This is a genomic window from Neisseria sp. P0014.S009, from assembly GCF_051958155.1.
In the GTDB taxonomy this organism is placed as follows: Bacteria; Pseudomonadota; Gammaproteobacteria; order Burkholderiales; family Neisseriaceae; genus Neisseria; species Neisseria flavescens_C.
Map to the genome: position 1 here is coordinate 1 of NZ_JBQCVS010000012.1, position 57,671 is coordinate 57,671.

The following is a 57,671-nucleotide window of genomic DNA, read 5'->3' on the forward strand; positions in this document are numbered from 1 at the left end:
ACTCAAATGCATTTGACGGAAAACGGGATGGGGCAACTGTGCAGAGGGGCTACTCTTTGATACAGCTGTTGGTGGTGTTGCTGCTGGTTTCGATATTGGCGACGTAGGATATTAGGCCGTCTGAAAGATACTTAAGATCAGCTTTCAGACGGCCTTGTTGTAAGATGAGTTTTTGATATTGGCGTACTTTTTTAAATACAGATAAAATCCCTGCTAATTATTTATAACGATATTTTTAGGACTCACAGTGCTTGCTTTGGATTATTGTCATCAAAAGGTTGCCGAAAGCCATTCCAGTTTTTTATCTGGCTTTCGTTTTTTATCGATAGAAAAACGGAATGCGATCACTGTTTTATACGCTTTTTGTCGCGAACTAGACGATGTAGTTGATGGCTGTACCGATCCAAATGTAGCTCAGATAACGTTGAACTGGTGGCGCAGTGATTTAGAGAAAGTGTTTAATAATGAGATGCCTGAGCACCCCGTTCATCAAGCTTTAAAAGATATTCGGGCAAATTTTGATTTGCCGAAGAATGAATTTGAAGCTTTGATTGATGGCATGCAGATGGATTTGGAGCAGGCTCGTTATGGTAGTTTTGATGAATTAAAGCTGTATTGCCACCGTGTTGCAGGGGTAGTGGGGTGCCTTATTGCGCGGATTTTAGGTTTTTCAAATCAGAAAACTTTGGAATATGCGGACAAAATGGGTTTGGCTTTGCAGTTGACAAACATTATTCGCGATGTGGGCGAAGATGCGCGACAGGGAAGAATTTATCTGCCGATAGAGGAAATGCAGAAGTTTGATGTACCTGCCAATGTAATCATGCAGTGCAAACAGACAGATAATTTTGCAAAATTGATGAAATTTCAAGTGAATAGGGCGCGTGAAACTTATCGTGAAGCGATGTTGCTTTTGCCGGCTGAGGATAGGAAATCGCAAAAAGTCGGCCTGATTATGGCGGCTATTTATTATGCGTTGTTGAATGAAATTGACCGTGATGGTGCGCAAAATGTTTTGACTTATAAAATTGCGATTCCTTCTCCCCGTAAAAAACGTATTGCTTTAAAAACTTGGCTGTTTGGATTTAAACCATGAATACTAAACGTCCAAAAATTGCTGTGATTGGTGCCGGTTGGGCAGGTTTGTTTGCGGCGGTTTCCCTGATTCATCGAGCTGATATTTCTTTGTTTGAGGCCGGGAGACAGGCAGGCGGTAGGGCGCGTGTCTTGGCTGGAAAAGATGATGGATTCAGCTTTTTGGATAATGGGCAGCATATCTTGTTGGGCGCGTATCATGGTGTTCAAACTTTGATGCAACATATTGGTGTTCAACCTGAATCAGCCTTTTTACGCCAGCCTTTGCAATGGTACATCCATGAGGGATTACAGTTTCAGACGGCCTCTCTGCCTGCGCCTTGGCATTTGCTTGTCGGTATCCTGCGTGCGAAAAATCTTTCTTTTTCATTGAGAATCAAATTGCTGTCGGATATGTCGGCATTGCAACGTTGGGCTGCTCATCATAAAACCGATTTGACGGTTGCAAAGTGGTTGAGAACACGAAATATTCCCCGCAGCCTGCTTGGCCAATTTTGGCAACCTTTGGTCTGGGGTGCTTTAAATACGCCATTAGAACAGGCATCGCTGCGCATTTTATGTAATGTATTGAATGATGGCGTATGGTCTGAAAAGGCGAACAGCGATTATCTTTTGCCTAAGCAGGATTTAGGGCGGATTGTAGCCGAACCGGCTTTGAATTTTCTGCACAAGCATGGTGCAAAGATACATCTTGAAACTCGTGTTTCACATTTGAACCATCATATTGATGGCCGAATTGAAATCAATGGCGAAGTATTTGATGCGGTGATTTTGGCTGTTGCGCCATATCATGTTGATGCGCTTTTGCCTGAAGATACGCCTGACTATATTCAGACGGCCTATCAATCGTTGCACTATCATGCGATTACCACGGTTTATTTGCGTTATGCCCAAGCAGTCAAACTGCCTGCACCTTTAACCGGATTTGCCGATGGTACGGCGCAATGGGTGTTACATCGGGGGGCATTGGGTTTACCGGATAATGAAGTCGCGGTTGTCATCAGCGTTTCCGATTGCACCGAGGCTTGGAAGGATAAAGATTTGGCCGAGAAAGCTCATGCGGACATTAAGCGGATTTGTCCGGATTTGGGTAAGCCTGAAGCCGTACGTATTATTACGGAAAAACGCGCGACTACGGCGGCAACGGTTGATTTTGTACAACCTGATTTCTCATGGTTGCAACATCGCCGTATTTATCCGGTCGGCGACTATCTCCATCCGCGCTATCCGGCAACATTGGAGGCTGCGGTTCAGTCTGGCTTTGCAGCGGCTGAAAAGCTTATGCTGGATTTGCAGGTTGAATAAACTGAGGCCGTCTGAATGTTCAGACGGCCTTTTTGACTTTACAAAACTTACCAAGCCGATACAATATCCGAAACCATAAAGTTCAAGGAAAATTCATGACGACATTAGCGGACAAAACCATCTTGGTTACCGGCGCATCCCAAGGCTTGGGCGAGCAGGTTGCCAAAGCCTATGCGGCTGCTGGAGCGACTGTCATTTTGGTGGCGCGTCATCAAAAGCGTTTGGAAAAAGTATATGATGCCATTGTGGCTGCGGGCAGCCCTGAGCCGTTTGCTATCTGCTTTGATTTGATGAGCGCGGAGGAGAAAGAATTTAAGCAATTCGCGGAAACTATTGATGAAGCCACCGGCGGAAAATTGGATGGCGTGGTGCATTGCGCCAGCTATTTCTATGCCTTGTCGCCATTGGATTTCCAAACCGTATCGGAATGGGTCAACCAATACCGTATCAACACCGTTGCGCCTATGGGCTTGACCCGTGCGCTGTTCCCATTGTTGAAGCAATCCGAAGACGCTTCTGTGATTTTTGTCGGCGAAAGCCACGGCGAAAAACCGCAAGCTTATTGGGGCGGTTTCGGTGCTTCCAAAGCTGCGCTCAATTATTTGTGTAAAGTGGCCGCGGACGAGTGGGAACGTTTTGACAACCTGCGTGCCAATGTTTTGGTGCCGGGCGCCATCAATTCGCCGCAACGTATCAAATCTCATCCGGGCGAATCGAAAAGCGAACGTAAAAACTACGAAGATGTCCTGCCGCAATTTATTTGGTGGGCAAGCCGAGAGAGCAGGGGGCGGACAGGCGAAATCGTCTATCTGTAAATCTACCTACTCAGAGTGGTTTGAGAACATGAGGCCGTCTGAAATCTATATTTTCAGACGGCCTTTAACTTATTGAGTTTCATATCTAAATAATATGGAAGTTTGATGTTTGACGTGTTAACAGGCAAACATCAGGCTGGCACAAAATTAGATATAGTAATCTAAGTTATAGTTATATTGGATAAATATGACGGAATTTGACTTTATCAGACAATATTTGCAGCGACAAAAATCGGAAGGTTTGATTTTGGGTATAGGGGACGATGCCGCTATTATTCGCCCAAGTAACGGATTTGATTTATGTTTTAGCGCTGATATGTTGGTCAAAGGCAGACATTTTTTTGAAGATGTTTTGCCCGAAGATTTGGCATGGAAAATGCTTGCAGTAAATTTGTCCGATATGGCCGCTATGGGTGCCAAGCCACGTTGGGTGTTGCTCAGTGCTGCGTTGCCTGAATTGAATCAAGACTGGCTCAAACGTTTTTGCGATAGCTTTTTTGCTTTGGCCGCGCGTTTTGATACGGTGTTGATTGGTGGCGATACCACCAAAGGCGATTTGGTCTTTAATGTAACGATAGTAGGTGAAGTTCCGACAGGGTGTGCCCTGCGGCGTGATGCAGCCGAAGTCGGCGACGATATTTGGGTATCGGGTCGGTTGGGTTTGGCTGCCGCTGCTTTGAACAAACATCTGGGGCATTATCAATTGCCGTCTGAAATCATGGCGGTTTGCGATGATAAATTGCTCCGTCCGGAGCCGCGTGTTTCATTGGGGCAGGCATTGTTGCCGTTTGCCCATGCCGCGCAAGATGTTTCAGACGGCCTGGCTCAAGATGTGGGGCATATTTTGAAAGCCTCTGCTGTCGGGGCGGAAATATTTGCCGATTGTGTGCCGTCGTTGCCTGAATTGAAAAACGTTTTGTCGCGCGAACAATGGTTGTCGGCGGTATTGGCCGGCGGCGACGATTACGAACTGATTTTTACTGCCGCTCCAGAAGATAGGGAACGCGTTTGTCAGGCAGCGGAACAAAGTGGCGTACCGGTCGCCCGAATTGGTAAAATGACTGACTCAGGCCGTCTGAATATTTTGGATGCCGAAGGCGGCGTATTGGAACTGACTTCTTTAGGATTTGATCATTTTGGCTGAACGTAAACCTACTTTTTCTTGGCTGTTGCAAAAACCATTGTGTTTTTTAGGATTCGGTTTCGGCAGCGGCTTGTCGCCGGTTGCGCCGGGTACGGCCGGAACGCTGGCAGCATTACCTCTGGCTTTTGTATTGTGCCTGTTGGGCATAGACGGCTGGATATTGCTTTTATTGTGTATCGCCTTGTTTTTTTGGGGTATCCGCATTTGCGGTTATACCGAGAGGGAACTGGGTATTCAGGATTACGGCGGTATCGTTTGGGATGAAATTGTCGCGATGCTGTTGGTGCTGTCGCTGATTCCGTTTAAATGGAGCTGGTGGCTGGCGGCTTTTATTATTTTCCGCTTGTTTGATGCGTTGAAACCATGGCCGATCAAATGGTTTGACCGGCGGATTCATGGAGGTTTAGGCATTATGCTTGATGATTTGATTGCGGCTGCGATGACCTTGATGGTCTTGGGCCTGTTTTATTGGATCGCGTGATGCGTTTTAAGTGTTTCGACCCTTTGCAAAAATAGGGCGGGCACGCCGGAATTATCCGGATTGAAATAAAATAAATACCATACGGGGTAAACAATTATGAATGAAATCGAGATTAACGTGGAGCCGCGTTATATGGCCGGTCAGAGCGACGTCTATCGCGACCGCTACGCCTTCAATTATCTGATTACCATCTGCAACCGCAGTGATGAAATCATTACTTTGCGTCAGCGTTTTTGGGAAATCACCGACGGACACGGTGAGACAGAGCAGGTCGGTCATGCTGGCCTGATTGAAGAGCAACCTGTTTTGTACCCGGGCGAAGCCTATGAGTACAACAGCGGTTCGCAAATCAGCACACCTTGGGGCAGTATCGAAGGCGCGTATGAGTTTGAAGACAGTATCGGCAAACGTTTCGTTATCGGGGTGCCGAAGCTTGAATTCAAAGCAGGCTTTACGTTGCAATAGGCCGTCTGAAAAATGAAAAACCGGAACATGCGAAATGTTCCGGTTTTTCATTTTTCAGACGGCCTAATCAGTCTTTGCAAGGCTGTACCAATACCCACGGCGCCACGACAACCGCCCACATTTCCTGCTTATCCGCTAAAAATGTGCGCGCCATATCATCGCTGACGGCACCGAATTTGCCTTGTTCCATCCATTGTTTCAATGGCGCGGCTTCATCTTCGGCAACATGACGGGCGACGGCAATCAAATCCAAATCGGGCGCAACATAGACGGCGGCACCGCGTGCGAAGTGGGGTTGCAGCTCTTCCCATGAAATGCGGGCAGTTTCGGTATTGAGTTTTTCGTTTAAGAGTGGAATAGACATAGGGCAATCATCAAATAAAAAATGGATTGTAACCGATATTCGGCCTTTTGCCCGATGCCGTCTGAAAACGAAAGAAATTTACAGGGTTAACGTTATACAGTATCATTTTAATGTTTTAATTTTCTTTCAGACGGCCTGTTGTCCGTATTCGGGCAAGGGCGGTTTTAGGCTTATGAATTCTGTATTGTTGACCGGATTGCTGCAAAGGCTGCTGATTGCGCTTGCCGCATTGGCGGCGTTGTGGGCTGTATATTTTTGGGCGGTGTCGCCATGAGTATCGTGGTGGAAAATCTGACGGTCAGCTATCAGCGAAGGCCGGTGGTGCACCATATCGATATGGTGTTTGAAGATGGCAAGATGTGGACGATTTTCGGGCCGAACGGCGCGGGCAAATCGACCCTGCTCAAAGCCATTATGGGTTTGCAGAAGACGGATACGGGCAGCGTGCGCTATGAAAATATGGCGCGCAAGGACATTGCCTATCTGCCGCAACAGTCGGACATTGACCGCAGCCAGCCGATGACGGTGTTTGAACTGGCGGCGATGGGGCTGTGGTATGAAATCGGCTTTTTCGGACGCGTGAACGCGGTGCAGAAAAAGCGCGTGATGGCGGCTTTGGAACGCGTGGAAATGCAGGATTTTGCCACGCGCCAAATCGCGCACTTGTCCAATGGCCAGTTCCAACGCGTATTGTTTGCGCGGATGCTGGTGCAGGATGCCAAATTTTTGCTGCTGGACGAACCGTTTAACGCAGTGGATGCGCGGACGACTTATGCGCTGTTGGAAGTTTTGCGCCAGTGCCATCAGGACGGTCAGGCGGTGATTGCCGTGTTGCATGATTACGAGCAGGTGAGGGCATATTTTGCCAACACGCTGCTTTTGGCGCGTGAAAAAGTAACTGCCGGTGCGACGGAAAATGTGTTGACCGATGAATTTTTGGTACAGGCAAACCGAATGATGCAGAAACAGGAAGCGGCCGATTGGTGCGCGGTTTAATGGACAAGGCCGTCTGAAAGTAAGTGTTTTTCAGACGGCCTCAGGCTTTCAGAGATTAATAAAAAAGCGATAAAACATGGATTTATATGATTTGGTCGTCGCGCCGTTTGCTGAATTTGACTTTATGCGCTATGCCCTGGCGTCGATTTTCTGTCTGGCATTGAGCGCAGCGCCTGTCGGTGTATTTTTGGTGATGCGCCGCATGAGTTTGGTGGGCGATGCCTTGAGCCATGCGGTTTTGCCCGGTGCGGCCATTGGCTATATGTTTGCCGGTTTGAGTTTGCCTGCGATGAGCGTCGGCGGTTTTGCGGCCGGTTTGCTGATGGCTTTGCTGGCAGGTTTGGTCAGCCGGTTTACTTCATTGAAAGAAGATGCGAACTTTGCCGCATTTTATTTGAGCAGCCTTGCCATCGGCGTGGTTTTGGTCAGCAAAAACGGCAGCAGCGTCGATTTGCTGCATTTGCTGTTTGGCTCGGTATTGGCAGTGGATATTCCGGCTTTGCAGCTGATTGCCGTTTCTGCGAGTGTCACTATTTTGCTGATGGCGGTCATGTTCCGCCCGCTGGTGTTGGAAAGCATAGACCCTTTGTTCCTTAAAGCTGTCGGTGGTAAGGGCGGCTTTTGGGATGTGCTGTTTTTGGTGCTGGTTGTGATGAATCTGGTTGCCGGTTTTCAGGCATTGGGTACGCTGATGTCAGTCGGATTGATGATGTTGCCTGCGATTACCGCCAGACTGTGGGCGAAAAGCATGGGTTGGCTGATGATTTTGTCAGTCGCGTTGGCTTTGCTTTGCGGCTTGGCAGGACTGTTGTTTTCCTACCATATCGAAATCCCGTCCGGCCCGGCGATTATTTTATGCTGCGGCACGCTTTACTTGATTTCCGTCGTGTTCGGTTGGGAAGGCGGCATTTTGGCAAAATGGCTGCGCCGCAAGAAACATCGCACGGCATGATTTTTCAGACGGCCGCTTGAATAATCAGGCGGTCTGTTTTATGATGATGTTAATGTTACGTTATATCACTGGAGAGAATATGAAACATTGGAAACTCGGCATCGTTGCCGCATTATTGACCGGTGCAGCTTATGCCGCTCCGCTGCCTGTTGTCACCAGCTTCAGCATTTTGGGCGACGTGGCCAAACAGATTGGTGGCGACCGTGTGGCCGTTCAAAGCTTGGTGGGCCCCAACCAAGACAGCCATGCCTACCACATGACCAGTGGCGACATCAAAAAAATCCGCAGTGCCAAATTGGTATTGCTCAACGGCTTGGGCTTGGAAGCCGCCGATGTACAGCGTGCAGTCAAACAGAGCAAAGTGCCTTTCGCCGAAGCGACCAAAGGCATTCAGGCTTTGAAAGCAGAAGAGGGCGGCCATCATCATGACCACGATCACGAAGGCCATCATCACGATCACGGCGAGTTTGACCCGCACGTTTGGACCGACCCCGTCCTGATGGGTACTTATGCGCAAAACGTTGCCAATGCGCTGATTCAAGCCGACCCTGAAGGCAAAACCTACTATCAGCAACGTTTGGGCAACTATCAAATGCAGCTGAAAAAACTGCACAGCGATGCGCAGGCTGCCTTTAATGCCGTACCTGCTGCCAAGCGTAAAGTTTTGACCGGACACGACGCGTTCTCTTACATGGGCAAACGCTACAATATTGAATTCATCGCCCCTCAAGGCGTGAGCAGCGAAGCCGAGCCATCTGCCAAACAAGTGGCTTCCATTATCCGCCAAATCAAACGCGAGGGCATTAAAGCCGTCTTTACTGAAAATATCAAAGACACGCGCATGATTGACCGTATTGCCAAAGAAACCGGCGTTAATGTCAGCGGACGTTTGTATTCCGATGCATTAGGTGGCGCACCGGCAAACAGCTACATCGGCATGTACCGCTACAATGTCAAAGTTATGACCGATGCCATGAAAAAATAAAGCGGCTTAAGGATAAAGGCCGTCTGAAACTTTAAAAACAAGGTTTCAGACGGCCTTTTATATGCTTATTTTTGAAATAAACCGTCAAATTTAGAATATAAAAATAAAATTTGTGCTATTAGAAGTTTAATTATCAAAAATTCATGCTAATTTGCTTGGTAAGTACGCACCATCCGTGCGAATTGCTTATCGGCTGTCTGCCGGTCACTCACGGCTTGACTTCACCCTGTTACAATTCGGCATCTTCACGTTTCTTAATATTACATCATGAGCAACCATTCGTCTTGGTCATCCAAAATCGGCTTTGTGCTTGCGGCGGCAGGCTCGGCCATCGGTTTGGGTGCAATTTGGAAATTCCCTTATACAGCCGGTACCAACGGCGGCGCCGTATTCTTTCTTTTATTTTTGATTTTCACTATTTTGGTAGCCTTGCCGGTTCAATTGGCCGAGTTTTACATCGGCCGTACGGGCGGTAAAAACGCCATTGATTCCTTTAAAGTATTACGTCCGGGTTCGCAGTGGCCATGGGTCGGCCGCATGGGCGTGGCCGCGTGTTTTATTTTGCTGTCGTTTTACAGCGTGGTCGGCGGCTGGGTATTGAACTACGTCGTGCACAGCTTTACCGGCGAAATTCATGCCGGTGCGGATTTTGAAGCCTTGTTCGGCAAAACGATTTCATCGCCGTTTGGTTCGCTGTTTTACCAAGGCTTGTTCATGCTGATTACCATTTGGGTGGTCAAAGGCGGTGTTTCAGACGGCATTGAAAAGGCAAACCGCGTGTTGATGCCGGGTTTGTTTATCCTCTTTATCGCGCTGGCTGTCCGTTCGCTGACCTTGCCCGGCGCAATGGAGGGCGTGGCATTCTTGTTGAAACCGGATTGGTCGTATTTGAAACCGGGTACGATGCTGACTGCTTTGGGTCAGGCGTTTTTTGCATTGAGTATCGGCGTGTCCGCGATGATTACCTATGCTTCGTATTTGGGTAAGGATCAGGATATGTTCCGCTCCGGCCATATGATTATGTGGATGAACCTGTTTGTGTCGCTGCTGGCCGGTTTGGTGATTTTTCCTGCGGTATTTGCCTTCGGTTTTGAACCCGGTCAAGGCCCCGGCCTGATTTTTGTCGTGCTGCCTGCGGTCTTCATGAAAATGCCGATGGGGACTTATTTATTCGCCGTATTTATGCTGTTGGTTGTTTTTGCAACGCTGACTTCTGCATTTTCCATGCTGGAAACCGTGATCGCGGCAACCATCCGCCAAGACGAGAAAAAGCGCAGCAGCCACGCTTGGGTAACCGGTATTGCGATTTTCATAGTCGGTATTCCTTCGGCGCTGTCATTTGGCGTTTGGGGCGAATTTAAGATTTTTGGAAAAACCATTTTTGACTTGTGGGACTTCATTATTTCCGCCGTTATTATGCCGATTGGCGCATTGAGCGTTGCTGTGTTTACGTCATGGGTTCAGGACAAACAGTCTGTCTTGCGCGATGCAGGCATGGGCAGTACCATTCCGAAACAGCTGCTTTATCTGTGGTTGGGTGCGCTTCGCTATCTTGCGCCGATTGCGATTATTGTGGTGTTCATCAACTCTTTGGGTTTGATTTAATCCGATAGTGAGCAAACAGTCCGGCGTTGCATTGCTTCGCCGGACTGTTTGTTTAAAAACATCCTTAAAAATATTAAGGCCGTCTGAAAAATTTTCAGACGGCCTTTTTATAGATGCGCGAGGCTGATTAGAACTTCGCTTGCAGTCTCAGCCATGCAGTACGGCCGGGTTCGTTCACGCGCATGGTTTGAGTACCGGCAGACGGGTCGCCGCCGCGGCTAACGAATTCAGCATAGGTTTTGTTGAATACGTTGTCCACGCCGCCTTGCAATGTGGCGTATTTGCTGAATTTCCAACCGGCATTGAGCGAGAGTACGCCAAAGCCTGAAGAAGCGCCGATGTCTTGTCCGACGATATTGCCTTGGCCTTTGCTGTAACGGTTTTGTTTGGCTACGACGCGCCATAATGCGCCCGCGCTGAATTTACCGTTGTCAAAGGCGAGGGTGTTGTTCCACTCGAGCGGCGGAGTTTGTGCCAAAGGTTTGCCGTCGGTACGGTTTTTGCCGTGGGTGTAGGCGAGGCTGGTGCCGACTTCCCAGTTAGGCGCAAATGTCCATTTGACTTCGGCTTCGCCGCCAAAGCGTGAAGCGTTGATGTTGCGTACGTTGAAATCCATGCCTTGGCGCTCCATCATGATGAAGTCTTTGATGTTGCTGCCGAATACGGATACAGATGCGTGGAGATTAGGACGTTTCCAGATTACACCTGCATCGATTTGGCGGTTTTGCTCTGCTCGGATGGCTTTGTTTTCAGAGCGCAGGCGTTCCCAGTAGTCAGGTGCACGTTCGGCAATACCGAAGCCGGCATAGTATTTCAGGCCGTTGTCCGTATTTCTTTCCCAACGCAGGAAGCCTGAGTTCAAATTGAATTTTTGATGTTTCAAAACGGGGTCAGTCACGCGCGCGGTATCATAATGCGCTTTGACTTGGTCATGGCGCAAACCTGCTACCCAGCGTTGATTATCGGCTTGCTGCCAAGAGGCTTCGGTGAAAATACCCCATTGTTTGAAACTTTGGTTGGGCATGTAAGGCTTGTGGCTGTAGCCGTCGCCGCCACGCTCATGACGCGCGACGTGGACGTCGTCCAGATAATCCAAACCGGTTTGCAGATTGAGTTTATCCCAGTCGAAAGTAGCTTTCAGACGGCCTGTATCGGTATTACGTTTAGGGTTGTTGGCATTTTTAATCTGCTTGCCGGCAGGATTGTAGATGGTACGCAGGCTGTATGTGTCCATCACGTGGTCGATTTCGCTTTTACCGTAGCGCAGTTCCAATTCGCTGAACCATGGTGTGAGGTTGCGTTGGGTAAAACGGATATTCCACGCATCACGGTCGAATTTGCTGCCGTCCATCATGCGGTCGGCGTAGGCAACCTTGGCTCTGCTGCGCTCGTATGTGCCGGCAATGGTGGTGTTTTCTGTCGGGGTAACACCCAGTTGCAACATTTGGCTGTCGCGTTTGAAGTTGGAGTGAATGCGGTTGCCGTCGCCGTCTTTGTAATCGTCGGCTTCGTTATGGGAGATATTGGTACGGACATAGCCGTATTTGCCGCCGAACTCGGCTTCCAGCGAGCCGTCAAGGCGGTCGTTGCTGCCCGCCGTCAGGGTGGCGTTGATGTTGTAAGGTTTTTCAGTGAAATCAGGATCTTTACGGATAAATTGCACCGAGCCGCTGACCAAGCCCATACCTTGGGTAACGGTTTGCGGGCCTTTGGTAACCACGACTTTGTCAAATGAATTTGGGTGGATATAGGCAGTTGGCGGGTCCATGCGCATACCGCAACCGCCATAAATAAACTGGTCGTCGGCATTGACGGAGAGGCGCGAGCCACCCAAGCCACGGAACAGCGGATCGCCCGAGCTGCCGCCTTTGCGGATGATGCTCATGTTAGGTACGGATTGTAAAAGGTCTGCCCCGTCTCCGGCAGGGAGGGGTTGCAAAGCAGCTTTGGGGTTGAAAGTAACGCGATTGGCTTTTTCTTGTTGTGTGCCGGTGACGGTGACAGGGGAAAGGGTAACCGTTTCTTCAGGTGTAGGATCGGTATCTGCCCATGCTTGGGATACGGCTAAGGCAATGGGTAAGATAAGTAATGGTGGGTATTTCATATCGTTTCTCTCTATTATTAGGGATTATGTTAACTAATACCGAAGTATTATACATAAAGTCTAGTAAAATAGAAGCAGTGGGATTTTAATCTAAATCAATATTTTCAGATTTTTGGCGCATAGGTTGTTTATTAAGATTGGTCATACCAAAATGTTGATTTGAAGGCATTGGTGAGGTTACTCAATAAAAATGAATGTGTTTGAATTAAACTGCTTGCAATGGGGAGAATGGCATTTCTTGACGAAAAAATAGGGGATTGATTAGAATGGGCGGCCAATTGGTCAATCCAATTTATGGCCGTCCGAATACAACTGTCCTTCAATCATCAGGAATACAACATGACGAAATTGGTTCGTCCGCAAAAAATCAGCGATCAGGTTTTAGCCGTTTTGGAAGAACGTATCGCTACCGGCATTTATGAAGAAGGCAGTAAATTGCCTCCCGAACGTACGCTTGCGGAAGAATTCGGCGTGTCGCGTCCGTCGGTCAGGGTGGCGTTGAATATTTTAATTGCCAAGCAGGTTTTGGAAGCGCGGCAGGGCGATGGCTATTATGTTTCCGTCAAGCCGCAGCAGGATTTTTTGCAAAGCTGGCAGGAGTTGCTCGGCAAACATACCAATTGGGAAACAGACGTTTTCGATTTCAGCTGCCACGTTGAGGGATGTATGGCGGCGCTGGCCGCCGAAAGACGGACTGACGCCGATTTGAAACGCATTGATTTCTGGCGGCAGAAGTTTGAAACGGCCTGTGAAAGCGGAAATTTGGAGCATCAAGCTGAGGCAGACGTCAGTTTCCATCAAACCATTGCCGATGCCGCACACAATATCCTGTTCAGCCACCTTTCCAGCAGCCTGCTCAAAATGCTTTATAAGCAAACACGCAGTGGCATTATCTATATACATCAAACCGAAGACCCGCGCCCGACGCTGATTGCCCAGCACCGCGCTATTTTTGAAGCCGTTGCCCAGGCCAAACCGGCCGAGGCGGCGGATGCGGCCAAACTGCATTTGAATTATGTCGCCCGCCGCATTTTGCAGGACAGGGAATATCAAAGCCGCAGCGAGCATGCGGATGTATTGGCACAAAATGATTTAAAACGGGTAGATTGGTAGCGTTTAAAAATAATCAGGCCGTCTGAATTTTTCAGACGGCCTGATTTTGCAAATAAGGCCTTTTAGTGACACAATCTTCATCAATTATGTCTGAAAACAAAGGAAGCACCATGTACCGTCATGTCGAGTATTATCCGGGCGATCCGATTTTGAGTTTGGTTGAAACCTTCAAACGCGACGAGCGTCCTGAAAAAGTCAATTTGAGCATAGGCATTTATTTTGATGACGAAGGCAAAATGCCGGTTTTGGAATCTGTCCGCCGGGCAGAAGCAGAGCGTGCGGCCGTACCGCACCCCTCTCCTTATCTGCCGATGGAAGGTTTGGATACTTATCGGAGTGCCGTTCAGCGTTTGTTGTTTGGCAAGGATAATCCGGCATTGGCAGAAGGGCGCATTGCGACCGTACAGACTTTAGGCGGATCGGGGGCGTTGAAAGTCGGTGCCGACTTTTTGCACCGTTGGTTCCCCGATGCAAAAGCCTATGTCAGCGATCCGACTTGGGACAACCATAAAGGCATTTTTGAAGGCGCAGGTTTTGAAGTGGGGACGTATCCTTATTACAACCCTGAAACCGTCGGCGTGAAATTTGAAGAAATGACTGCGTTTTTCAAAACATTGCCGGAAAACAGCGTCTTGATTTTGCATCCATGCTGTCAAAACCCGACCGGCGTAGATATGTCGCAAGCACAATGGGATGAGGTGTTGGATATCATCAAAACGCACAAGCTGATTCCATTTATGGATATTGCCTATCAAGGTTTCGGCGAGGATTTGGACAACGATGCCTATGCAATACGTAAAGCCGTCGAAATGGGCCTGCCTTTGTTTGTCAGCAACTCTTTCTCGAAAAACTTGTCGCTGTACGGCGAGCGCGTCGGTGGTTTGAGCGTAGTGTGTCCCAATAAGGAAGAAGCAGAGCTGGTGTTCGGACAGTTGAAATTTACCGTCCGCCGCATTTATTCCAGTCCTGCCGCGCATGGCGCATACATCGCTTCTGATGTGATGAACAACAAGGAGCTGCGCGCTTTGTGGGAATACGAGGTTTATGCCATGCGCGACCGCATCCGTGCCATGCGTCAGAAGCTTTATGATGTTTTGACGGCCAAAATTCCCAATCTCGATTTCAGCTATTTCATCAAACAGCGCGGTATGTTCAGCTATACAGGCCTAACCGTAGAGCAGGTACACCGCCTGCGCGACGAGTTTGCCGTTTACCTGCTGGATTCGGGCAGGATGTGTGTGGCAGGATTGAATGCATCGAATATCGATTATGTGGCCGAAGCATTTGCCAAAGTGTTGCAATAGCCGTTCAATCTGAAATTGAATGTAGTTTTATTTGAAGTAAATCAAAAGGCCGTCTGAAAAATTTTCATCTTTCAGACGGCCTATTTATAATTGGCGCACCCAACAGGGATCGAACCTGTGACCTCCAGCTTCGGAAACTGACACTCTTCCAACTGAGCTATGGGTGCGAAAGCCGTAAGGTTAACGCATATTGGCTTTATTGGCAAAGTTTATCTTGAAAGTGTCTGAAAGTGGCATTGGCGGTCACTTTTTTGCATAGCTGGAATAATCAATTAACTACAAAGGCTTAGCAGAATTTAGATGGCCTTTTGAGGATTTTTGCGTATCTTTTTCTCAAGATGGATTGGAAAGCCTTTGCGAATTCAGTATAATCCAGCAAAATATTGTTAACTGCGTTTAACACATAAACTATAACTTACAGCACAACCTAACCTAACGGCGAGGCCTACCAAATGAAACAACTCCGCGACCACAAAGCCCAAGGCTCTGCATTGTTCACCCTTGTGAGCGGTATCGTTATTGTTATTGCAGTGATTTACTTCCTGATCAAACTGGCGGGAAGCGGTTCATTCGGCGATGTTGCCGAAACAACCGAAGCTGCGACTCAAACCCGTATCCAGCCAGTCGGCCAACTGAAATTGGGCGATGGTATTCCAGTCGGCGAGCGTCAAGGCGATCAGATTTTCAACAAAATCTGTATTCAATGTCACGCGGCAGACAGCATCGTTCCTAACGCGCCTAAATTTGAAAACAAAGGCGATTGGGCGCCTCGCATTGCACAAGGTTTCGATACCTTGTTCCAACACGCTCTGAATGGTTTCAACGCAATGCCTGCCAAAGGCGGTGCGGCTGATTTGACCGATCAAGAATTGAAACGCGCCATTACTTACATGGCCAACAAAGCCGGCGGTACTTTCCCTGATCCTGATGCCGCAGCTCCTGCCGATGCAGCCGCTTCCGGTGAAGCCGCTTCAGCTCCGGCGGCTGAAGGTGCAGCTCCTGCAGAAGCCCCTAAAGCAGATGCGGCCAAAGCAGATGACAAAGGTGCGGCAGCTCCAGCAGCCGGCGGTGCAGACGGCAAAAAAGTTTACGAAGCCAACTGCCAAGCATGTCACGGCGGTGCAGTTCCAGGTGTTCCTCATGTAGGTAAAAAAGAAGACTGGGCTCCTCGTATCAAACAAGGTAAAGACACTCTGCACAAACATGCAATCGAAGGCTTTAACGCAATGCCTGCCAAAGGTGGTAACGGCAGCCTGAGCGATGATGAAGTGAAAGCTGCAGTTGATTACATGGCTAATCAGTCTGGTGCTAAATTCTAAGATTTGATTTTGAATCTCGAATAGAAGGCGCATTCTGCAAAAGGATGCGCTTTTTTCGTGCAGGAAATCCGGATCTTGCTATAATACTGAAGTAGTAAATTATTCTCATGATCAAGGGTCGTCTGAAAGATTCAGACGGCCTTCGAATACAATCAAGATTCTTTTAAAGAAGTTCAACAATATTCACATACGACAAAACAATCACGGAGTTATCTCATGGCAAAAAAATATTTCGGTACTGACGGTGTGCGCGGCGAAGTCGGTCAGTTTCCTATCAATCCTGATTTTGTCTTGAAATTAGGCTATGCGGCAGGCCAGGTTTTGGTGCAGCACGAAGGCGAAATCAAACCGACCGTATTAATCGGTAAAGACACGCGTATTTCAGGCTATATGCTGGAAGCTGCGCTGATTGCCGGTTTTACCGCCGCCGGTGTCAATGTTATTCAAACCGGCCCTCTGCCAACCCCGGGCGTAGCATATCTGACCCGTGCTTTGCGTTTGTCTGCCGGTGTGATGATTTCTGCTTCCCATAACGTTTATTCCGATAACGGCATTAAATTCTTTGCCGAAGGCGGTGTGAAGTTGAGCGATGAAATCGAGTTGGAAATCGAAGCCAAAATCGATGAAGAAATGAAAACCCAGCCGTCCAGCCGTCTTGGCCGCGCACGCCGGATTAATGGTGCGGATGACCGCTATATCGAGTTCTGTAAATCCACTTTCCCAAGTCATTTGGACTTGCGCGGTCTGAAATTGGTGGTCGATACCGCCAATGGTGCAGGCTATGCAGTTGCGCCTAAAGTATTCCACGAATTGGGTGCGCAAGTGGTCAGTATCGGTGATGAGCCAAACGGCTACAACATCAATGAGAAATGTGGTGCGACCCATCCGAAAGCTTTGCAAGCGGCTGTATTGCAAAATGAAGCCGATTACGGTATTGCATTGGATGGCGATGGTGACCGTTTGATGATGGTTGACCGCAATGGCAAAGTGTATGACGGCGACAGCTTGATTTATGTGATTGCCAAAGCACGTGCGCACGAAGGCGTGGAAATCGGCGGCGTAGTGGGTACGGTGATGACCAATATGGCGATGGAAGTTGCTTTGAAAGAGCAGGGTGTTGATTTCTGCCGCGCCAAAGTGGGCGACCGCTATGTGTTGGAACAGCTCCATCAACGCGGTTGGTTGATTGGCGGCGAAGCCAGCGGCCATATTTTGTGCATGGACAAACACAATACCGGTGACGGCATCATTTCCGCGCTGCAAGTTTTGGCCGCACTGCAAACCTTGAATCAAGACCTTGCCACCGTTTGCGCCGATTGGCAGCCGTATCCGCAAACCATGATCAACGTCCACATCAAAAAAGGCCAAAACTGGCAGGACGCTTCCAAAGAGGCTTTGGCTGAAGTGGAAAAAGAACTCGAAGGCAAAGGCCGCGTGGTCTTGCGCGCATCCGGTACCGAGCCTGTCGTACGCGTGATGGTGGAAGCCAAGCAGGCAGACTGGGCGAAAAAAGGCGCAGAAAAAATTGCCACTGCCATTCAAGGTCAAAAGTAACAGTATGTTTGATGTTGAATTGAACTAAATAAAAGGCCGTCTGTCGTTCAGACGGCCTTTGTGTTTCAGCTGAAAGCTTAGTTGCTCAAGACATCAACGCCTTTAGGAGGGGTAAATTTGAACATACCGCTGGAAAGGTTAGGCTTGGTGTTCAAACCGCTGAAGCTGATGCTGGTTTGGTTGCCGAAGCTGTCTTTCAGCTGCATGGCGGCGAGGTTGTCGCCTTTGAAGCCGATGCGGATGTATTGGTAGCCGGCGTTGTTTTTCTTAGGCGTAGCCAAAACATAGTCGATACCGTTAGCAGAACCGTCTTCTTTCAGCGTGTAGCTGCTGTCCAATGCCGTTTTGTTGGAAAGGATGGCGGCAGGGCTGTCACCGATGGTTTGGTCTTGTGAGGACTTGGTTACTTGCGCCAAATCTACGTCATAGAGCCAAATGGTTTTGCCGTCGCCGACGATGGTTTGTTTGTAGGGTTTGGTGTATTCCCATTTGAACAAGCCCGGGCGCAGGATTTTGAATGTGCCGTGTGTGGTTTGGGTTTTCTTTTTGCTGTGAACGGTTTGGCTGAAGTTGCCGCTGATACCGTCAGCATCATTATTGAATTTTTTCAGGGCATCCACTGCGCCGGCTTGTGCAAAGCCGATGGCTGAAGAAAGCAGCGCGGCAGCGGTCAGGGTGAACAGTCGGGTAGTTTTCATGTTTTGGTTCCTTGTTCGGAGAGATGGGTTCAGTATAGACGTTATGGTGTAACAGGCAAGGGGCTGAATGGAGGGTTTAATTTGTGTAAATATGAAAAATCCAATCAAGTGACTGAAATAATTTCATTTCTTCAGACGGCCTGCATTTGGTTTTGACGTTTTTTTAATGAAGCACACAAGGGTTTGGTGTGGTATTTAATGTCATTTTACGGAAAGCGTGAAATTATAGTCTTTCTGTTTGCTTTTTAAAACGGTTATAATATTTATCTTTTGAAAACAATGGTTTTGTATGTATCTGAATCCTTATCCTTTATTGGAACAGGCTTTGCTGTCGGACAATCCAGATGAAAAGGGAAGGTTGACGCAGGCCTTGTTTGCGCAGTTGGGCGAGGCGGAAGGTTTGACGGTTGAAAAGTCAAAACCTGTGGATTGCCGTTTTGCCGGACATCCGTTGCGTCCGCGTTTGGTTGCACCTTCGGAAGTCACGCCGCGCAAGATGAATACGGTCGAAGGCTATGCGGCGATGTTGCATGCGATTGCGCACATTGAATTTAATGCGATTAATCTGGCTTTGGATGCGGCGTATCGTTTTCGCAATATGCCGTTTCAGTTTGTACGCGATTGGGTAAGGGTGGCGAAAGAAGAAGTGTTTCACTTCGGCTTGATGCGTGGCCGTCTGAACAGCTTGGGCTACGATTACGGCGATTTTGAAGCGCACGGGCATTTGTTGGACATGGCGTATAAAACCGCTTACGATCCCTTGTTGCGCATGGCTTTGGTGCCGCGGGTGTTGGAAGCGCGCGGTTTGGATGTCACGCCGGGTATTCGTGCAAAAGTGGCGCAGCGTGGCGATATGGAAACCTGCGATGTGTTGGATATTATTTATCGCGATGAAGTGGGGCATGTCGCCATCGGCAATCATTGGTATCAGCATCTTTGCCGTGAGCGCGGTTTGGAACCGGTTGCCCTGTTCCGCAGCCTGATTGCGCGTTACGATATGTTTATCTTCCGCGGCTACGTCAATATCGAAGCACGGGAACGTGCAGGATTCAGCCGTTTTGAGCTGGATATGTTGGAAGATTTTGAGAAAAGTTTGAAACAGGATAAAAAGGCCGTCTGAAACGGTAAAATCATCATGGCACATCATTACGATCATTCGCACGCGCACACGCATACCGCCAATAAGCAGGTATTGCGCATTTCATTTTTCGTCATTGCCGGATTTATGCTGGTTGAAGCGGTCGGCGGTTGGCTGACCAACTCTTTGGCCCTGCTTTCCGATGCGGGGCATATGTTCAGTGATGCGTTTTCGTTGGGCGTGGCATTGTGGGCGTTCAAACTTGGTGAGAAACAGACCACGCTGCAAAAGACATTCGGTTACAAGCGTTTTGAAATTTTGACGGCGATGTTTAACGGATTGTCGCTGGTGTTGATTGCGGCGATGATTTTTTATGAAGCAGTCAAACGATTGTTTTATCCGCCGGAAATTTTGACGGGCGGCATGTTGGTGGTCAGTATCATCGGTTTGCTGGTCAACATCGGCGTCGCTGTTTATATGTTGAAAAATGGCGATACCGAAGAAAACGTCAATATGCGCGGCGCGTATCTGCACGTAATTAGCGATTTATTCGGCTCGATAGGGGCGATTGTCGCAGCGGTACTGATGATGGCGTATGGTTGGCAATGGGCAGATACGGTTGCCAGCATATTGGTGGCGGCTTTGGTAGGGAGTAGCGGCTGGAAGCTGTTTAAACAGACTTTGCACATTTTGATGGAAGGCGCGCCGAAAAACATCCATACCGATGAGTTGCTCAGCGTTATCCGCAATACGGAAGGCGTAAAATCCGTTCACGACTTGCATGTTTGGACGATTACCAGCAATATCCACGTTTTGTCCTGCCATATTGTTGTAGATGGCAGCATGACAGTTGCAGAGTCCGAACAAATCGCCTACTGCATCGAACATGAATTGGCACATCACAACATCGGGCATTGTACGATTCAGATTGAAAGCGAACAGCATCCGCATAAAGATGAAGTTTTGTGTTCGCAGGAAATGCACGAACACCATAATGAATAATGAGGAAAAAAATGGATAAGAAACAATTAGAGGCAGATTTTCATCATGCTATGTTAGAAATTTATGATTTGGCAAAGAAATTACCAACGCCTTATAGGGCTACGCGGTTTAAGCAAATGGTAGATGAGATGGGTGGTAAGGCTGCAGCCGATAAATTACTGGCTTCGCCAAATATTAGTCAAGGATTGCATGATCTATACTTGTACGGCCAAGAAAAAGGATTAAAAATCAGCATGGAGTATTTAATTCTCCAAGAACGATGGTCGCCGTTGTTTACAGAAGAACAGAAAAGCATTGCGCGTAAAAAATTAAAGCAATGCGGTTTAGATGTTTAAATCTTTACTACCACCATTAACCATATTCAGGCCGTCTGAAACTTGTTGGATTGTTCAGACGGCTTTCTAAAATCATCAAAGGAACACTTATGACCCAAGCCGTATTATTCGACCTTGACGGCACGCTTGCCGATACCGCACTTGATTTGGGTGGCGCGCTCAACACGGTATTGCGCCGACACGGTTTGCCAGAAAAAAGCATGGATGAAATCCGTCCGCAGGCCAGCCACGGTGCAAGCGGTTTGCTCAAACTTGGTGCAGGCATTACGCCCGACCATCCGGACTATATACAATGGCGCAAAGAGTTTTTGGACGAATACAGCCGCTGTTATGCCGATCAAACCATCTTGTTCGACGGCGTAAACGAAATGCTAGAAGCCTTAGTTCAACGCTGTATCCAATGGGGCATTATCACCAACAAGCCTATGCGCTTTACCGATGTCCTCGTGCCTAAGCTCGGGTTTACCGTGCCTCCTGCCGTCATTGTCAGCGGCGATACTTGCGATGAACCCAAGCCCAGCGTGAAGCCTATGTTTTATGCGTGCGAACAGATTGGCGTTGAGGCGCAGCGATGTTTTTATGTCGGCGATGCCGAGCGCGATATGCAGGCAGGCAAGAATACCGGGATGACAACCGTGCTTGCCGATTGGGGCTATATTTCTACCGAAGACCAAACCGAAAACTGGCTTGCCGATTTCCGTATTGCCACGCCTTTGGATTTGTTGGCAATCTTGCGTTAAAACCCTGTAATAATCCGTTTTCAGACGGCCTGAAACGGCGTAAAATTACATAAATTTGTATTTTTTCAACCGTTTTACTACTTGTAAAGAGAAAAATCATGTTCTTCAAGCATATCGAAGCAGCTCCTGCTGATCCGATTTTAGGTTTGGGCGAAGCGTTTAAAGCCGAAACCCGTCCCGAAAAAGTCAATCTCGGTATCGGCGTGTACAAAGACGCATCCGGCGCGACGCCTATTGTCAAAGCCGTCAAAGAGGCTGAAAAACGCCTGTTGGAAAGCGAAACAACCAAAAACTACCTGACCATCGACGGCGTTGCCGACTACAACGAGCAAACTCAAATTCTGCTGTTTGGCAAAGACCACGAAATCATTGCCAGCCGTCGTGCCAAAACAGCGCAAAGCCTTGGCGGTACAGGTGCATTGCGCATTGCGGCCGAATTTGTCAAACGCCAGTTGAACGCGCAAACCATCTGGATTTCCAATCCGACTTGGCCAAACCACAACGCCATCGCCAAAGCGGTCGGTATCCAAGATAAACCTTATCGTTACTATGATGCCGCCAAACACGGTTTGGATTGGGACGGCATGATTGAAGACTTGAGCCAAGCGCAAAAAGGCGACATCGTCCTGCTGCACGGCTGCTGTCACAACCCTACCGGTATCGACCCTACGCCCGAACAATGGGAAACTTTGGCAAAACTTTCTGCCGAAAAAGGCTGGTTGCCACTGTTTGACTTTGCCTACCAAGGCTTCGGCAATGGTTTGGAAGAAGATGCCTATGGCTTGCGCGTGTTCTTGAAACACAATACAGAATTGCTGATTGCCAGCTCTTATTCCAAAAACTTCGGTATGTACAACGAGCGCGTCGGTGCGTTCACTTTGGTGGCCGAAGATGAAGAAACAGCAGCCCGCGCCCACAGCCAAGTCAAAACCATCATCCGTACCTTGTATTCCAACCCGGCTTCACACGGTGCGAATACCATTGCGCTGGTGTTGAAAAATGATGATTTGAAAGCACAATGGATTGCCGAACTCGATGAAATGCGCGGCCGAATCAAAGCCATGCGCCAAAAATTTGTCGAGTTGCTCAAAGCAAAAGGTGCAACCCAAGACTTTGATTTCATTATTGAACAAAACGGTATGTTCTCCTTTAGCGGTCTGACTCCCGAACAAGTCGACCGTTTGAAAAATGAGTTTGCCATTTATGCCGTCCGTTCCGGCCGCATTAATGTCGCAGGCATTACTGATGACAACATTGATTACTTGTGCGAAAGCATTGTGAAAGTCTTGTAATTGTCGAATTAAAGGCAAAGGCCGTCTGAATCATTCAGACGGCCTTTATTTTTGACTTGTAAGCTTATCCGGCAACTGCGTTCATTCCCCAATAAATCATGGCATAGCGCAGCAGTTTGCCTGTAATCAGAATGATGGCGCAATGCAAAGCATTGAGCCTGAACCAGCCTGCGGCAAGGGGAAGGGCATCGCCGATAATCGGCAACCATGCAAATAATAGCGGCCAAATCCCCCATCGTTTTATACGCGCCAATACTTTTTCAGACGGCCTTTTCTTGGCCGGAAACATTCTGCCCATGTAATACGAAACCATACTGCCCAAGCCATTCGCCAACCCTGCACACAAACATGCGCCGAGGGCATGTTGCGGATATTGGTACACAAATGCGGCGTATGCCGCCTCGGATGTACCCGGAAGTAGTGTGGCTGAAGTGAAGGCAGAAGCAATCAGGGCAAGGTAAGCGTAAAGAGGGGGCATGTTTTGAGTTACATCAAGTGATATTGTAAAAAAGAAATAATAGGTTTAATAAGAGGATTATGCCTTTATTTTTTAATCTAATAAAATATAAATCCAATATTATTGAAATTTTTAAAATTAAACGACTGAAGGATAATGTAGTCGGCTGTTAGAAAATAGTTTTCAAAGTGACGGATTATCAGTATGATACGGGCGGCTGTTAATGGGTGTTAAGTTTAATGAACTGATTTAAGCTCATTTTTCCAGCAAATCTTAACAAAACGAAAGGCAAATCATGTCTGCGCATTCACAACAAAATCATACTCCTGCGCTGGTTGTCCTAACCACACTCTTTTTCATGATGGGTTTCATTACCTGCATGAACGATATTTTGATTCCGCATTTGAAAGATATTTTTGACCTAACTTATGTTCAGGCGATGCTGATTCAATTCTGTTTCTTTACCGCTTATGCGATTATGTCGATCCCGATGGGCTATTTGGTCGGCAAAATCGGCTATAAAAACGGCGTGATTAGCGGCTTCGTATTGACTGCCATCGGCTGTCTACTCTTCTATCCTGCTGCCGGCAGTCATTCTTATGCAACTTTTTTGGGTGCGCTGTTCATTTTGGCTTCAGGTGTAACGCTGTTGCAAGTAGCAGGTAACCCTTATGTGACTTTGCTGTCCAAAACGGGTAAAGAATCTGCAACACTGACTTTGGTTCAGGCATTTAACTCTTTGGGTACGACCATTGCTCCGCAAATCGGCGCATTCCTGATTTTGGCTGATGCGACACAAACTGTCAGCAAAGCCGAGCAAATTTCTTCTGTTCAAATTCCATATTTAGGTTTGGCTGGTTTGCTGATTATTTTGGCTGTGTTTGTCAAAATGATTCGTTTGCCTGATGCGCGTAAAATTGCCGAAGAAGAGAGCGAACATAACCATGATGGCAAACACAGTGTTTGGCAATACCGTCATTTGGTTTTTGGTGCGGCCGGTATTTTCTGTTATGTCGGTGCGGAAGTATCCATCGGTTCTTTATTGGTCAGCGTGTTGGGCTATCTGAAAGGTTTGGACCACGCATCTGCCGCAAAATATTTGTCGTTCTACTGGGGTGGTGCAATGGTCGGCCGTTTCTTAGGCTCTGCCATCATGGCGAAAATTGCGCCTAACCGCTATTTGGCATTTAACGCTACTGCTGCTGTTGCCTTGTTGGGCGTTTCTATGTTGGCAGGTAAAGCCAGTGCGGATATTGCGATGTGGGTATTGTTGGCCATCGGTTTCTTCAACTCCATCATGTTCCCGACCATTTTCTCTTTGGCAACCAAAGGTCTGGGTCGATTTACCAGCAGCGCTTCCGGCGTGTTGTGTACTGCGATTGTCGGCGGTGCGGTTGTGCCTGTGGTACAAGGTTGGGCAGCGGATACTTACGGCTTGATGATTTCTTTCGTTGTATCAGCGATTTGTTACGTATACATCGTCTTCTTTGCTATAAAAGGCTACAAAGCTGACGAATAATCCATCATGATAACAGGCCGTCTGAAACCTTATGGGATTTCAGACGGCCTTTTGACTTTGTGGCATAATGATTTAAATGACAGGAGGAAAAAATGGCCAAAATCATTTTGCTGCATGGCTTGCACATGCATTCGTGGGTCATGAGGCTGCTGGCGTATTTGCTGGAACAAGAAGGTTTTGAAGTTGCGCTGTTCGATTATTGCAGTGTGTTGCACTCGATGAATCGACATGTTGAGGACCTGGCGCGATGGATTGATGAGAACCATGCTGATGAAACGCTGCACTTTGTCGGCCACAGTTTGGGCGGCTTGGTTTTACGCAATTTTGCGGCGGCATATCCGGATAAAGTCAGCGGCCGTATCGTTACCATGGGTACGCCGCACCAAGGCAGCCGGGCTGCGCAACGCGTGCTCAATTTGGGTTTGCAAAAGCCGGTATTGGGCGGCTCTTACAAAGGGGCGTTGGACGGCAGTATGCCTGAATTGCCCGTAAGTGTTGAGCTGGGCAGTATTGCCGGTAACAAACCGTATGGGCTAGGCCGTGTTTTAGGTTTGCACGGCGAACATGATGGTACGGTTTTGGTCAGCGAAACGCATTGTCCGAATATGCGCGATCATGTCGTTTTGCCGGTCAGCCATAGCGGTATGCTGTTCAACCGCAAAACTGCCGGGCAGGTGGTGGCATTTTTGCATGATGGATATTTTAAAAAGCAATAAAAACACCATTTATTCTGATTAAAAAATATTTTATTCTAAATAATTCGTTTATTTTAAAGAAAATGGCAAGGATTTGTGAGCGTTGTTTTCGTAAAATAATCAGCAGGCCGTCTGAAACCGGTTTTTCAGACGGCCTGTTATGCTAAAATCTGTTAAATACTTATTAAAAAGGCAAAGAACAATGTTTGCTTTCAAATCCTTACTCAATATGCCGCGTTTCGAGGCCATTGCGGTGGCCTTGGCTTTGGTGGCGGCAATGGGTTATACGATTATTTCGCTTGAATGGCTGCCGCATATGTCGATTGTGACGGCGATCGTGGTCTTGCTTTTGTACGGTTTGATGCGCGGCTTGAAATATCAAGACATGCAAAACGGTATGATAGGCGCGGTCGGGCAGGGCATGGGCGCGATTTATCTGTTTTTCTTTATCGGCCTGATGGTCAGCGCGTTGATGATGAGCGGTGCGATTCCGACGCTGATGTATTACGGTTTCGGATTGATTTCCCCGACTTATTTTTATTTTTCGGCGTTTGCGCTTTGCTCGGTCATCGGTATTTCCATCGGCAGTAGTTTGACGACTTGTGCAACTGTCGGCGTGGCCTTTATGGGGATGGCGGCTGCGTTTCATGCCGATATGGCGATGACGGCAGGTGCGATTGTGTCGGGTGCGTTCTTCGGCGATAAAATGTCGCCGCTTTCCGATACGACCGGTATTTCCGCTTCGATTGTCGGCATTGATTTGTTCGAGCACATCAAAAACATGATGTACACCACTGTGCCTGCGTGGTTGATCAGTGCGGCATTGATGTTGTGGCTTTTACCCAATGTGGCTGCACATGACATGAACAGCGTCGAGGCTTTTCGCGCGCAATTGGAAGCAACCGGTTTGGTGCATGCTTATTCATTGATTCCGTTTGCTTTATTGGTCGTTCTCGCCCTGATGCGCGTCAATGCCATTGTGGCCATGCTGTTTACCGTTGTGGTGGCACTGATTGTGACTTATTTCCACAGTACGCCTGATTTGAAACAGCTGGGCGCGTGGTTTTACAGCGGATACAAACTCGAAGGCGAAGCATTTAAAGACATTGCCCGCTTGATTTCGCGCGGCGGTTTGGAAAGCATGTTCTTTACGCAAACCATCGTGATACTCGGCATGAGCTTGGGCGGCCTGTTGTTCAGTATTGGTGTGATTCCGTCTTTGCTGGAGGCCATTCGTGCGTTCCTGACCAATGCCGGACGCGCTACTTTTAGCGTGGCCATGACATCGGTCGGTGTCAACTTCCTGATTGGCGAGCAATATTTGAGTATTCTGCTTTCCGGTGAAACCTTTAAGCCGGTTTATGACAAACTTGGCCTGCATTCGCGCAACCTTGCCCGTACGCTGGAAGATGCGGGTACGGTCATCAACCCGTTGGTGCCCTGGAGCGTCTGCGGCGTATTCATCAGCCATGCTTTGGGCGTGCCTGTTTGGGAATACCTGCCTTATGCCTTCTTCTGCTACTTGAGTTTGGCTCTGACGCTGGTGTTTGGCTGGACAGGGCTGACTTTGAGTAAAAAATAAACTGATCATCAGGCCGTCTGAATGCGTTTCAGACGGCCTTGTTTTACTTGAAGTAGCAGTATCAACATGATTTCACTATAATTGCTGCGCCAATAAAAAAATAATCCAAACAATGAACAAACAAATCCGCCAAGAAATTTTCGAGCGTTTCCGCGCTGCCAATCCGCATCCGACTACCGAGTTGAATTTCAGCTCGCCGTTTGAGTTGCTCATTGCCGTTTTATTGTCTGCGCAGGCGACTGATGTCGGCGTGAACAAAGCGACTGCCAAGCTCTTTCCCGTTGCCAATACGCCGCAAGCCATATTGGATTTGGGGCTGGACGGCGTGATGGAATACACCAAAACCATAGGCCTCTACAAAACCAAATCCAAACACATCATGCAGACTTGCCGTATTTTGCTGGAAAAATACAATGGCGAAGTGCCTGCCGACCGAGAGGCTTTGGAATCTTTGCCCGGTGTCGGCCGGAAAACTGCCAACGTGGTATTGAATACTGCATTCGGGCAACCTGTTATGGCGGTCGATACCCATATTTTCCGTGTGGCCAATCGCACCAAAATTGCGCCGGGTAAGGATGTGCGTGAGGTTGAAGACAAGCTGATGCGCTTTATTCCCAAAGAATTTTTGATGGATGCCCATCATTGGTTGATTTTGCACGGCCGCTATACATGTAAGGCTTTGAAACCGCAATGCAGCAAATGTTTGATTAATGATTTGTGCGAATATCCTGCAAAAATGTAAATAAAAACAGATAAAAAAAGGCCGTCTGAATTTCAGACGGCCTTTGATTTGGCTGTGATTAGTCGGCAACTGCCATCAGGCTGGCGTTACCGCCGGCAGCGGTAGTATTGATACTGCAAGAGATTTCTTCAAATACTTGCAGGATGTCCAGACCTTGTTCGGAAGGCAGGATGCGGATGAGCGCACCGTCGCGGCCGGCCAACTCTTGTTTGCGCTCGCTGCTCAAAGGCTCGATAGCGGCAACATGGCTGATGCCTGCGTTTTCAGGTTTGCTGTTGACTTGCAACAAACCGTCCAAATCGGCTGAGTAGGAAGCCAACGGGTTGTTAGGCTCAACAACGGTTTGGATGCCTGCGGCTGCCAGCTCGGTTAGGGCAGAGAAGGCTTGCAGCAGATTGCCGCCATGTACCCAAACACGTTTTGGAGAGCGCCAGCTCAATGAGTTGCGTTCGCCGGTCGGGCCGACCAATACGGTTTCGGCTTTGCGCAGGGTACGGACGCGTGCGTGACCCAAAGCTGCGGCTGCGGCTTTTTTCTCTTCTGCGTTAAACGGCAGTTTGTGAACCAGGGTTTCCAAACGTTTGAGCGCGTCTTCGTCTGCTTGGCCGATGCGGCTGAGGGTTGGGGCAACCCATTCAGGAGTACGAACCAAGCGTTGCAGATAGAATGAACCGCCTGCTTTTGGACCGGTACCGGACAAGCCGTGACCGCCGAAAGGTTGTACGCCGACAACGGCACCGACGATGTTGCGGTTAACGTAGATGTTACCGGCTTCGATGCGGTCGCGGATATGGTCGACAGTGCCTTCGATACGGCTGTGTACACCGCTGGTCAAAGCATAGCCTTTGGCGTTGATTTGGTCGATGAGTTGATCCAATTCGCTGGCGCGGTAGCGGACAACGTGCAGTACAGGACCAAACACTTCGCGTTGCAACTCGTTCAGGTTGTTCAATTCAAACAGGATTGGACGAACGAAGGTAGAGTTGTTTTCATCAACGTCGGCGGCAGTTTTGATTTCGTGGTAAGTCTTCGCTACGCCTTTCATTTTGTTGATGTGGGCCAACAGGTTTTGTTGGGCTTCAGCATCGATGACAGGGCCGATGTCTGTGGTCAGTTGGATCGGTTTGCCGACAACCAGCTCATCCATTGCACCTTTGATGATGTTGATCATTTTATCGGCAACATCTTCTTGAACACACAAGATACGCAGGGCGGAACAACGTTGGCCCGCGCTGTCGAAGGCAGAGTTCAATACGTCGAGGCAGACTTGTTCCGGCAGGGCGGTAGAGTCCACGATCATCGCGTTTTGACCGCCGGTCTCGGCAATCAGGACAGGGCTGTCGTCGCGTTTGGACAGGGCTTTGTTGATCAGGCGCGCTACTTCGGTAGAACCGGTAAAGATCACGCCGCCGATGCGGGCATCGCCGGTCAGGGCAGAGCCGACATCGCCTGCGCCGAGTACGAGTTGCAGCGCAGAAGTCGGAATACCGGCTTGATGCATCAGGGAAACGGCGTAAGTGGCAATCAGGCTGGTTTGTTCGGCAGGTTTGGCGATAACGGTGTTACCGGCTGCCAATGCAGAAACCACTTCGCCGGTAAAGATGGCCAATGGGAAGTTCCATGGGCTGATGGCAACGATTGCGCCGACAGCTTTGGCATCTTTAGGTAGGGTGTTCTCAGCTTCGTTGGCATAGTAGCGGCAGAAGTCAACGGCTTCGCGTACTTCGGCAACGGCGTTGTTCAGGGTTTTACCGGCTTCGCGGACGGCCAGCATCATCAATGCAGGCGTGTGTTGTTCCAACAAATCGGCAAAACGGCGCAGGCAGTCGGCGCGTTCTGACGCAGGTTTGGCGCTCCACTCCGGCAGGGCGGCAACGGCTGCGCCAATAGCTTCTTGAGCCAAGGCTGCATCGGCAAAGCTGACAGTGCCGACAACATCGTTGTGGTCTGCAGGGTTGCGGACGGGTTGCGCTTCGCCCACGTTACGCGCTTCGCCATTGACGATAGACGCGGCGTGGAAGTCTTCGGAAGAAGCTTGGTTGAGTTTTTCTTGCAGGTTTTGCAATACGTTTTCGTTGCTGAAATCGACGCCTTGGGAGTTCAGACGGCCTTTGCCATACAAATCGCGCGGCAGAGGCAATGCCGGATGCAGGTGGATGCCTTGTTCGGCGATGGTGTCGAATGGGCTCTTAATCAGGCGGTCGATGCTGATGTTTTCGTCAACGATTTGGTTCACGAAAGAAGAGTTCGCACCGTTTTCCAACAGACGGCGTACCAAGTAGGCAAGCAGGGTTTCGTGTGTGCCGACCGGGGCATACACGCGTACGCGGCGGCCTAAGTTTTGCGGGCCGACCACTTGGTCGTACAGGGTCTCGCCCATGCCGTGCAGACATTGGTGTTCGAAGTCTTTGCCTTTACCCATTTGGTAGATTGCGCCCAAGGTGTAGGCGTTGTGTGTGGCAAATTGTGGGAACACGGCATCTTGCGCATCCAAGAGTTTGCGTGCGCAGGCAAGGTAGGAAATGTCGGTGTGGACTTTACGGGTGTAAGTCGGGTAGCCGTCCATGCCGTCTACTTGGGCCCATTTCACTTCGCTGTCCCAGTATGCGCCTTTAACCAAACGGATCATCAGTTTTTGGTTGTTACGGCGTGCCAGGTCGATCAGGTAGTCGATAACGAACGGGCAGCGTTTTTGGTAGGCTTGAACAACGAAACCGATACCTTTGTAGCCGGCCAAGTCAGGATCGGAAACCAAAGCTTCCATCAAGTCCAAAGACAATTCGAGACGGTTGGCTTCTTCGGCATCGATGTTGATACCGATATCGTATTTTTTACCCAAAAGGAACAATTCTTTCAGGCGTGGCAACAGTTCGCTCATAACGCGTTCGTGTTGGGCGCGTGAGTAGCGTGGGTGGATGGCGGAAAGTTTAACGGAGATACCGTTGCCTTCGTAAACGCCTTGGCCTGCGGCATCTTTACCGATGGCGTGAATGGCTTGAACGTAGTCGTTGTAGTAGCGGTTGGCATCTTCTTCGGTGTATGCGGCTTCACCCAACATATCGAAAGAGAAGCGGTAACCCATTTTTTCGCGCTCTTTACCGTTTTGCAGCGCTTCTTCAATGGTTTGGCCGGTTACGAACTGTTTGCCCAACAGGCGCATGGCGTAGTTCACACCTTGACGGATCAGAGGCGCGCCGCCTTTGCTGATCAGACGGCTCAATGCGGAACTCATCTGTTTGTCGTTTGTCGCGGTCAGTTTGCCGGTAATCAGCAGACCCCATGCGGCCGCGTTAACGAAGAGGGAAGGGCTGTTGTTCAAGTGGCTTTTCCAGTTGCCTTCGGAGATTTTGTCGGCAATCAGGCGGTCGCGGGTTGCATTGTCCGGAATACGTAGCAGAGCCTCGGCCAGACACATCAGTGCAACACCTTCTTCACTGGAGAGAGAGAACTCGTGCATCAAAGCATCTACACCGCTGGCTTTGGTGCGGCTGGCACGGACTTGGGTAACCAAACGACGGGCAAGCTCGGAGGCGGCATTGCGTTCTTCGTCGGTCATCTGTGCACGTTGCAACATATCCTGAACGGCCTCAATTTCATCGCGGCGGTAGGCATCAGTTACAGCTTGACGCAGAGGAGTTTGTGTTGGAAAAGCGAAGTTAAACATTATTTATGTTCTCCAAAGGTTTTTTCATGGTTTCAGACGGCCTGAATTAAGACTGCCAAAACAGACATTCTGAAGGATAGTAATATCGTAATAAAATTATGATGCGGATACAAGATGCATCCGCATAAATTGCTGTTTTTTCTGATAAGGCTCAGATTATTTTGAAACAGTTTATGTCGTAAAGACGGCCTGCACGGAATCATGCAGGCCGTCTGAAAACGTCTTATTTAGAGGCGCGGTATTCTGCGTCTGCTTTTTCGAAACGTTCTTGCAATTCGCGTGACGGTTGTTTGTCCATCAGGGATACCAAAACAATCACGAGGGTACAAGCGATAAAGCCTGGAACGATTTCATAAACGGTAGAGAAGCCTGTTTCTTGTGCGGCCAAAGCAGGTTTTTTAATCCACTCAGCCCAAACAACCACAGTCAGCGCACCAGCAATCATGCCGGAGAGTGCGCCGTAGGCAGTAATGCGTTTCCACAAAACAGACAGGATCACAACCGGACCGAATGCGGCACCAAAGCCTGCCCATGCGTAAGCTACCAAGCCCAATACTTTGCTTTCAGGGTCAGAAGCAATCAGGATGGAAATCACGGCGATAGCCAATACCATTACGCGGCCAATCCATACCAACTCGGCTTGTTGGGCGTTTTTACGCAGGAAGCCTTTATAGAAGTCTTCGGTAATCGCGCTGGAGCAAACCAACAATTGGCAAGACAGGGTGGACATTACAGCAGCAAGAATCGCGCTCAAGATGATACCGGCAATCCAAGGGTTGAAGAGCAGGGTAGCCAAAGCGATGAAGATACGTTCGTGGTTGCCGTTCATTTCATCAACGTGGGCAGGGTTGGCGCCGAAGTAAGCGATACCGAAGTAGCCGACAGCCACAGCACCGGCCATACACAGAATCATCCAGGTCATACCGATACGGCGTGCAGAAACCAGAGATTTAGCACTTTCAGCAGCCATGAAACGAGCCAAAATGTGTGGTTGGCCGAAATAGCCCAAGCCCCAAGCCGCGGTGGAGATAATGCCGATGACGGTCGTACCGGCAAACAGGCTGCCGTATTCTTTACCGGTAGAAGCGGCAACTTGTTGCATAGTGGCATTCATTTGATCTGCACCGCCCAAACCCAAGTACACCATTACAGGGGTCAGGATCAATGCAAAAATCATCAAAGAAGCTTGCAGGGTATCGGTCCAGCTTACGGCCAAGAAACCGCCCAAGAAGGTATAGGCGATGGTTGCGCCGGCACCCAGCCACATGGCTTGAGTGTAAGACATACCGTGGAACAGGCTTTGGAACAGGGTAGCACCGGCTACGATGCCTGAAGCACAGTAAATAGTGAAGAAGAACAAGATAATCAGTGCGGAAACCACTTTCATCAAGTGACCGCCGGCACCGAAGCGGTGGAAGAAGTAGTCAGGAAGCGTCAGTGCGTTGTTGGCGTATTCGGTATGCACGCGCAGACGGCCTGCAACCAAGAGCCAGTTGAGGTATGCGCCCACAATCAGACCAATGGCAATCCAAGCTTCATTCAAACCGCTCAGGTAAATGGCACCTGGCAAGCCCATCAAAAGCCAACCTGACATATCGGAAGCACCGGCAGACATCGCGGTCACGAATGGGCCCAAGCTGCGGCCACCGAGAATGTAGTCGTCGAAGTTTCGTGTTGAAAAATAGGCGGCGAGGCCGATCAGTAATACGGCGACCAAATAGATCGCGAAAGTGATATACATGGGATTCATGTACTTATTCCTCATCTAACTTTTAAAACGGGTTTGAAATTGCAAGCAATTCATACCCAAACTTTTTTCTAATAAAAATACAGCTTAAAAATCCTGTTTTTTGCGAGAGAGACAGGATAAATTATTTTCAAATACAATAAAATACGAAATCTTAATGCATTAAATTGTAAATAATTTAAACCAGCATACCGTAAAAAGTCGCTTTTGCAAAGCGAAGAACTCAGCCTTTATTCGAAATTGATGCCACCTTTTGGCTAAGTCATTTAAAAACATAAAAATATATAAATTTTTACCGATGATGACGAAGGAAAGTGTGTGAAACTATCTTTCCTGATGTTTTTTGAGGATTAAAGAGAAAAAGTAATTAAACGACTTGGACTTTCAGATGGCCTTGTGCAGAAACCCCGTATCTGTGTCGGGCAGATACGGGGTTTTTAGAAAAAAAGACTACATTAAATAGAAAAATCGTCTTTTAGTAAGTGTTTGTAAGCAAAGAGATAAGAGGCTGCGACAAAGGATGACCCGCCCAGGACGTTGCCTAAGAAAACGGGAATCATGTTGTAGAAAAATTGACCCCAGCTGACGTTTGCGCCTGCCCAAATGCCGGCCGGAATGATGAACATATTGGCAACAAAATGTTGAAAGCCGATTAACACGAAGATCATGACCGGAAACCAAGTTGCCAAAATGCGGCCTGAAGTATGGCGTGAACCGAAATAGAACCAAATACCCATGCACACCATCCAGTTACATGCGATAGCGGAGACGAATGCACGGCCAAAGTCCATATTAACTTTGGCTTCGGCGATGGCAATGGTTTTAGCCGTAGCCGCTCCCTCTGCCAAGCCGACATAGTGGCCGAGAAAATAGGCCATGGCAACGGCGCCTGCCAGATTGCCCAAGCTGACAATCAGCCAGTTGCGCACCAGTTTGTAGGTACTGACGCGGCCGGTCAATCTGCCCAAAGCCATAATCATCATATTGCCTGTTGCCAGCTCACCGCCGCCGATTAAGATACAAATCAGCGCGATAGGGAACACGGACGCGCCCAAAAGGGCGGCCAGACCGTTCCATTCGGCAGGAATGCCGCTGATGACGCGCAGGCAGGCAAGATAGCCGAAGCCGACATAACCGCCGCCCAAGAAACTCAAAATCACCAACATCTTGATGCTGAATTCAGATTTGGCGCAACTTTTGCCGATGGCGTCCTGCAAAATTTCATGAGGGAACAGGTCTCGTGTATCCATGAAGTTTCCTTAAGGTTAATATAAGAATAAAAATATCTTTCTTTATCATGCGGATGGCGAGTTTGCCTGAGAATATGGCGGACAGGAAATAACGGCTGATTGTAAGGATAGAAGCGTAGGTTATATATTGGCAGCCGATGTGTGAAAGGCCGTCTGAAAGCAATACTTTCAGACGGCCTTTAGATGGGGGAATGGGAATTATAAGCGCGTTACGCTTAAAACGCCTTTGATGTCGCCCAAGCTGGCTAATACGCGCGGCAGGTCGTTGACTTGGCGGACTTCAAGGGTAAAGCGCATACTGGCTTCCAAATCGCGCGATTGGGTTTGCACCGCGGTAACGTTGAGTTTATGACGTGCCAGCGCATCCGAAACATCGCGCAGCAAACCGGAGCGGTCTTGAGCGCGGATTTCGACATCGACGGCAAACACTTGTCCTTCTTGCAAGGCTGCCCAGCTTGCATTCAACACTTTTTCAGGAGACTGTTCGGCAAGGTGGTGGAAAGAAGGGCAGGTGTTGCGGTGGACGGAAATACCGCGGTCGCGTGTAACGAAACCGATAATGTCGTCAGGAGGTGCTGGTTTGCAGCATTTGGCAAGCGTGGTCATCAGGCCGTCTTCGCCGTCAATCAAAATGCCATTTTTGCCGCCTTTTTTGATTTTGGACTGCTTGACGATATTGGTTTCATCAATCGGCACGGGAGGCGGTTCATTCAGCGCGCCGCAGGCTTTGTGGATGGCGCGGTTGGAAACTTCGCCCTGACCGATGGCCGTATAGAGTTCGTCGGTTTTTTTGAAGCCGAGTTTTTCCGCCAATGCTTGCAGATTGGGTTTGGGGAAGATTTTTGACAACTGTTTGTCCAACTGGGCGCGGCCTTCTTCTCGCACGGTATCCGCATTTTGCTGGCGGATGTAGGCACGGATTTTACTGATGGCGCGGTTGGATTTGACCCAGCCTTCGTAGAGCCAGTTGACGGAAGGATTTCCCTCTTTGGCGGTAATGATTTCAACGCGTTGTCCGTTTTCCAAAGGCGTGGACAGCGGCACGATTTGTCCTTCGACTTTTGCGCCGCGACAACGGTCGCCCACGCTGCTGTGCAGGGCATAGGCAAAGTCAATCGGGGTAGCGCCCGTAGGCAGGGAGAGGACTTTGCCGTGCGGAGTCAAAACATAAATCGTGTCATTGAACAGCTCGGTTTTAAAGGCGGCGGCAAGGTCTTCTTTGCCGCTTTCGGCCATGTTTTCGCGCCAGTCTAGGAGTTGGCGCAACCAAGCGATTTTCTGTTCGTAGGCGGAATCGCCCTTGCCGCCTTCTTTATAACGCCAGTGGGCGGCGACACCGAATTCGTTGAATTGGTGCATGTCGAAGGTGCGGATTTGGACTTCCACGCCTTTGTCTTCTGGGCCGACGATGACGGTATGCAAACTTTTATAGCCGTTGCCTTTCGGGTTGGCGATATAGTCGTCAAACTCGCCCGGAATCGGCTGCCAGAGGCTGTGGACAATGCCCAGCGTGGTGTAACACTCGGGAATGGTGTCCACCAAAATCCGTACGGCGCGGATGTCGAACAAGCCGTCGAAAGTGAGCTTTTTCTTCACCATTTTTTTGTAAATGGAGTAGATGTGCTTCGGTCTTCCGGCAACTTCAAAATGAATATTGTATTTTTTCAGTTCCGTACGCAGGATATTGAGGAAGTTTTCGATGTATTCGAGGCGCTCGGTGCGTTTTTCGTCCAAAAGCAGGGCGATTTCGCGGTATTTTTCCGGCTCTTGATGACGGAAGCCCAAATCTTCGAGCTGCCATTTGAGTTGCCACACGCCCAAGCGGTTGGCGAGCGGGGCAAAAATGTCGAGGGTTTCTTTGGCAACGGCGCGTTTTTCAGGATTGTCGGGAACGTTGCTTAAGAATTGGAGGGTGCGTGTGCGCATCGCCAGTTTGATCAGGACGACGCGGATGTCGGTAACCATCGCCAACAGCATTTTGCGCATGGTTTCGGCTTGTTGGGCGCGTTCTTCCGGCGTGGCAAGGCTGTCTACGCGTGCGAATTGGGTCAGTTTTTGTACTTCGTCCACACCTTTGACCAGCTCGCAAACGGTGCTGTTGCAGCGTTCGGTAACCAATTCTTGCCAAGTGGGAACGTATTTGCCGATGTCGGACAAAATCGTAGCCGCCACGGCATCGGGCAATAAGTCGAGTTCGCTGACGATTTGCATCGATCCGAGGAAATGTTCCATTAAAGGCTCGCCGTAAGTCGTTAGGGCATCGGCAGGATAATGTTCTTTAGACAGGTCAAAGGCCGTCTGAATCAGGTTTTTATCGGGATCAGGCAACGCGGCAACATAGCCGTCGAACCAAGCGAGGAGGCCTTCCAGCGTTGCACTCGATGTTTGGGGCGTTTGGCGAATAGTGGTCATGGCGTGCGTTTTTTCTTTTTGATAAAAACGTTGCCATTGTAACAGTTTATTGCCGACAGCCCTAGATTTGTATGCGAATGCCGCACCATGTTTCAGGAAGCCTTGTTTCAGACGGCCTTGGGTGTTATGGTTAACCGTTTTGAAATTTTAAGGAGCATTTCGATGAAACTGTATATTTACGACCATTGCCCGTTTTGCGTCCGTGCGCGGATGATTTTCGGCTTGCGCGATGTGGCGGTGGAAGAGGTCGTCTTAGCAAACGATGACGAAGCTACGCCGATTGGCATGATTGGCTCAAAACAAGTGCCGATTTTGCAAAAAGAAGATGGTTCGTTTATGGGCGAGAGTTTGGATATTGTCCGTTACATTGATCAAGGCCGTCTGAAAGAAGAAGTTCGTCCAGAAGTACAGGCTTGGTTGGATAAAGTGGGCGAATACAATAACAAATTGGTACAGCCGCGCATGGTCAAAATCGGCTTGCCTGAATTTGAGACCGATGAAGCGAAAAAATACTTTATCGACAAAAAAGAGAAAAGTATCGGCAATTTCGAGACTAATCTGAACAAAACGGCGCAATATCTGGAGCGTCTACATCAAGACTTGGCAGAACTGGAAGCGCTGGTGTGCGAAGGCGAGGGCTTGTGCGGTGAAATCAGTTTTGAAGATATCCTAACTTTCCCTATTTTGCGCAACCTGACCGTTGTGCGCGGTATTCAATGGCCGCAAAAGTTGATGGATTATTTGTTGGCGATGAGCGAACGTTCCGGCGTGGCTTTGTATTTTGACCGCGCGTTGTAATGAATGTTTGAAACATAAAAAAGGCCGTCTGAAAGTTTTTTCAGACGGCCTTTGGGTTTAATAGGCAATCGTTTCGGCAACCTGTGACAAACCGTTTTCCAACGATTCGAGCATGGCGGTATAGCCGTCGCCTTGTTGCGGAGTGATGGCGTTAAACGGTTTGCTGCGTCCGTCCGGCCATTGTGCATAACCGCTGATGGTGGTCTGCCCCTGATAGCTGCCTTGGAAGGCTTCGATATAGACTTTCAGGGTTTGGCTGCTTTGGCTGCGTGAAGCAGGCACGAAGGTGCGATGCGGATTGAGGCGGTTGAGCTTGTTGCTGAGATTTGCTGCCAACGCGCCATCGAGCGGCGCCGCCCACAGGTGGTTTTTCGCCAGATTCACATGATAGGCATCGGTTTGGTAAACGAGACCGCCGTTGGCAAGCGGTTCGGCAAGGTTGACTTTGACCGCGATTTCGTTGCCATGCGCAGCCGGACGGATGTACTGGCTGTCGGGCAGGACGAAATATTGTGTGCTTTGCGCAGTGCCGCAGGCGGCAAGCGTCAGGGCGGCGGCAATCGGGAAGAGGCGCATTATCGGCTTCCTTTCGGGATAGGGTCTTTGCTGCTGCTGTTGAAAATCAGCGCGTTGGGTTTTTCTTTCAAAGTATTAATCACGGGTTGAACGTCTTTTAAGGTTTTGTCCAAACTTTGCAGCGTATTTTGTACGTCGCCGTAGATAGGCGATTGAGGCGATACGCCTTGCAGGGTTTGACGCAATTCTTTCAGGGTTTGGTTCAACTCGTTCGGAATGTTTTGTGTCTGCGGTTTGCCGACCAGTTTGTCGATGGAGCTTAGGGCGGCATTGGCAGATTTGAGTGTAGACTTGAGCTCGGCAAGCGAACCGTTCAAGCCGGCAACGGTTTTATCCAATGGCAGATTGTTGAACTTGTCTAACAAGTCGGCCACTTTTGCCTGCAAATCGTCCAAACCGCCACCTTGGGTCGCGATAACAGTATCGCCTGCATAAACGGTATGCGGTCGCAGCTTAGGCGAGGCAGAAGGCTGATCGTTCAACTCAATCATTTTGCTGCCGGTCAGCAGGTTGTTGCTGGAGATGGTGGCAGTCAGGCCTTTGTTTAAGGCCGTCTGAAATTGTTGTTTCCAATGTTCTTTACTTTGCTCGTCGGCATTGATTTCCAAACGGGAAGGCTCAATACGGATGCGTACGGGAATCCAACCGTTTTCAAACAAATGCAGGCTGTCGTTGCGGTCGAAATATGGAACATCGGAAACCACGCCGACATTCAGGCCTTTGTATTCGACAGGCGAACCGGCAGACAGGCCGCGTACGGATTGTTTGAAAAACGCAGTGTAATACAGCGAGCGGTCGTCAGGCAGGTTGGCGACTTCGCTGCGGCTATCGTAAAGCGTGAAGCTGTCTTCGCTTTTGACGTTTTTGCTGTCGCTTGTTTTGGGCGAGTCAAAGGAAATTGCGCCGGACAGCAGGGCAGGCAGAGGGGCGGAATTGAGTTTGACACCGCTGCCTGTGGTTTCGATATTGATGCCGCTTTCCAGCCAAAAACGGCTGGCGGAATTAATCAGTTTGTCGTTGGGGCTTTGGATGAAGATGGTGTAATGCACGCTTTGGTCGGACGGGTCGAAATGCGCGCTTTCTACTTGACCGACCATAAAGTTTTCATACAAAACAGGGCTGCTGACGTTGAGGATGCGGTCGTTTTTTCCGATCAAATTCAGGCGCAGGCCGCTTTGACCGATGGCGGCAATCGGCGGAATGTCTTGGACGACAAATACATCTTTGGTTTCTTGGCTTTTGCCCGGTGTAAATGCAATATATGAGCCGGAAAGCAAGGTTCCCAAGCCGGTAACGCCGCTTTGGTCGATACGCGGTTTGACCACCCAAAATTGGGTATCACTGCGGATAAGGTCTTTGGCGTCGGCGCTGAGCTGGGCAGTAACTTCCACACCTTTTTGGTCGTCGCGCAATTTGATGCGGGTAACGCGTCCGACATCGACGTTCAACACCTTAATGACGGTGTTGTTGACTTCGATGCCTTCGGCGCTGTCCATCAACAGCGTAACGACAGGGCCGCGGTTGCGGATGTCTTTAATCAAAAGCCAGCCGCCGGCAATCAGCGCAATCAGCGGAATCAGCCACACGATAGACGTGAAGACATTGGTTTTCTTGACACGCGCCGGGGCGTGATAATTGGGTGAAGAATCGTGTTTTTTCATTGTGTTAAGGTCTGGTCAGAATCAAGGCCGTCTGAAAGCTGCTGTTGCTTGTCCCAAATCAGACGGGGATCGAAATAATAGGCCGAAAGCATGGTCAAAATAACGACCAGGCAGAAGTAAATCGACGCACCACCCGGCACGACGCGCGCCATATTGGTGTGGAACGAACTCATCAAAATAATAATCACAAAAATATCAATCATCGACCAGCGGCCGATGGATTCGGTAATCCGATACAAAACCGACATCTTGTCCGCGCTCATCACAGGCTTGAAGTATGCGGAATAAATCAAAACCGCCATCGCAATAATCTTCAAAACCGGCACCATAATACTGGCACTAAAGATAATCACGGCAATCAACCGGTCGCCGTCGTTCCACATATAAACAATGCCGTTGAAAATCGTGTTGATCTCCAAAGCTGTCGGATTTGACGAAATCATAATCGGCAGGATGTTGGCAGGGAAATACAGGATAAACGCCGCCATTAAAAACGCCAGCGAAATGCTCAGGCTTTTCGGGCGGCGGCGGTATAAGTCTGCGCCGCATACGCCGCAAGGCTGCTCGTCTTTATTGCGGAAATACAGGCAGCGGCTGCAACAGATTTTGTCTTCAGCGGCCGTCTGAACCGCATGGCCGCCGGTTAAACGGTGAATCTTATAATAAACCCAATGCTGCGGAATCGATACCGAAGTCCGAATCAGCATGACCGACAACGGAAACATCAGATAAAACGCCGAACCAAACTCTACTGTAGCAACGGACGAGAGTTTGATATACGCCACCAAAGTGGAAATAAAAAACACATCCACCATAATCCAATGGCGTAGCCGCACCAATACGCGCGTTGCAAAGCGCAGCGCAGGGTAGGCCTTTTCGCGTATCAAAGCCGTATAAACATAAAGGCAGAGCAGTAAAAACAGTAAAGGCGCGCCGAAGGTGAGGATAAACATCACTTCCGCCAGAAAACCGTAATCCAGCGAAATCAAAAGCCGCATCATTTGTGGCAACGACAAAATCGAAGTCACGCCGAACAAATCCACGCGGATATACACCATATTGTACGCGAACGCCATCAGAATCAAGGTTGTCAGCGCATAGGCAATCGGCGCGATATACGGATTGTTTTCCACTTCCACGATTTCATGGTTGCACACCGGACAATGCGCTTCCTGCCCCTGACGCAGGCGCGGAATATCCATACGGCAGCCGCAATCCGGGCATTCCACCGTATGTGCAGGCAGCGTCGCATCAGGAAGATAAGACTTGTAGCGCCACCAGCGATGGTAGGCAGGAATCCGTTTCATGGTTCGGCAGGGGATAAAGAAGGTGCAAAGAGTGTCGCATTATAAAGGAAAACAGAAGGATAGCCCAAATTTAGGTCGATATTTGATTGAATGGCAGCTGCTTAATAAGGTTTGGGCCGTCTGAAAAGTTTGAAAAGACTTCAGAAGGTTATTGCTATGGACCGTTAAATTTTATTAATAGGTCTTAGTTTGGTTTATTTCCATTAGGATAAAAATAAGATATATTCTCAATATTTAAAAACACGATAATCCTTGTAGATTTGTGGAAGGTACACGGTCAACGAACCTGAAGTAGGCTAAAAATTATCTTCTTTGTTTTTAAAACAATTCTTTTCAAATTAGACGGATTTTTAACCATAAAGGCCGTCTGAAACTATTAGTCTTTTAATTCAAAGGAAACATCATGAGTGAAACCCAAGAGCTGACTTTCGCCAAACGCTTGAAAGAGCAAACCACGACAACGCACGACAGCGTTGATAACTTGGTTATGTCCGTTCAGCCTTTTTCCAGCAAAGAAAACTACATCAAATTCTTGAAACTTCAATCTGTTTTCCATAAGGCCGTCGATCACATCTATAAAGATGCCGAATTGAACAAAGCCATTCCAGAACTTGAATATATGGCGCGTTACGATGCCGTGACTCAAGACTTGAAAGACTTGGGCGAAGAGCCTTACAAATTTGACAAAGAATTACCACACGAAACCGGTAATAAAGCCATCGGCTGGCTGTATTGCGCCGAAGGTTCTAATTTGGGCGCGGCATTCTTGTTCAAACATGCTCAAAAACTCGAATACACCGGCGAATTTGGCGCACGCCACCTGGCTCCTCATCCGAACGGCCGTGGCAAACACTGGCGCGCTTTTGTCGAGCATCTGAACGCTTTGAACTTGACTCCGGAAGCTGAGGCGGAAGCCATTCAAGGCGCGCGCGAAGCTTTTGAATTCTATAAAGTGATTCTGCGTGAAACCTTCGGTTTGCCGGAAGGTGCGGAAGCGCCTGAAGGTATGACGCCGCACAGACTCTAAAAAATAATTCAATCAAACAGATAAGGTCTCGGCGTAGATGTTTGCAGAGACCTTTAATTACACTACAAAGTTTTGTTTGAACGGGTTGCTGTCTTACACCTACTCAGATTTGATTCTCCTTTAAAAATTCCATTCACCACCTAATGACCATTGATGAATATTACGCATTGCATATGGCGCATTGCTACGGATGTGACTATAACTATAATTCAAAGTAGGGGTAATGCCTTTATAAGATAATTTGTTGTGACTAAGGTTGATAGAGAGGGAGCGCTCCCGGTTGTGTTGCGGCTCCGTACCGAATGCCATAATGCCTTTATAGTGGCGGTTGGCAAATGAAGCGGTAAGTCTGCTGTTAAGCTCACCTAAAACCTGCCATTGCTGTATCCAACCTATATTGAAACCGTTGCGGTGGTAGGCCGCATTGTTGATGGCATTGTGTATGCTTTTGTTTTCAGGAACAAAGCGGTTGTATTGCCAACCACCGAACAGAGTCGTTCTGCCAAAACGGCGCGCCAGGGAGAGATAGGTACTGTCGTGCCAACCGTCGTTACGCAGCGCACGATCAGTTTCCCGATAGTTTTGGCGGTAGCGTTCCAACGAGTAATAAAGTTGTGTCGCGTTACTGAGATTGACCATATGCGAAAGCTGTACGCCAACCCCGTGTGCCAGCATATACGGCGCGGCGCGGCGTTTATTTTCTTTTTTGCTGTCAAACTCGCTGCTGCCTGCCAACTGTGCCTGATAAAACGGTAAAACGCTGACGGTTTGTTTGCCGTCCTTGCGCTGCCAGCCCAAATAAGCCCTACCGAACGCATCGTCGTAAGCCGATTGGCGGTCGAAAAAATAGCTTGTACCGCTGAGGTTAGCACGGAATTTGATGGCGTGATGCCCATACAATGGGGTGAGTTTTTCGGTGTTCAATTCGTAATTCAAGCCGTTGGCACTGACAGGTAAGGTAACACTGCATGCGGTTTGCCCTTTTGTTTCGATGCAATAACGCGGAGCAGCGTTGTTGGCATTATCGTTATGCACGGGGCTGATTCCGCCAGACAATTTCCATTCTGTCTGCCGTTTGACGGCTTCTTGAAAACGTTTGACATTTTCCAAAACGGGGGCTGGTATATCGCGCTGCGCGGCTTGACGGAAATGTGCGGCAGCATCGCCCAAGCGATAATCCTGAAACTCCGCCGCCGCCAAATCCAACAGTACGCGGTCGTCTGAAACATCAGATTCATAAAGAGTACGGTAACGTTCGACCGCTTCGGAAGTCCGTCCTTTCAACTTTGCCAGCAAAGCATCGGCACGCGTAATCAGTTTGGGATTGTGGTTGGGCTGTTTGCAGTAAAGGGCGACAAGAGAGGAAACTAGATCTGCGCTATTGCTGTTAAGTGCTTGAACTAACGCGTCCTCAAGAATATGCGGGTTTGCCGCTAAAAAATCATCATTAACCAGAGTTGGTCTGCCTATATTCTCATTCTTTTCAGGCGACCTTTCCTCCTCAGATAGAATATCTAACCATTGTTTCTGTTGTACTTGTACAGCAGTATTCTGAGAAGAAATATTCTGCCGAACACCCTCTTCGGGAAATTCAGCAAAGGCTGCTGACGGCAATAGGTAGCACAAAGAAGCTGAGACAATTTTTTGTTTTATTTTTAGCATTTAAAGTCATCCGAAATATATGTATATCTGAGGGCAAATCGTTTCTAATAAGGGATTTGCTCTTATCATAAAACTGCCTGAAACATCTCAGGTGATTTTATTTTTGCATAAAAAATACAGATTCGTATTTAGATTTATCATTATAACGGCAAATTTACGAAATAAATATAACTTATTTATTTTTATAGGATTATAAATTGCGTAAATATATTTAACAGAGAGAGGATGGCATAAAGATTCACCCTAACTACTGATAGAAAAAATATTGGTATTGCTAAAATAAAATATTTGTTACACAATATTGCATATTATTAGTAATACTTATCATTATTGTATCTGAGAAGCTTGTATTTTAGAGAGATTGGTTATGAAAATTAATGTATTTATAGTGCCTATTGCAACTACCTTTATTTTGACTGCATGTGCAGGTGGAGGTGCATCTGAACCCAAAGTTCCCGTTGCTATTCCGACAGCGCAACCTATTGCCAATGTTAAGCTGAGCGATGAAAGCAATGCAGTAAAGACCATTAATACCCTTTCCGATAAAGGCGGCAGTCTGCGTGAAGCGGAACTCGAAGTGAAAACATCATGGGGCTACAGCTATACCGATAAACAATATGTCTATCAAACCCCTTCTGGTAACTATTACAACATTAGTTCATATTCTGATCCGATTGTCCCATCATATTCCAGCCCGTCTTATGCCCTTCGTACACGCCATGAAGGACAACCTTTATCTGAAGGTGGCAAACTGTTTGTCTGTTGCAGTAGTTCGGGACAATTCACCTATGCACCGGCAACCAAACAGGACCACCTCAAATTCGGCGCATGGATAAATGCAGACGGCACGGCAGACCTGTTTGTCGGCGGCAAACCCGTCGGAACGGCGAAACCGTCTTATTACACTCCGTCAGACAGTACAGTGGCAAAAGGCAAGACTACATACGAAGTTTGGGCTGTCCGCGTCCGCAACGGCAATATCGTTACCTCAACCTACGATCCGGGCAAATCCTCCGGGTCGTCTGAAAAAAACACGCCCAAACTTTCACTGCTGACAGCCAATTTCAACACCAACAAACTCGGCGGCACGATTTTAGGTAATGCTGATTACGGTCCGGACGTTGTGATGAAAGATGTAGGCATCAACGGCGTTGATTTCTCAGGCACTGCCGAATCCGATGGTAAAAACGGCAAAGTCGAAGGGAAATTCTTTGGTCAATTTAACGGCGATAAAACAGAAGTCAGTATAGGCGGTAAAGTTACCTTTGATGCCGATAAATCGTTGGATACCGTGTTCGGCGGCGTGAAGAATGATGACGACCGCAATACGACAGATACAAGCTTGACACCTGTCAGCCAGTAACTGCACATCAAGCATTCCAATAATAGATAATCAATATATATTAAGAGGCAAAAAATGTCCTTCCATTTTAAACCTGTACTGCTGGCAGCTATTGTCAGCCAAACTTTCCCTGCCTTAGCGGCCGATCCTATTCCTCAAGCTTATCAGGAGTTGAATGAAGTCAAAGTCATTGGCGGCCGCAAAGTACAAAAACTCGGTGAAGAGAAAATCCGCCGTCAGGCTTTGGATAAACAAATGGTCTCCGATGAAAGCGACTTGGTGCGTTACGATCCGGGCATCAGCGTCGTTGAAGGCGGACGCTCAGGTTCTAACGGTTTTACCATACGCGGTGTCGATAAAGACCGCGTTGCCATCAACGTGGACGGACTGGCACAAGCAGAAAGCAGGTCGTCTGAAGCGTTTCAAGAGTTGTTCGGTGCATACGGCAACTTCAATGCAAACCGCAACACTTCCGAACCCGAAAACTTTTCGGAAGTAACCCTTAACAAAGGCGCGGATTCGCTCAAATCCGGCAGCGGCGCATTGGGTGGTGCAGTTAACTATAAAACCAAATCTGCAAGTGACTATGTTTCCGAAGAAAAGCCCTACCACTTAGGTATTAAAGGTGGCTATATCGGACGCAACAGCCAAAAATTCAGCAGCATAACCGCCGCAGGAACCTGGTTGGGTCTGGACGCATTGATGGTCTACACCCGCCGTTTCGGTAAAGAAACCAAAAACAACAGCGACGCTGCCGATACCGTCATCACTGACAACAAACAAAGCTGGAGTCCGAATGCTGGTATGACCAACTACGGCAGCCGCGGTGTAGCGCGCAGCAAACCTGACCCTCAAGACTGGGAAAACAAAAGCACCCTGTTCAAACTGGGTTACAACTTCAACGATAAAAACCGTATCGGCTGGATTTACGAAGATTCACGCACCGACCGCACGACGATTGAATTGTCCAATATGTGGGCGGCAGACTGGAAAGGCGACGCACTGGGCGACACCCGTTCCCGTCAAGATATTTCCTACCGCAAACGCATCGGTTTCGAATACAAAAACCAACTTGACAAAGGACCATGGGACAACCTCAACCTGCGTTACGACCGTCAAACCATCGACATGAGCACTTGGACCTGGGACTTGCCGACGGATTATGGCCGTAACGGTGTCAACAGCGACGTGTACCATATGTTCCGCAACATCCGTCAAAAAAATACCCAATTCGGTGCCGATGCCGAAAAACAAATCGACTTCTCCAAATCGGTATGGGCAATGCAATACGGATTAGGTGGCTCCAAAAACGATAACGGTAATAGCGACCATAGCTATTGGGTACGCCTATATGACCCGAAATACCAAACGTCCAACAACCAAGAATTGACTATGCTGGTCGAAAGCTCGTCCAAAAACCGTTTTGCCTACTGGAACAACACCTTCCAATTCGGCGACAGCAGCCAATACCGCCTCAATGCCGGGCTTCGCTACGACAACAGCAGCAGCAAAGCCAAGGACAACCCCAACTATACCCCTGCCATTCGCGGTCAAATCCCCTATCTTGGCAGCGAGCGTAAACACAGCGGTTTCAGCTACGGCTTAGGATTAGACTGGAAATTTACGCCACATTTGAATCTTCTGGCGAAATACAGTACAGGCTTCCGCGCGCCGACTTCGGACGAAACCTGGCTATTGTTCCCGCATCCTGACTTTTACCTTAAAGCCAACCCTAACCTGAAGGCAGAGACCGCCAAAAACTTCGAGCTGGGACTTGCCGGCAGCGGCAAAGCAGGAAACTTTAAATTCTCCGGTTTCCAAACCCGCTACCGTAATTTTATCGAACTGACCTATATGGGCGTATCTTCCGATAATCCCAACAGCCCTAATTACGCGCCGATTTCCGACGGTACTGCATTGGTCAGCTCACCCGTTTGGCAAAACCAAAACCGTTCCTCCGCATGGGTGAAAGGTTTGGAATTTAACGGCACATGGAACCTTGACAGCATCGGTTTGCCGCAAGGCACGCACGCAGGTGTTAATGTCAGCTACATCAAAGGCAAAGCCAAACAAACCAACGGACAGGAAACCCCGATTAACGCCCTTTCCCCGTGGTCTGCCGTTTACAATTTGGGCTACGATGCTCCCTCCAAACGCTGGGGTATCAATGCGTACCTGACACACACCGCAGCTAAAAAACCGTCTGACACCGTTCACAGCAGTGATGATTTGAACAACCCATGGCCATTTGCCAAGCACAGCAAAGCCTATACGCTTTTCGATCTGACAGGTTACGTCAATTTGGGCAAATACTTCACTGTGCGTGCTGGTGCTTATAACATCGGTAACAAAAAATATTACACTTGGGAATCTCTACGTAGTATCCGTGAATTTGGTACAGTTAATCGTGTCGATAATAAGACACATGCAGGTATAGAGCGTTTCTCTTCACCAGGAAGAAGTTACAACTTTACACTTGAGGCTAAGTTCTAAGGTAATTAGAACAAAAAGGAAGGCCTGTACAGCTACAGCACCACCAACGGGGTTGACCGCGATGGCAAAGGCTTAGACCGCTACCGCGCCCCAGGCCGCAATTACGCTGTATCGCTGGAATGGAAATTCTAAGCAGTTAACGGATAGCTAAAGGCCGTCTGAAAGTTTTGATGACTTTCAGACGGCCTTTTTTATTTAAAACGAAATCTTTAAACGGATAACAACGGCTGCTGCCGAACAATCGCGCGGATGATGGCGCGGTTGGGGTGTAGTGCGGTTCTCAGCCTTTGCGATAGCGGATGGGGCAAGCCGAGTATTTCGGCCGCAATGGCGGCGGCGCAGATGGGGGCTGTCGCCAGGCCTCGCGTACCGTGTGCCGTATTGATGTAGGCATTGGGCAGGTAAGGGCAGGGGATATTGTCGAGGCGGTAGTTTTTGTCCAATGCCAGCTTGGCGTAGGCGGACTGCATGGTGGCGATGTCGCCGAGTGCGCCGACAACGGGCAAGTGGTCGAGGCTGTCGCAACGCAGGGCGGCATGGCCTTGTGTGTCTTGAAGGCCGTCTGAAAACGAATCTTGCTCAAATAGGGATTGTGCCAATGGGGGATTGAGCTGTTGCAGAGCGGCGCGGTTTTCGGTTTCTTCGTGCGGATACCAAGTTTCATCGTTGCTGTTGAGGATAAATGTCGCGCCGTAGCAGTGGCGGCCTTGCCAGCTCGGACTGATGTAGCTTTCTCCGGAAATGGCGCAATTCAGCTTTTGTGAAAACGGGCTGGAGGACACAACGCCGGTCTGGCCGCGGATTTGGCGGAAAGGCAGGGCGGAGACGTTGGTGTCGGTGGCATTCGGGCTGTGCGCGCCCATGCAGTAAACGATATGGCTGGCGTTGAAATGTGCGTCCGGTGTGTGTGCCGTCCATTGTGTGCCGTCATGCGATACGGCGGTCAGCGGCGAGTGTTCGTGCAACTCAATCAGCGGATGATTCAATAAGGTATGCACGACGGCGGGCGGATTCAGCCATACGCCTTGCGGCCAATAAAGGCCGTCTGAAAATACGTCTATGCCTGCAATGTGCGCAGCCTCTTCGGCAGATACGCTGCGGTAGAGGTGTTTATGCTGGTGTTGCAAACCCAAGGCCTGATTGCGTTTGCGTTCGCTGTCGTCAAAATTCAAATGCAATACGCCGTCGCCGCCCCATACGTCGGAGTCGGGCAGCAAGTCTTCCAACAATCGGCGCGTGTAGCCGTAGCCTGTCAGCAACAGCTCGGTTTGTTCGGTATCGTGTGGCGATATTTTGGCGTAGAGCAAGCCTTGGCGGTTGCCGCTGCCTGCCTGCGCCGCTTTGCCTGCCTCCAAAACCGTAACGCGTACGCCGTGCTCCGCCAGTTTGCGCGCGGTCGCTGCGCCGGCAATGCCTGCGCCGATGATCAGGACGTGTTCGGGTGCAGTTTGATGTTCAGGCCGTCTGAACCAAGGTTTTAGGGGAGTTGGGGCTGATTGGGGTATGGCTTCGGTTTGCCATTCGATATGATGGAAATGTTCGTGTAAGCGGTCGGCGCGGTGTGGCGGAACCAGCCAGAGATGCACATCAGGCAAGAGGTTTTCTAAAACGTTGACGCTGTTGAACTGAAGGCATTTCATGGTTTGAGCGAGACGGTTGTTCAGACGGCCTTCAAGCTCGGAGGGATGATTTGACAGCGGAAAATTGGGAATATGGTTTTCAGGCAGGCAGACAATCAAATAAAGCGGCGCGGTATGTTGTTCGATGGCGCGGCAAAGGGTAGCAAGGGTGGGTGTGGTGTTCCAAGCAAGGCAGGTCATGATGAAAGGCCGTCTGAAAAAAGAGGCTTTATTGTAACGCGGTTTGCGCGGATAGAATATCCGAACGGGTTTTGATAGAATCGTATGATATTTTGATTTTCAATTGATTTTCATACAGGAATTTTATGCGCCGTCTTTTATTGTGCCTTCTCGCTTCCGGCTTGCCCATCGCTTGCTCGTCCGCGCCGCCGGATAACGGCAACAAAGCCGTTCAGTCCGAACGCTGGGCAACCCCCGTCAAACACGATGCCAACCTTTATCGCATCGACGACAAGCTTTACCGCAGCGAGCAGCCTGTTGTCGAAGATGGCGAAGCCATTGTCAAGCTGGGCATTCAAAGCGTGATCAACCTGCGCTTTTTCGACCGCAACGATGACGATCATTTGAAGGCGTATGGTTTGACCTTGCTAAACCGTCCGTTGCTGTCATGGAGCATTAAGCCGAAAGAAATTGCGGAAATCCTATACCTGATTGAAAAACAACAGCAAAACGGCGCAGTGCTTATCCACTGTTATCACGGCGCGGACCGTACCGGTTTGATTGCCGGAATGTACCGCATCATTTATCAAGGCTGGCCGGTGGAAGAGGCAAAAGCCGAAATGCAACACGGGCCTTACGGTTATCACAGCATTTGGAAAAACATTGCCAATTTGTTTACCAAAGAGAAAGTCAAGCAGGTTAAAACGCATTTGGAAGTCTTGCGCAAACGCGATTAACACCAAGATTTAAATCATAAAAGGCCGTCTGAAAGAACAAATCTTTCAGACGGCCTTTTAAATGGCAGATTGCTTAAATCACAAAATCCGTTGTTGATAATTGAATGCTTTGATCCATATCGGCAGACGGAGTTTTGGAAGAGCGGCCGACCGGTTTGGCCGGTACGCCGACAACGGTAATCGAAGACGGTACGTCGGCAACCACCACGCTGCCTGCGCCGATTTTGGCATTTTCGCCGATGCGGATGTTGCCCAAAATCGAAGCATTCGCACCAATCATCACGCCATTGCCGATTTTCGGGTGACGGTCGCCGCTTTCTTTGCCCGAACCGCCCAGCGTTACGCCGTGGAGGATGGAAATATTGTTGCCTAAGACGGCGGTTTCGCCGGCCACAAAACCGGTGGCATGGTCGAGCATTAAACCGTGACCGAAACGGGCGGCTGGGTGAATGTCAACACCGAAGACTTCCGACATGCGGTTTTGCAAGAAATACGCCAGCGTTTTACGGCCGTTTTGATAGAGCCAGTGGTTGATGCGGTGTGCCTGTACAGCGTGGAAACCTTTGAAATACAACAGCGGCAGCGAATATTCGTCACAAGCCGGGTCGTGCTCGTAAATGGCTTTTAAGTCGGCCTCGACGCATTTGCTGATACGGGTGTCCACGCTCAAAGCCTGCTGATAAATTTCAAACAGCGCGCGTACATCCATAATCGGACTGCCGAGCTTGCTGGAAAGATGGTAGGCAAGTACCGAATCGAGCGAATCGTGGCGCAACACGGTTTGATGTAGGAAGCTCGCCAGCATCGGTTCGGCTGCGGCTGCGGCTTCGGTTTCTTCGCGGATGGTGTGCCACAGATTAAAATCAGTTGAATTCAAATGGTCTTTTTTCATATTCGAGGCCGTCTGAAGAATAAAATCAGATGGCTATCTTACCGTTTTCCAACGTCTTTTAACAAGGCATTTGATAATCGACGTTCAAATGCTTGAAGTTTTTTCAGACGGCCTTATATATGGATTATTGAATGCTAACACTCTAAAAGGATGTCAGAAATGACGGATCGTAACGAACAACACCAAAACGAAGCCGAGGAAGCGGCAGCCGTAGAGACTGCCGAAACCGTTGAAACCGAACAAGCAGAACCGACTTACGAAGAGCTTCAGGCGCGTGTCACCGAGTTGGAAGGCCAACTCAAAGACAGTGAGCTGCGCGGTTTGGCAAACGAGCAAAACCTGCGCCGCCGCCATCAGCAAGAAATTGCCGATACCCATAAATTCGCCGGACAAAAATTTGCGGCCGAAATGCTGCCTGTCAAAGACTATCTTGAAATGGCGCTGCTCGACCAAAGCGGTAATTTCGATGCCCTGAAAATGGGCGTGCAAATGACTTTGAACGAGCTGCAAAAAGCATTTGATGCCACACACATTAAAGAAATCAACCCACAGCCGGGTGACAAACTCGATCCGCACCAACATCAAGCGATGCAGGCAGTCGTCAGCGAGCAAGAGCCGAATACCATCGTCAGTGTGATGAAAAAAGGCTACACACTATCTGACCGCGTGCTGCGTCCTGCGATGGTTGTCGTGGCGAAAAAAGAAGATTGAAGGCACCGCTTGATAAAGTTTATCAAGCATAAAATCTTCAGACGGCCTTATCCGGTTTCAAAACCCGATATTCCGCTATTAGAAAATCATTCCGATAAACCGGAATCGGAAAATTAAAACCGGCTGTCTGGAAAAAGAATAAACGGCTTGTGGATAAATAAATCAAGTACTTGAATTTAATTTAAAAAAAAATTCAAATTAAGCCTTGAAAAAAAATGAAGCAACCTTATTTACAAGCCATCGGAACGAAATGTTCCACAGGATTATTAATTTAGAAAAGTTTATTTATTAGGAGCAACATAATATGGCAAAAGTAATCGGTATTGACTTAGGTACAACCAACTCTTGTTTGGCCATTTCTGAAAACGGTCAAACCAAAGTGATCGAAAATGCAGAAGGTGCACGCACCACTCCTTCCGTTATCGCTTATTTGGACGGCGGCGAAATCCTCGTCGGCGCGCCTGCAAAACGCCAAGCGGTAACCAACGCTAAAAACACTATTTACGCCGCCAAACGTTTGATCGGCCACAAATTTGAAGACAAAGAAGTTCAACGCGACATCGAATCTATGCCTTTCGAAATTATCAAAGCCAGCAACGGCGACGCATGGGTGAAAGCGCAAGGTAAAGAGCTGTCTCCTCCTCAAATTTCCGCAGAAGTTTTGCGTAAAATGAAAGAAGCAGCCGAAGCTTACTTGGGCGAAAAAGTCACCGAAGCCGTGATTACCGTTCCGGCCTACTTCAACGACAGCCAACGTCAAGCTACCAAAGACGCAGGCCGCATCGCAGGTTTGGAAGTAAAACGTATCATCAACGAACCAACCGCTGCCGCTTTGGCATTCGGTATGGACAAAGGCGACAACAAAGACCGCAAAGTAGCCGTATATGACTTGGGTGGCGGCACTTTCGATATTTCCATCATCGAAATCGCCAACCTCGACGGCGACAAACAATTCGAAGTATTGGCTACCAACGGCGATACTTTCTTGGGCGGTGAAGACTTCGACCAACGCTTGATCGACTACATCATTGACGAATTCAAAAAAGAACAAGGCATTGATTTGAAACAAGACGTAATGGCTCTGCAACGTCTGAAAGAAGCTGCTGAAAAAGCCAAAATCGAATTGTCCAGCGGTCAGCAAACTGAAATCAACCTGCCATACATCACTATGGATGCAACCGGTCCGAAACACTTGGCCATGAAAATTACCCGTGCCAAATTCGAAAGCCTGGTTGAAGATTTGATCCAACGTTCTATCGAGCCTTGCAAAATCGCATTGAAAGATGCCGGCTTGAGCACCAGCGATATCGACGACGTGATTTTGGTTGGTGGTCAAAGCCGTATGCCGAAAGTACAAGAAGCCGTTAAAGCCTTCTTCGGTAAAGAGCCTCGTAAAGACGTGAACCCTGACGAAGCTGTTGCCGTAGGTGCAGCGATTCAAGGCGAAGTATTGAGCGGCGGCCGTAGCGACGTATTGCTGCTGGACGTAACTCCTCTGTCTTTGGGTATCGAAACCATGGGCGGTGTGATGACCAAGCTGATTCAAAAGAACACTACTATTCCGACTAAAGCGTCTCAAGTGTTCTCTACTGCCGAAGACAACCAAAGCGCAGTGACCATCCACGTACTGCAAGGCGAACGCGAACGCGCTTCTGCCAACAAATCTTTGGGTCAGTTCAACTTGACCGACATCGCACCTGCACCACGCGGTATGCCACAAATTGAGGTTACTTTTGACATTGACGCCAACGGTATCTTGCACGTTTCCGCCAAAGACAAAGGTACAGGCAAAGCGGCCAACATCACCATCCAAGGCTCTTCAGGTTTGAGCGAAGAAGAAATCGAACGCATGGTGAAAGATGCCGAAGCCAACGCTGAAGAAGATAAAAAACTGACTGAATTGGTCGCTTCCCGCAACCAAGCCGAAGCCCTGATTCACTCTGTGAAAAAATCTCTGGCTGACTACGGCGACAAACTCGATGCTGCAGAGAAAGAAAAAATCGAAGCTGCGTTGAAAGAAGCTGAAGAAGCAGTTAAAGGCGACGACAAAGCCGCTATCGATGCCAAGGCCGAAGCTTTGGGTGCAGCCAGCCAAAAATTGGGCGAAATGGTTTACGCTCAAGCACAAGCTGAAGCCCAAGCAGGCGAAAGCGCACAAGCCGAACCGTCTTCCGCCAAGAAAGACGATGACGTGGTAGATGCCGACTTTGAAGAAGTAAAAGACGACAAAAAATAATTGATGCCGTCTGAAAAAAGCGCGAATCGAAAGATTCGCGCTTTTTGTCGTTTGGGAAATGTGTAAAGACGCTTTGTCAAAACTGACGGTAAACTTTCAAAAGCTTGCTACATCATTGTGTTGCCATACTTCTATTGCCGAATTTTGAACAGATTTCGCCGAATACTGATAGCAGCTGACAGTCAAAGCCATTAATATTTGTCCATCGCTTGAGTGCGAATAAATCCTTATTTTTACCTCAAATCAACCACTTGAAAGAAGATAAATATGAAAAAATTGATTCAAATGACCTCTTTGATGGTTGCGGCTGCCGGTTTGGTATTGGCTCCGGTCGCTTCTGCACACGGCAAACACGAAATGCATCCGAAACAAGAGCGTATGCACAAAAAAGCCAAACTGCAAAAAATGAAAAAAACTGCACCTAAAGCCAAACACCACGCAGCCAAGCCCAAACATCATCAAGAGCATCGCCACGACCATCATTAAGATGAATCCTCAACAATAAATAAGGCCGTCTGAAACCCAAACATCAGGTTTCAGACGGCCTTCGATTTATCTGTCAAATAGAGCTTTGCCGTTTTTCTTGTGCCAAACGGGTCGGCTCCAGCCAGGCAATGTTTCTTTCTGCCAGCGCATCGCGCCAATAATCCAGTTTGGTATCCAAATCTTCAGAGAAACTGTCTTGATTCAAAAGCTGAATGATAACGCCGCCGTCCGTAGCTTCGGCCAAACGGCTGATTTGACGCAAAATGCCGCGATCGGGAACAGTTTGCGTGCGTACGCCGATGAGAAGTTGCGCTGGAGTTTGTTTCAATTCGGCTTCCAATTGTTCCAAATCTTTTCTGCCGGCGGCAACGCCTTTATCTATCCATTCTTGCGCCAAAACGCCGGAAAACCAAAGCGGATCAGGCCATTTCGTTTCCAGTGTAACAGCCCATTTGGGCGCATTATTCAGCGTAATTTTGGATGAAACGGGAACGATGTTTTCGTGAAAATCATCGTCATCAACAATCTTCGTTTGCCATGTGCGAAGGATGTTTTGATAGTAGGGCTGATTCAAATCCAAACATTCGCGCAGGGTTTTTAAAGTAATTTTGCAAGCCAGCCAAGCAAGCAAGCGCGGCAGAATGCCATAGCAGATAATGCTGCCGATGAGTAAACCCGCCCAAGCGCGTGCATCTTCGATATGATTGTTCAGACGGCCTGCAATTACGGCCTGACTGTCGGGAACAGGAAAGCCCAAACGTTCCGGCAGCCATGACAAAGCTTCAATTGTTTTCACCAATGCCGTATTGCTTAAAAGCGTACTTTCCCAGTTGAACGTATATTGACGCACCAAAAGCAGCAGCAAAACAGAAATTAACATTCCCGACAGCGTGCAAAGCCACAGGCCGTGTGAAGTTGCACCAATCAGCCAACGCGTTTGCGGTTTGCGCCATTCATCCACATAAAGCCGCAAAATTGCCTGATTGACCGGGTCTTTACCTCGGAACCAAGTTGTCGGACTGCTGATAAAGTGCACATTTTTCAAACGCAGGAATAAAGTCGCCAGCCACACCAGCAGCATGACTGTATTCATGCCCAAAATCCCGGCCAATACCAGAAAAAAGTTCAGCCCCTGATTGTCCATCAACAGATAAGTGCTGGAAAAACCGACCGTAAACAACAACGTCGCCGCAACAATCCAAAGCCAAAACGAGCCTGTCTCCACCTGTTGCAGCACATATTTCAAATGCTGGTCGCGGTCGATAATTTGGGCACGGCGTATCAGTTTTTCCTCGTTGCCGCCATCAATATGTCGCAACGCTTCCGTCGCCTGCACAGGATCTCCCGGAAAAATATAGGCACGTTCTTCAAGGATACGGACTAATTCGACAAGTTTTTGCGATGGATTCAACATAAATGATAGGCCGTCTGAAAGATAAAATGGAAACGTCTGTTATACCCCCAAATAAACCCCTCTTTTGCAAAGGTCAAAAAATTAAAAGCAGTTTTGATTTTGAATAGGGTATATAGTGGAATAGATGTAAAAAAAGCAGCCCGAAAGCTGCTCATTTTGAGTGTGGTGCGGACGGAGAGACTCGAACTCTCACACCTCTCGGCGCCAGAACCTAAATCTGGTGCGTCTACCAATTTCGCCACGTCCGCACTAATTTGAACCGTGGATTATACACAAGATTAATGGGGGTGCAAAGTCTTGTTTGCTTGAATTTTTCGGCTTATCCCTTATATAATGGTTTATTCTGGCCGTCTGAAAGCAGGGTTTGTTTTCAGACGGCCTCAACTTTCCATTTGGTGAGGAAGGGCTGATGCCTGCTTTATTGATTAAAGATTTTTTGCAGACGCAAGGTTTGAAGTTGCCTGCGGATGAGATACATGTTGCTTATTTGACTGCCCAAGCTGTGATTAAAATGGGCAATGCTTCGGTTGAGCGTTCGATTTTGTGGCCGTCTGAAGACGGTTGGCAGTTGGCGGATTATGTTGATGCCGAACATGAATTGTTGCTGAAACAGATTTTTATGGCTTTGGATTCGGTTGCCGAGCGCACCGAGCATTTGAAAAGCGCAGCAGTTTATACAGCGTTTCCAAAAGATGGTGCGTTGTCGCTGGTTCGACTGAGCCGTTGGGGCATGCCGTTGGAAAATGTGATTCCAATCGACGAGCAGGCCGGACAGGCTTTTTTGGCTGTGCGTACGGCGCAAAGCGGCTGGATGAATGTTTGTCAGAATGTGGCGTATTGGCAGGAAATTGGTGAATTGTCGGCCGAACGCAATCATCCCGGTTTGAGTCAGATTTCTGTTCCTGTCTGTATGCCCAGCGGTGCGGTTTTAGGCGTGGTATATGCTGAATTTGATGTCAAGGACGGTGCGTCTGACGAAGTGTTGGTGGCCTGGATTGCCCTTGCATTAGCCTTGGCAGAACCTTTGAAAAACCTCTTGGGCGTAGCTGAAAACGAGGAAGCGGAAAATGAGTAACGCGTTGAAGTTTGTCGCGTCATGCCGTTTGCCTACGGAATGGGGCGAATTTACCATGCACGGCTTCGAAGAAGAGGGCGGGCAGGAACATGTCGCATTGACGATGGGCGATGTTTCAGACGGCCTGCCTGTGTTGTCGCGTATTCATTCCGAGTGTTTGACCGGTGACGCTTTATTTTCGGTGAAATGTGATTGCGGCCCTCAGTTGCAAGCGGCGATGCAGGCCGTTCAGAAAGAAGGGCGTGGCGTTATCGTATATTTGCGCCAAGAAGGCAGGGGCATTGGTTTGATAAACAAAATCCGTGCTTATCGACTGCAAGACCAAGGCTTGGATACGGTTGAGGCCAATGTAGCGCTCGGCCTTCCTGTTGATGCGCGCGACTTTACTTTGGCCAAGCAGATTTATGATTATCTGCATATTCGGGAGGTCAGATTGTTGACCAATAATCCTGAAAAAATCCAAACGTTGAAAGATTCCGGCATTAATGTGGTCGAACGGATTGCATTACATGTCGGCGAAAATGTGGAAAATGAACGTTATCTGCATACTAAAGCGGATAAATTGGGACATTTGATTTTTGATTGATGGATAGGCATAACGGTAATTTTTGCGTTTAAATAAAATATTCTATATTCTTTCA

Annotated in this window: 48 protein-coding genes and 2 tRNA genes; 33 read left to right on the top strand and 17 right to left on the bottom strand. The window is 48.6% G+C overall.

All coding sequences use genetic code 11. The features are described 5' to 3' along the window. Positions 1-247: 247 nt before the first annotated feature. The 6 genes from hpnD to apaG all read left to right on the top strand — a co-directional run bounded on the left by hpnD (position 248) and on the right by apaG (position 5,305). On the top strand, positions 248-1,096 hold the full coding sequence (gene hpnD, locus ACTHS4_RS08895; protein WP_371460295.1) for a presqualene diphosphate synthase HpnD: 849 nt from the start codon (positions 248-250) through the stop codon (positions 1,094-1,096). Continuing rightward, positions 1,093-2,400 (top strand): hydroxysqualene dehydroxylase HpnE, encoded by a 1,308-nt coding sequence (gene hpnE / locus ACTHS4_RS08900; protein ID WP_440365762.1) that lies wholly within the window; start codon positions 1,093-1,095, stop codon positions 2,398-2,400. Before hpnD ends, hpnE begins: the two co-directional genes overlap by 4 nt. Before the next feature lie 95 nt (positions 2,401-2,495). After that, positions 2,496-3,215 (top strand): SDR family oxidoreductase, encoded by a 720-nt coding sequence (locus ACTHS4_RS08905; protein WP_003747583.1) that lies wholly within the window; start codon positions 2,496-2,498, stop codon positions 3,213-3,215. A gap of 187 nt (positions 3,216-3,402) precedes the next feature. Continuing rightward, positions 3,403-4,359, top strand: coding sequence for a thiamine-phosphate kinase (thiL, locus tag ACTHS4_RS08910; protein WP_070825575.1), 957 nt, complete (start codon positions 3,403-3,405; stop codon positions 4,357-4,359). Continuing rightward, positions 4,352-4,840 (top strand): phosphatidylglycerophosphatase A family protein, encoded by a 489-nt coding sequence (locus ACTHS4_RS08915; protein ID WP_070825579.1) that lies wholly within the window; start codon positions 4,352-4,354, stop codon positions 4,838-4,840. Before thiL ends, ACTHS4_RS08915 begins: the two co-directional genes overlap by 8 nt. 96 nt (positions 4,841-4,936) lie before the next feature. Beyond that, complete coding sequence (gene apaG / locus ACTHS4_RS08920; protein ID WP_003682575.1) at positions 4,937-5,305, top strand: Co2+/Mg2+ efflux protein ApaG; 369 nt, start codon at positions 4,937-4,939, stop codon at positions 5,303-5,305. 67 nt (positions 5,306-5,372) lie between these two features. Here apaG and ACTHS4_RS08925 read toward each other — a convergent pair whose 3' ends face one another. Beyond that, the gene (locus ACTHS4_RS08925; RefSeq protein WP_049323125.1) at positions 5,373-5,669 is read right to left on the bottom strand and encodes a DUF2288 domain-containing protein; all 297 of its coding nucleotides are present in this window, start codon (positions 5,667-5,669) and stop codon (positions 5,373-5,375) included. 270 nt (positions 5,670-5,939) lie between these two features. Here ACTHS4_RS08925 and ACTHS4_RS08930 point away from each other — a divergent pair, with 270 nt between their 5' ends. From ACTHS4_RS08930 to ACTHS4_RS08945, 4 genes are all read left to right on the top strand, one after another. After that, the gene (locus tag ACTHS4_RS08930; RefSeq protein ID WP_440365789.1) at positions 5,940-6,665 is read left to right on the top strand and encodes a metal ABC transporter ATP-binding protein; all 726 of its coding nucleotides are present in this window, start codon (positions 5,940-5,942) and stop codon (positions 6,663-6,665) included. A gap of 76 nt (positions 6,666-6,741) precedes the next feature. Next, on the top strand, positions 6,742-7,617 hold the full coding sequence (locus tag ACTHS4_RS08935; RefSeq protein WP_440365764.1) for a metal ABC transporter permease: 876 nt from the start codon (positions 6,742-6,744) through the stop codon (positions 7,615-7,617). A 79-nt stretch (positions 7,618-7,696) separates the two neighbouring features. Next, complete coding sequence (locus ACTHS4_RS08940; protein WP_049331107.1) at positions 7,697-8,602, top strand: metal ABC transporter solute-binding protein, Zn/Mn family; 906 nt, start codon at positions 7,697-7,699, stop codon at positions 8,600-8,602. Between the two features lie 267 nt (positions 8,603-8,869). Continuing rightward, positions 8,870-10,207, top strand: a complete 1,338-nt coding sequence (locus ACTHS4_RS08945) for a sodium-dependent transporter (RefSeq protein WP_371460297.1) — start codon at positions 8,870-8,872, stop codon at positions 10,205-10,207. Positions 10,208-10,334: 127 nt separating this feature from the next. On the opposite strand, the gene ACTHS4_RS08950 is transcribed toward ACTHS4_RS08945, so the two are convergent. Continuing rightward, the gene (locus tag ACTHS4_RS08950) at positions 10,335-12,311 is read right to left on the bottom strand and encodes a TonB-dependent copper receptor (RefSeq protein ID WP_440365765.1); all 1,977 of its coding nucleotides are present in this window, start codon (positions 12,309-12,311) and stop codon (positions 10,335-10,337) included. 339 nt (positions 12,312-12,650) lie between these two features. On the opposite strand from ACTHS4_RS08950, the gene ACTHS4_RS08955 reads away from it, so the two are divergent. Continuing rightward, the gene (locus tag ACTHS4_RS08955) at positions 12,651-13,424 is read left to right on the top strand and encodes a FadR/GntR family transcriptional regulator (protein ID WP_070825570.1); all 774 of its coding nucleotides are present in this window, start codon (positions 12,651-12,653) and stop codon (positions 13,422-13,424) included. Positions 13,425-13,534: 110 nt separating this feature from the next. Next, the gene (locus ACTHS4_RS08960; RefSeq protein WP_440365767.1) at positions 13,535-14,728 is read left to right on the top strand and encodes an amino acid aminotransferase; all 1,194 of its coding nucleotides are present in this window, start codon (positions 13,535-13,537) and stop codon (positions 14,726-14,728) included. A gap of 91 nt (positions 14,729-14,819) precedes the next feature. Here ACTHS4_RS08960 and ACTHS4_RS08965 read toward each other — a convergent pair. After that, positions 14,820-14,895: transfer RNA gene (locus ACTHS4_RS08965), tRNA-Arg, on the bottom strand. A 285-nt stretch (positions 14,896-15,180) separates the two neighbouring features. Between ACTHS4_RS08965 and ACTHS4_RS08970 the strand changes: the two genes are divergently transcribed. Together ACTHS4_RS08970 and glmM are read left to right on the top strand one after the other, a co-directional pair. Then, positions 15,181-16,047, top strand: coding sequence for a c-type cytochrome (locus tag ACTHS4_RS08970; RefSeq protein WP_070825568.1), 867 nt, complete (start codon positions 15,181-15,183; stop codon positions 16,045-16,047). Positions 16,048-16,263: 216 nt separating this feature from the next. After that, a complete protein-coding gene (glmM, locus tag ACTHS4_RS08975; RefSeq protein ID WP_070825567.1) occupies positions 16,264-17,601 on the top strand; it encodes a phosphoglucosamine mutase in 1,338 nt (445 codons plus the stop codon). A gap of 77 nt (positions 17,602-17,678) precedes the next feature. Here the strand turns inward: glmM and lolA are convergent, their stop codons facing one another. Further along, entirely contained in the window at positions 17,679-18,299 is a 621-nt protein-coding gene (lolA, locus tag ACTHS4_RS08980) for an outer membrane lipoprotein chaperone LolA (RefSeq protein ID WP_003682545.1), read from the bottom strand. Positions 18,300-18,588: 289 nt separating this feature from the next. On the opposite strand from lolA, the gene ACTHS4_RS08985 reads away from it, so the two are divergent. From ACTHS4_RS08985 to ACTHS4_RS09005, 5 genes are all read left to right on the top strand, one after another. After that, positions 18,589-19,419: a ferritin-like domain-containing protein gene (locus tag ACTHS4_RS08985; protein ID WP_070825566.1), complete on the top strand. Its 831-nt coding sequence runs from the start codon at positions 18,589-18,591 to the stop codon at positions 19,417-19,419. A 15-nt stretch (positions 19,420-19,434) separates the two neighbouring features. After that, complete coding sequence (locus tag ACTHS4_RS08990) at positions 19,435-20,379, top strand: cation diffusion facilitator family transporter (RefSeq protein ID WP_070825565.1); 945 nt, start codon at positions 19,435-19,437, stop codon at positions 20,377-20,379. Between the two features lie 11 nt (positions 20,380-20,390). Next, entirely contained in the window at positions 20,391-20,714 is a 324-nt protein-coding gene (locus tag ACTHS4_RS08995) for a hypothetical protein (RefSeq protein ID WP_070647196.1), read from the top strand. A gap of 89 nt (positions 20,715-20,803) precedes the next feature. Beyond that, positions 20,804-21,454 carry an HAD family hydrolase gene (locus ACTHS4_RS09000; RefSeq protein WP_440365769.1) on the top strand — a complete coding sequence of 217 codons (651 nt, stop codon included), beginning with the start codon at positions 20,804-20,806 and terminating at the stop codon, positions 21,452-21,454. Between the two features lie 98 nt (positions 21,455-21,552). Then, positions 21,553-22,746: an amino acid aminotransferase gene (locus ACTHS4_RS09005; protein ID WP_004520646.1), complete on the top strand. Its 1,194-nt coding sequence runs from the start codon at positions 21,553-21,555 to the stop codon at positions 22,744-22,746. Between the two features lie 64 nt (positions 22,747-22,810). Here the strand turns inward: ACTHS4_RS09005 and ACTHS4_RS09010 are convergent, their stop codons facing one another. After that, entirely contained in the window at positions 22,811-23,224 is a 414-nt protein-coding gene (locus tag ACTHS4_RS09010) for a YqaA family protein (protein ID WP_314511722.1), read from the bottom strand. Between the two features lie 274 nt (positions 23,225-23,498). Between ACTHS4_RS09010 and ACTHS4_RS09015 the strand changes: the two genes are divergently transcribed. The 4 genes from ACTHS4_RS09015 to nth all read left to right on the top strand — a co-directional run bounded on the left by ACTHS4_RS09015 (position 23,499) and on the right by nth (position 27,741). Next, positions 23,499-24,722: a sugar MFS transporter gene (locus tag ACTHS4_RS09015; protein ID WP_440365771.1), complete on the top strand. Its 1,224-nt coding sequence runs from the start codon at positions 23,499-23,501 to the stop codon at positions 24,720-24,722. A gap of 92 nt (positions 24,723-24,814) precedes the next feature. Beyond that, positions 24,815-25,438, top strand: coding sequence for an alpha/beta fold hydrolase (locus ACTHS4_RS09020; protein ID WP_070825561.1), 624 nt, complete (start codon positions 24,815-24,817; stop codon positions 25,436-25,438). A 181-nt stretch (positions 25,439-25,619) separates the two neighbouring features. Continuing rightward, on the top strand, positions 25,620-26,999 hold the full coding sequence (gene nhaC, locus ACTHS4_RS09025; protein ID WP_049348810.1) for a Na+/H+ antiporter NhaC: 1,380 nt from the start codon (positions 25,620-25,622) through the stop codon (positions 26,997-26,999). Positions 27,000-27,111: 112 nt separating this feature from the next. After that, positions 27,112-27,741: an endonuclease III gene (gene nth, locus ACTHS4_RS09030; protein ID WP_049336266.1), complete on the top strand. Its 630-nt coding sequence runs from the start codon at positions 27,112-27,114 to the stop codon at positions 27,739-27,741. 58 nt (positions 27,742-27,799) lie between these two features. Here the strand turns inward: nth and putA are convergent, their stop codons facing one another. The 4 genes from putA to ACTHS4_RS09050 form a co-directional block, all read right to left on the bottom strand. Further along, positions 27,800-31,405, bottom strand: coding sequence for a bifunctional proline dehydrogenase/L-glutamate gamma-semialdehyde dehydrogenase PutA (putA, locus tag ACTHS4_RS09035; protein ID WP_440365774.1), 3,606 nt, complete (start codon positions 31,403-31,405; stop codon positions 27,800-27,802). A gap of 223 nt (positions 31,406-31,628) precedes the next feature. Beyond that, complete coding sequence (gene putP / locus ACTHS4_RS09040) at positions 31,629-33,155, bottom strand: sodium/proline symporter PutP (RefSeq protein WP_440365776.1); 1,527 nt, start codon at positions 33,153-33,155, stop codon at positions 31,629-31,631. Between the two features lie 452 nt (positions 33,156-33,607). Next, positions 33,608-34,402 carry a formate/nitrite transporter family protein gene (locus ACTHS4_RS09045; protein WP_107722961.1) on the bottom strand — a complete coding sequence of 265 codons (795 nt, stop codon included), beginning with the start codon at positions 34,400-34,402 and terminating at the stop codon, positions 33,608-33,610. A gap of 198 nt (positions 34,403-34,600) precedes the next feature. After that, the gene (locus tag ACTHS4_RS09050) at positions 34,601-36,814 is read right to left on the bottom strand and encodes a RelA/SpoT family protein (RefSeq protein WP_440365778.1); all 2,214 of its coding nucleotides are present in this window, start codon (positions 36,812-36,814) and stop codon (positions 34,601-34,603) included. Positions 36,815-36,901: 87 nt separating this feature from the next. Here ACTHS4_RS09050 and ACTHS4_RS09055 point away from each other — a divergent pair, with 87 nt between their 5' ends. After that, entirely contained in the window at positions 36,902-37,612 is a 711-nt protein-coding gene (locus ACTHS4_RS09055; RefSeq protein WP_371460303.1) for a GrxB family glutaredoxin, read from the top strand. A 57-nt stretch (positions 37,613-37,669) separates the two neighbouring features. Here ACTHS4_RS09055 and ACTHS4_RS09060 read toward each other — a convergent pair whose 3' ends face one another. From ACTHS4_RS09060 to ACTHS4_RS09070, 3 genes are read right to left on the bottom strand one after another with little or no spacing between them, the layout of a single operon-like run. Next, a complete protein-coding gene (locus tag ACTHS4_RS09060) occupies positions 37,670-38,188 on the bottom strand; it encodes a PqiC family protein (RefSeq protein ID WP_371460304.1) in 519 nt (172 codons plus the stop codon). Further along, positions 38,188-39,849 carry an intermembrane transport protein PqiB gene (gene pqiB, locus ACTHS4_RS09065; RefSeq protein WP_070825556.1) on the bottom strand — a complete coding sequence of 554 codons (1,662 nt, stop codon included), beginning with the start codon at positions 39,847-39,849 and terminating at the stop codon, positions 38,188-38,190. The genes ACTHS4_RS09060 and pqiB overlap by 1 nt, the downstream gene beginning before the upstream one ends. Further along, the gene (locus ACTHS4_RS09070; RefSeq protein WP_128582336.1) at positions 39,846-41,156 is read right to left on the bottom strand and encodes a paraquat-inducible protein A; all 1,311 of its coding nucleotides are present in this window, start codon (positions 41,154-41,156) and stop codon (positions 39,846-39,848) included. Before ACTHS4_RS09070 ends, pqiB begins: the two co-directional genes overlap by 4 nt. A 403-nt stretch (positions 41,157-41,559) precedes the next feature. On the opposite strand from ACTHS4_RS09070, the gene ACTHS4_RS09075 reads away from it, so the two are divergent. Further along, positions 41,560-42,183: a biliverdin-producing heme oxygenase gene (locus tag ACTHS4_RS09075; protein ID WP_049329094.1), complete on the top strand. Its 624-nt coding sequence runs from the start codon at positions 41,560-41,562 to the stop codon at positions 42,181-42,183. 120 nt (positions 42,184-42,303) lie between these two features. Here the strand turns inward: ACTHS4_RS09075 and ACTHS4_RS09080 are convergent, their stop codons facing one another. After that, positions 42,304-43,845, bottom strand: coding sequence for a surface lipoprotein assembly modifier (locus tag ACTHS4_RS09080; RefSeq protein WP_070825555.1), 1,542 nt, complete (start codon positions 43,843-43,845; stop codon positions 42,304-42,306). Positions 43,846-44,212: 367 nt separating this feature from the next. Between ACTHS4_RS09080 and ACTHS4_RS09085 the strand changes: the two genes are divergently transcribed. Both ACTHS4_RS09085 and ACTHS4_RS09090 read left to right on the top strand, forming a co-directional pair. After that, complete coding sequence (locus ACTHS4_RS09085; RefSeq protein ID WP_070825554.1) at positions 44,213-45,208, top strand: Slam-dependent surface lipoprotein; 996 nt, start codon at positions 44,213-44,215, stop codon at positions 45,206-45,208. A 234-nt stretch (positions 45,209-45,442) separates the two neighbouring features. Next, entirely contained in the window at positions 45,443-47,680 is a 2,238-nt protein-coding gene (locus ACTHS4_RS09090) for a TonB-dependent hemoglobin/transferrin/lactoferrin family receptor (RefSeq protein WP_440365790.1), read from the top strand. A gap of 209 nt (positions 47,681-47,889) precedes the next feature. On the opposite strand, the gene mnmC is transcribed toward ACTHS4_RS09090, so the two are convergent. Beyond that, positions 47,890-49,500 (bottom strand): FAD-dependent 5-carboxymethylaminomethyl-2-thiouridine(34) oxidoreductase MnmC, encoded by a 1,611-nt coding sequence (mnmC, locus tag ACTHS4_RS09095; RefSeq protein ID WP_440365781.1) that lies wholly within the window; start codon positions 49,498-49,500, stop codon positions 47,890-47,892. 125 nt (positions 49,501-49,625) lie between these two features. On the opposite strand from mnmC, the gene ACTHS4_RS09100 reads away from it, so the two are divergent. Continuing rightward, complete coding sequence (locus tag ACTHS4_RS09100) at positions 49,626-50,216, top strand: tyrosine-protein phosphatase (protein WP_070588085.1); 591 nt, start codon at positions 49,626-49,628, stop codon at positions 50,214-50,216. 73 nt (positions 50,217-50,289) lie between these two features. On the opposite strand, the gene cysE is transcribed toward ACTHS4_RS09100, so the two are convergent. Next, complete coding sequence (gene cysE, locus ACTHS4_RS09105) at positions 50,290-51,108, bottom strand: serine O-acetyltransferase (protein WP_440365783.1); 819 nt, start codon at positions 51,106-51,108, stop codon at positions 50,290-50,292. Between the two features lie 150 nt (positions 51,109-51,258). Here cysE and grpE point away from each other — a divergent pair, with 150 nt between their 5' ends. The 3 genes from grpE (at position 51,259) to ACTHS4_RS09120 (ending at position 54,541) form a co-directional block, all read left to right on the top strand. Next, a complete protein-coding gene (gene grpE / locus ACTHS4_RS09110; RefSeq protein WP_070825550.1) occupies positions 51,259-51,819 on the top strand; it encodes a nucleotide exchange factor GrpE in 561 nt (186 codons plus the stop codon). A 304-nt stretch (positions 51,820-52,123) separates the two neighbouring features. Further along, positions 52,124-54,055 carry a molecular chaperone DnaK gene (gene dnaK, locus ACTHS4_RS09115; RefSeq protein WP_070825549.1) on the top strand — a complete coding sequence of 644 codons (1,932 nt, stop codon included), beginning with the start codon at positions 52,124-52,126 and terminating at the stop codon, positions 54,053-54,055. A gap of 267 nt (positions 54,056-54,322) precedes the next feature. Beyond that, entirely contained in the window at positions 54,323-54,541 is a 219-nt protein-coding gene (locus tag ACTHS4_RS09120) for a hypothetical protein (protein WP_070825548.1), read from the top strand. 73 nt (positions 54,542-54,614) lie between these two features. On the opposite strand, the gene ACTHS4_RS09125 is transcribed toward ACTHS4_RS09120, so the two are convergent. Further along, the gene (locus ACTHS4_RS09125) at positions 54,615-55,955 is read right to left on the bottom strand and encodes a DUF2868 domain-containing protein (RefSeq protein ID WP_070825547.1); all 1,341 of its coding nucleotides are present in this window, start codon (positions 55,953-55,955) and stop codon (positions 54,615-54,617) included. Positions 55,956-56,118: 163 nt separating this feature from the next. Next, positions 56,119-56,203: transfer RNA gene (locus tag ACTHS4_RS09130), tRNA-Leu, on the bottom strand. Positions 56,204-56,364: 161 nt separating this feature from the next. Here ACTHS4_RS09130 and ACTHS4_RS09135 point away from each other — a divergent pair. Together ACTHS4_RS09135 and ribA are read left to right on the top strand one after the other, a co-directional pair. After that, the gene (locus ACTHS4_RS09135; RefSeq protein WP_440365786.1) at positions 56,365-57,030 is read left to right on the top strand and encodes a hypothetical protein; all 666 of its coding nucleotides are present in this window, start codon (positions 56,365-56,367) and stop codon (positions 57,028-57,030) included. Next, a complete protein-coding gene (ribA, locus tag ACTHS4_RS09140; RefSeq protein WP_003685106.1) occupies positions 57,023-57,616 on the top strand; it encodes a GTP cyclohydrolase II in 594 nt (197 codons plus the stop codon). Before ACTHS4_RS09135 ends, ribA begins: the two co-directional genes overlap by 8 nt. Positions 57,617-57,671 lie beyond the last annotated feature (55 nt).

Coding starts and splice junctions, on each gene's coding strand:
- hpnE (WP_440365762.1), top strand. CDS start 1,093: ATGAATACTAAACGTCCAAAAATTGCTGTGATTGGTGCCGGTTGGGCA.
- ACTHS4_RS08905 (WP_003747583.1), top strand. CDS start 2,496: ATGACGACATTAGCGGACAAAACCATCTTGGTTACCGGCGCATCCCAA.
- thiL (WP_070825575.1), top strand. CDS start 3,403: ATGACGGAATTTGACTTTATCAGACAATATTTGCAGCGACAAAAATCG.
- apaG (WP_003682575.1), top strand. CDS start 4,937: ATGAATGAAATCGAGATTAACGTGGAGCCGCGTTATATGGCCGGTCAG.
- ACTHS4_RS08925 (WP_049323125.1), bottom strand. CDS start 5,669: ATGTCTATTCCACTCTTAAACGAAAAACTCAATACCGAAACTGCCCGC.
- ACTHS4_RS08930 (WP_440365789.1), top strand. CDS start 5,940: ATGAGTATCGTGGTGGAAAATCTGACGGTCAGCTATCAGCGAAGGCCG.
- ACTHS4_RS08935 (WP_440365764.1), top strand. CDS start 6,742: ATGGATTTATATGATTTGGTCGTCGCGCCGTTTGCTGAATTTGACTTT.
- ACTHS4_RS08940 (WP_049331107.1), top strand. CDS start 7,697: ATGAAACATTGGAAACTCGGCATCGTTGCCGCATTATTGACCGGTGCA.
- ACTHS4_RS08945 (WP_371460297.1), top strand. CDS start 8,870: ATGAGCAACCATTCGTCTTGGTCATCCAAAATCGGCTTTGTGCTTGCG.
- ACTHS4_RS08950 (WP_440365765.1), bottom strand. CDS start 12,311: ATGAAATACCCACCATTACTTATCTTACCCATTGCCTTAGCCGTATCC.
- ACTHS4_RS08955 (WP_070825570.1), top strand. CDS start 12,651: ATGACGAAATTGGTTCGTCCGCAAAAAATCAGCGATCAGGTTTTAGCC.
- ACTHS4_RS08960 (WP_440365767.1), top strand. CDS start 13,535: ATGTACCGTCATGTCGAGTATTATCCGGGCGATCCGATTTTGAGTTTG.
- ACTHS4_RS08970 (WP_070825568.1), top strand. CDS start 15,181: ATGAAACAACTCCGCGACCACAAAGCCCAAGGCTCTGCATTGTTCACC.
- glmM (WP_070825567.1), top strand. CDS start 16,264: ATGGCAAAAAAATATTTCGGTACTGACGGTGTGCGCGGCGAAGTCGGT.
- lolA (WP_003682545.1), bottom strand. CDS start 18,299: ATGAAAACTACCCGACTGTTCACCCTGACCGCTGCCGCGCTGCTTTCT.
- ACTHS4_RS08985 (WP_070825566.1), top strand. CDS start 18,589: ATGTATCTGAATCCTTATCCTTTATTGGAACAGGCTTTGCTGTCGGAC.
- ACTHS4_RS08990 (WP_070825565.1), top strand. CDS start 19,435: ATGGCACATCATTACGATCATTCGCACGCGCACACGCATACCGCCAAT.
- ACTHS4_RS08995 (WP_070647196.1), top strand. CDS start 20,391: ATGGATAAGAAACAATTAGAGGCAGATTTTCATCATGCTATGTTAGAA.
- ACTHS4_RS09000 (WP_440365769.1), top strand. CDS start 20,804: ATGACCCAAGCCGTATTATTCGACCTTGACGGCACGCTTGCCGATACC.
- ACTHS4_RS09005 (WP_004520646.1), top strand. CDS start 21,553: ATGTTCTTCAAGCATATCGAAGCAGCTCCTGCTGATCCGATTTTAGGT.
- ACTHS4_RS09010 (WP_314511722.1), bottom strand. CDS start 23,224: ATGCCCCCTCTTTACGCTTACCTTGCCCTGATTGCTTCTGCCTTCACT.
- ACTHS4_RS09015 (WP_440365771.1), top strand. CDS start 23,499: ATGTCTGCGCATTCACAACAAAATCATACTCCTGCGCTGGTTGTCCTA.
- ACTHS4_RS09020 (WP_070825561.1), top strand. CDS start 24,815: ATGGCCAAAATCATTTTGCTGCATGGCTTGCACATGCATTCGTGGGTC.
- nhaC (WP_049348810.1), top strand. CDS start 25,620: ATGTTTGCTTTCAAATCCTTACTCAATATGCCGCGTTTCGAGGCCATT.
- nth (WP_049336266.1), top strand. CDS start 27,112: ATGAACAAACAAATCCGCCAAGAAATTTTCGAGCGTTTCCGCGCTGCC.
- putA (WP_440365774.1), bottom strand. CDS start 31,405: ATGTTTAACTTCGCTTTTCCAACACAAACTCCTCTGCGTCAAGCTGTA.
- putP (WP_440365776.1), bottom strand. CDS start 33,155: ATGAATCCCATGTATATCACTTTCGCGATCTATTTGGTCGCCGTATTA.
- ACTHS4_RS09045 (WP_107722961.1), bottom strand. CDS start 34,402: ATGGATACACGAGACCTGTTCCCTCATGAAATTTTGCAGGACGCCATC.
- ACTHS4_RS09050 (WP_440365778.1), bottom strand. CDS start 36,814: ATGACCACTATTCGCCAAACGCCCCAAACATCGAGTGCAACGCTGGAA.
- ACTHS4_RS09055 (WP_371460303.1), top strand. CDS start 36,902: ATGTTTCAGGAAGCCTTGTTTCAGACGGCCTTGGGTGTTATGGTTAAC.
- ACTHS4_RS09060 (WP_371460304.1), bottom strand. CDS start 38,188: ATGCGCCTCTTCCCGATTGCCGCCGCCCTGACGCTTGCCGCCTGCGGC.
- pqiB (WP_070825556.1), bottom strand. CDS start 39,849: ATGAAAAAACACGATTCTTCACCCAATTATCACGCCCCGGCGCGTGTC.
- ACTHS4_RS09070 (WP_128582336.1), bottom strand. CDS start 41,156: ATGAAACGGATTCCTGCCTACCATCGCTGGTGGCGCTACAAGTCTTAT.
- ACTHS4_RS09075 (WP_049329094.1), top strand. CDS start 41,560: ATGAGTGAAACCCAAGAGCTGACTTTCGCCAAACGCTTGAAAGAGCAA.
- ACTHS4_RS09080 (WP_070825555.1), bottom strand. CDS start 43,845: ATGCTAAAAATAAAACAAAAAATTGTCTCAGCTTCTTTGTGCTACCTA.
- ACTHS4_RS09085 (WP_070825554.1), top strand. CDS start 44,213: ATGAAAATTAATGTATTTATAGTGCCTATTGCAACTACCTTTATTTTG.
- ACTHS4_RS09090 (WP_440365790.1), top strand. CDS start 45,443: ATGGTCTCCGATGAAAGCGACTTGGTGCGTTACGATCCGGGCATCAGC.
- mnmC (WP_440365781.1), bottom strand. CDS start 49,500: ATGACCTGCCTTGCTTGGAACACCACACCCACCCTTGCTACCCTTTGC.
- ACTHS4_RS09100 (WP_070588085.1), top strand. CDS start 49,626: ATGCGCCGTCTTTTATTGTGCCTTCTCGCTTCCGGCTTGCCCATCGCT.
- cysE (WP_440365783.1), bottom strand. CDS start 51,108: ATGAAAAAAGACCATTTGAATTCAACTGATTTTAATCTGTGGCACACC.
- grpE (WP_070825550.1), top strand. CDS start 51,259: ATGTCAGAAATGACGGATCGTAACGAACAACACCAAAACGAAGCCGAG.
- dnaK (WP_070825549.1), top strand. CDS start 52,124: ATGGCAAAAGTAATCGGTATTGACTTAGGTACAACCAACTCTTGTTTG.
- ACTHS4_RS09120 (WP_070825548.1), top strand. CDS start 54,323: ATGAAAAAATTGATTCAAATGACCTCTTTGATGGTTGCGGCTGCCGGT.
- ACTHS4_RS09125 (WP_070825547.1), bottom strand. CDS start 55,955: ATGTTGAATCCATCGCAAAAACTTGTCGAATTAGTCCGTATCCTTGAA.
- ACTHS4_RS09135 (WP_440365786.1), top strand. CDS start 56,365: ATGCCTGCTTTATTGATTAAAGATTTTTTGCAGACGCAAGGTTTGAAG.
- ribA (WP_003685106.1), top strand. CDS start 57,023: ATGAGTAACGCGTTGAAGTTTGTCGCGTCATGCCGTTTGCCTACGGAA.